The 53,795-nt window shown below is 58.2% G+C and carries 75 protein-coding genes, 1 tRNA gene and 2 rRNA genes (1 of these 78 running past the window's edge); 50 read left to right on the top strand and 28 right to left on the bottom strand.

Annotated features, from left to right (window positions below):
• The 5 genes from QMG56_RS15145 to QMG56_RS15125 all read right to left on the bottom strand — a co-directional run.
• On the bottom strand, positions 1-260 hold the 5' portion of the coding sequence (locus tag QMG56_RS15145) for a hypothetical protein (RefSeq protein ID WP_281823121.1). Its footprint begins 13 nt before the window's first position; only the first 260 of its 273 coding nucleotides appear in the window; its start codon is at positions 258-260; its stop codon lies off the left edge, out of view.
• Positions 253-420, bottom strand: a complete 168-nt coding sequence (locus QMG56_RS15140; protein WP_281823120.1) for a hypothetical protein — start codon at positions 418-420, stop codon at positions 253-255. The genes QMG56_RS15145 and QMG56_RS15140 overlap by 8 nt, the downstream gene beginning before the upstream one ends.
• Entirely contained in the window at positions 417-800 is a 384-nt protein-coding gene (locus QMG56_RS15135; protein WP_281823119.1) for a hypothetical protein, read from the bottom strand. The genes QMG56_RS15140 and QMG56_RS15135 overlap by 4 nt, the downstream gene beginning before the upstream one ends.
• On the bottom strand, positions 797-1,132 hold the full coding sequence (locus QMG56_RS15130; protein ID WP_281823118.1) for a hypothetical protein: 336 nt from the start codon (positions 1,130-1,132) through the stop codon (positions 797-799). The genes QMG56_RS15135 and QMG56_RS15130 overlap by 4 nt, the downstream gene beginning before the upstream one ends.
• 94 nt (positions 1,133-1,226) lie before the next feature.
• The gene (locus QMG56_RS15125) at positions 1,227-1,841 is read right to left on the bottom strand and encodes a helix-turn-helix domain-containing protein (RefSeq protein WP_281823117.1); all 615 of its coding nucleotides are present in this window, start codon (positions 1,839-1,841) and stop codon (positions 1,227-1,229) included.
• Positions 1,842-1,937: 96 nt separating this feature from the next.
• Here QMG56_RS15125 and QMG56_RS15120 point away from each other — a divergent pair, with 96 nt between their 5' ends.
• The 49 genes from QMG56_RS15120 to QMG56_RS14880 all read left to right on the top strand — a co-directional run bounded on the left by QMG56_RS15120 (position 1,938) and on the right by QMG56_RS14880 (position 34,640).
• Positions 1,938-2,147 (top strand): hypothetical protein, encoded by a 210-nt coding sequence (locus QMG56_RS15120; RefSeq protein WP_281823116.1) that lies wholly within the window; start codon positions 1,938-1,940, stop codon positions 2,145-2,147.
• Complete coding sequence (locus QMG56_RS15115) at positions 2,144-2,530, top strand: hypothetical protein (RefSeq protein WP_281823115.1); 387 nt, start codon at positions 2,144-2,146, stop codon at positions 2,528-2,530. The genes QMG56_RS15120 and QMG56_RS15115 overlap by 4 nt, the downstream gene beginning before the upstream one ends.
• 225 nt (positions 2,531-2,755) lie before the next feature.
• Positions 2,756-3,034, top strand: a complete 279-nt coding sequence (locus tag QMG56_RS15110; RefSeq protein ID WP_281823114.1) for a hypothetical protein — start codon at positions 2,756-2,758, stop codon at positions 3,032-3,034.
• A complete protein-coding gene (locus QMG56_RS15105; RefSeq protein WP_281823113.1) occupies positions 3,031-3,366 on the top strand; it encodes a hypothetical protein in 336 nt (111 codons plus the stop codon). The genes QMG56_RS15110 and QMG56_RS15105 overlap by 4 nt, the downstream gene beginning before the upstream one ends.
• Positions 3,363-3,488, top strand: coding sequence for a hypothetical protein (locus tag QMG56_RS15100; protein WP_281823112.1), 126 nt, complete (start codon positions 3,363-3,365; stop codon positions 3,486-3,488). The genes QMG56_RS15105 and QMG56_RS15100 overlap by 4 nt, the downstream gene beginning before the upstream one ends.
• On the top strand, positions 3,485-4,204 hold the full coding sequence (locus QMG56_RS15095) for a site-specific DNA-methyltransferase (RefSeq protein ID WP_281823111.1): 720 nt from the start codon (positions 3,485-3,487) through the stop codon (positions 4,202-4,204). The genes QMG56_RS15100 and QMG56_RS15095 overlap by 4 nt, the downstream gene beginning before the upstream one ends.
• Entirely contained in the window at positions 4,201-4,344 is a 144-nt protein-coding gene (locus QMG56_RS15090; RefSeq protein WP_281823110.1) for a hypothetical protein, read from the top strand. Before QMG56_RS15095 ends, QMG56_RS15090 begins: the two co-directional genes overlap by 4 nt.
• Complete coding sequence (locus QMG56_RS15085; protein ID WP_281823109.1) at positions 4,341-4,706, top strand: hypothetical protein; 366 nt, start codon at positions 4,341-4,343, stop codon at positions 4,704-4,706. The genes QMG56_RS15090 and QMG56_RS15085 overlap by 4 nt, the downstream gene beginning before the upstream one ends.
• Positions 4,703-4,900 carry a hypothetical protein gene (locus QMG56_RS15080; protein WP_281823108.1) on the top strand — a complete coding sequence of 66 codons (198 nt, stop codon included), beginning with the start codon at positions 4,703-4,705 and terminating at the stop codon, positions 4,898-4,900. The genes QMG56_RS15085 and QMG56_RS15080 overlap by 4 nt, the downstream gene beginning before the upstream one ends.
• Positions 4,897-5,325: a hypothetical protein gene (locus QMG56_RS15075; RefSeq protein ID WP_281823107.1), complete on the top strand. Its 429-nt coding sequence runs from the start codon at positions 4,897-4,899 to the stop codon at positions 5,323-5,325. Before QMG56_RS15080 ends, QMG56_RS15075 begins: the two co-directional genes overlap by 4 nt.
• Positions 5,322-5,918 (top strand): hypothetical protein, encoded by a 597-nt coding sequence (locus tag QMG56_RS15070; RefSeq protein WP_281823106.1) that lies wholly within the window; start codon positions 5,322-5,324, stop codon positions 5,916-5,918. The genes QMG56_RS15075 and QMG56_RS15070 overlap by 4 nt, the downstream gene beginning before the upstream one ends.
• Entirely contained in the window at positions 5,908-7,431 is a 1,524-nt protein-coding gene (locus tag QMG56_RS15065) for an AAA family ATPase (protein ID WP_281823105.1), read from the top strand. The genes QMG56_RS15070 and QMG56_RS15065 overlap by 11 nt, the downstream gene beginning before the upstream one ends.
• Before the next feature lie 48 nt (positions 7,432-7,479).
• Positions 7,480-7,737: a hypothetical protein gene (locus QMG56_RS15060; RefSeq protein ID WP_281823104.1), complete on the top strand. Its 258-nt coding sequence runs from the start codon at positions 7,480-7,482 to the stop codon at positions 7,735-7,737.
• Positions 7,734-8,033: a hypothetical protein gene (locus QMG56_RS15055; protein ID WP_281823103.1), complete on the top strand. Its 300-nt coding sequence runs from the start codon at positions 7,734-7,736 to the stop codon at positions 8,031-8,033. The genes QMG56_RS15060 and QMG56_RS15055 overlap by 4 nt, the downstream gene beginning before the upstream one ends.
• Positions 8,034-8,036: 3 nt before the next feature.
• On the top strand, positions 8,037-8,252 hold the full coding sequence (locus QMG56_RS15050; protein ID WP_281823102.1) for a hypothetical protein: 216 nt from the start codon (positions 8,037-8,039) through the stop codon (positions 8,250-8,252).
• Between the two features lie 2 nt (positions 8,253-8,254).
• Positions 8,255-8,713: a terminase small subunit protein gene (locus tag QMG56_RS15045; RefSeq protein ID WP_281823175.1), complete on the top strand. Its 459-nt coding sequence runs from the start codon at positions 8,255-8,257 to the stop codon at positions 8,711-8,713.
• A complete protein-coding gene (gene terL / locus QMG56_RS15040; protein ID WP_281823101.1) occupies positions 8,700-10,088 on the top strand; it encodes a phage terminase large subunit in 1,389 nt (462 codons plus the stop codon). The genes QMG56_RS15045 and terL overlap by 14 nt, the downstream gene beginning before the upstream one ends.
• Positions 10,089-10,130: 42 nt before the next feature.
• A complete protein-coding gene (locus QMG56_RS15035; protein WP_281823100.1) occupies positions 10,131-11,657 on the top strand; it encodes a DUF1073 domain-containing protein in 1,527 nt (508 codons plus the stop codon).
• Between the two features lie 62 nt (positions 11,658-11,719).
• Positions 11,720-12,502 (top strand): phage minor head protein, encoded by a 783-nt coding sequence (locus QMG56_RS15030; RefSeq protein WP_281823099.1) that lies wholly within the window; start codon positions 11,720-11,722, stop codon positions 12,500-12,502.
• Between the two features lie 303 nt (positions 12,503-12,805).
• Positions 12,806-14,104: a DUF2213 domain-containing protein gene (locus QMG56_RS15025; RefSeq protein ID WP_281823098.1), complete on the top strand. Its 1,299-nt coding sequence runs from the start codon at positions 12,806-12,808 to the stop codon at positions 14,102-14,104.
• Between the two features lie 13 nt (positions 14,105-14,117).
• Positions 14,118-14,570 carry a hypothetical protein gene (locus QMG56_RS15020; protein WP_281823097.1) on the top strand — a complete coding sequence of 151 codons (453 nt, stop codon included), beginning with the start codon at positions 14,118-14,120 and terminating at the stop codon, positions 14,568-14,570.
• 13 nt (positions 14,571-14,583) lie between these two features.
• Entirely contained in the window at positions 14,584-15,639 is a 1,056-nt protein-coding gene (locus QMG56_RS15015; RefSeq protein ID WP_281823096.1) for a DUF2184 domain-containing protein, read from the top strand.
• Between the two features lie 45 nt (positions 15,640-15,684).
• Positions 15,685-16,014 (top strand): hypothetical protein, encoded by a 330-nt coding sequence (locus QMG56_RS15010; RefSeq protein ID WP_281823095.1) that lies wholly within the window; start codon positions 15,685-15,687, stop codon positions 16,012-16,014.
• Positions 16,015-16,192: 178 nt separating this feature from the next.
• Positions 16,193-16,531: a hypothetical protein gene (locus QMG56_RS15005; protein WP_281823094.1), complete on the top strand. Its 339-nt coding sequence runs from the start codon at positions 16,193-16,195 to the stop codon at positions 16,529-16,531.
• Positions 16,532-16,539: 8 nt separating this feature from the next.
• Complete coding sequence (locus QMG56_RS15000; protein WP_281823093.1) at positions 16,540-16,818, top strand: hypothetical protein; 279 nt, start codon at positions 16,540-16,542, stop codon at positions 16,816-16,818.
• A gap of 6 nt (positions 16,819-16,824) precedes the next feature.
• A complete protein-coding gene (locus QMG56_RS14995) occupies positions 16,825-18,873 on the top strand; it encodes a Calx-beta domain-containing protein (RefSeq protein ID WP_281823092.1) in 2,049 nt (682 codons plus the stop codon).
• Between the two features lie 13 nt (positions 18,874-18,886).
• The gene (locus tag QMG56_RS14990) at positions 18,887-20,647 is read left to right on the top strand and encodes a hypothetical protein (protein WP_281823091.1); all 1,761 of its coding nucleotides are present in this window, start codon (positions 18,887-18,889) and stop codon (positions 20,645-20,647) included.
• A 26-nt stretch (positions 20,648-20,673) separates the two neighbouring features.
• A complete protein-coding gene (locus QMG56_RS14985; RefSeq protein WP_281823090.1) occupies positions 20,674-21,057 on the top strand; it encodes a hypothetical protein in 384 nt (127 codons plus the stop codon).
• A 180-nt stretch (positions 21,058-21,237) separates the two neighbouring features.
• A complete protein-coding gene (locus tag QMG56_RS14980; protein ID WP_281823089.1) occupies positions 21,238-21,633 on the top strand; it encodes a DUF4054 domain-containing protein in 396 nt (131 codons plus the stop codon).
• Positions 21,626-22,006, top strand: coding sequence for a hypothetical protein (locus QMG56_RS14975; RefSeq protein ID WP_281823088.1), 381 nt, complete (start codon positions 21,626-21,628; stop codon positions 22,004-22,006). Before QMG56_RS14980 ends, QMG56_RS14975 begins: the two co-directional genes overlap by 8 nt.
• Entirely contained in the window at positions 21,999-22,409 is a 411-nt protein-coding gene (locus QMG56_RS14970) for an HK97-gp10 family putative phage morphogenesis protein (RefSeq protein WP_281823087.1), read from the top strand. The genes QMG56_RS14975 and QMG56_RS14970 overlap by 8 nt, the downstream gene beginning before the upstream one ends.
• A complete protein-coding gene (locus tag QMG56_RS14965) occupies positions 22,409-22,858 on the top strand; it encodes a DUF3168 domain-containing protein (RefSeq protein ID WP_281823086.1) in 450 nt (149 codons plus the stop codon). The genes QMG56_RS14970 and QMG56_RS14965 overlap by 1 nt, the downstream gene beginning before the upstream one ends.
• Positions 22,816-23,310: a hypothetical protein gene (locus QMG56_RS14960; protein WP_281823085.1), complete on the top strand. Its 495-nt coding sequence runs from the start codon at positions 22,816-22,818 to the stop codon at positions 23,308-23,310. The genes QMG56_RS14965 and QMG56_RS14960 overlap by 43 nt, the downstream gene beginning before the upstream one ends.
• A 10-nt stretch (positions 23,311-23,320) precedes the next feature.
• Positions 23,321-23,563, top strand: a complete 243-nt coding sequence (locus QMG56_RS14955; RefSeq protein WP_281823084.1) for a hypothetical protein — start codon at positions 23,321-23,323, stop codon at positions 23,561-23,563.
• Positions 23,564-23,629: 66 nt separating this feature from the next.
• A complete protein-coding gene (locus QMG56_RS14950) occupies positions 23,630-23,851 on the top strand; it encodes a hypothetical protein (RefSeq protein WP_281823083.1) in 222 nt (73 codons plus the stop codon).
• A 51-nt stretch (positions 23,852-23,902) separates the two neighbouring features.
• The gene (locus QMG56_RS14945) at positions 23,903-24,349 is read left to right on the top strand and encodes a phage tail tube protein (RefSeq protein WP_281823082.1); all 447 of its coding nucleotides are present in this window, start codon (positions 23,903-23,905) and stop codon (positions 24,347-24,349) included.
• Positions 24,349-24,780 carry a gene transfer agent family protein gene (locus tag QMG56_RS14940; protein ID WP_281823081.1) on the top strand — a complete coding sequence of 144 codons (432 nt, stop codon included), beginning with the start codon at positions 24,349-24,351 and terminating at the stop codon, positions 24,778-24,780. The genes QMG56_RS14945 and QMG56_RS14940 overlap by 1 nt, the downstream gene beginning before the upstream one ends.
• Complete coding sequence (locus QMG56_RS14935; RefSeq protein WP_281823080.1) at positions 24,780-24,923, top strand: hypothetical protein; 144 nt, start codon at positions 24,780-24,782, stop codon at positions 24,921-24,923. The genes QMG56_RS14940 and QMG56_RS14935 overlap by 1 nt, the downstream gene beginning before the upstream one ends.
• The gene (locus QMG56_RS14930; RefSeq protein WP_281823079.1) at positions 24,916-26,931 is read left to right on the top strand and encodes a phage tail length tape measure family protein; all 2,016 of its coding nucleotides are present in this window, start codon (positions 24,916-24,918) and stop codon (positions 26,929-26,931) included. The genes QMG56_RS14935 and QMG56_RS14930 overlap by 8 nt, the downstream gene beginning before the upstream one ends.
• Positions 26,932-27,277: 346 nt before the next feature.
• The gene (locus QMG56_RS14925; RefSeq protein ID WP_281823078.1) at positions 27,278-27,877 is read left to right on the top strand and encodes a hypothetical protein; all 600 of its coding nucleotides are present in this window, start codon (positions 27,278-27,280) and stop codon (positions 27,875-27,877) included.
• Positions 27,874-28,536: a hypothetical protein gene (locus tag QMG56_RS14920; protein ID WP_281823077.1), complete on the top strand. Its 663-nt coding sequence runs from the start codon at positions 27,874-27,876 to the stop codon at positions 28,534-28,536. Before QMG56_RS14925 ends, QMG56_RS14920 begins: the two co-directional genes overlap by 4 nt.
• Complete coding sequence (locus tag QMG56_RS14915; RefSeq protein ID WP_281823076.1) at positions 28,533-28,946, top strand: DUF6950 family protein; 414 nt, start codon at positions 28,533-28,535, stop codon at positions 28,944-28,946. The genes QMG56_RS14920 and QMG56_RS14915 overlap by 4 nt, the downstream gene beginning before the upstream one ends.
• Entirely contained in the window at positions 28,943-31,930 is a 2,988-nt protein-coding gene (locus QMG56_RS14910; protein ID WP_281823075.1) for a carbohydrate-binding protein, read from the top strand. Before QMG56_RS14915 ends, QMG56_RS14910 begins: the two co-directional genes overlap by 4 nt.
• A complete protein-coding gene (locus tag QMG56_RS14905; RefSeq protein WP_281823074.1) occupies positions 31,927-32,463 on the top strand; it encodes a DUF4376 domain-containing protein in 537 nt (178 codons plus the stop codon). The genes QMG56_RS14910 and QMG56_RS14905 overlap by 4 nt, the downstream gene beginning before the upstream one ends.
• A complete protein-coding gene (locus QMG56_RS14900; RefSeq protein WP_281823073.1) occupies positions 32,460-32,789 on the top strand; it encodes a hypothetical protein in 330 nt (109 codons plus the stop codon). Before QMG56_RS14905 ends, QMG56_RS14900 begins: the two co-directional genes overlap by 4 nt.
• Positions 32,790-32,886: 97 nt before the next feature.
• Positions 32,887-33,204: a hypothetical protein gene (locus QMG56_RS14895; protein ID WP_281823072.1), complete on the top strand. Its 318-nt coding sequence runs from the start codon at positions 32,887-32,889 to the stop codon at positions 33,202-33,204.
• A 1-nt stretch (position 33,205) separates the two neighbouring features.
• Positions 33,206-33,754 carry a glycoside hydrolase family 108 protein gene (locus QMG56_RS14890; protein ID WP_281823071.1) on the top strand — a complete coding sequence of 183 codons (549 nt, stop codon included), beginning with the start codon at positions 33,206-33,208 and terminating at the stop codon, positions 33,752-33,754.
• Positions 33,751-34,149 carry a hypothetical protein gene (locus tag QMG56_RS14885; protein ID WP_281823070.1) on the top strand — a complete coding sequence of 133 codons (399 nt, stop codon included), beginning with the start codon at positions 33,751-33,753 and terminating at the stop codon, positions 34,147-34,149. Before QMG56_RS14890 ends, QMG56_RS14885 begins: the two co-directional genes overlap by 4 nt.
• Positions 34,146-34,640: a hypothetical protein gene (locus QMG56_RS14880; protein ID WP_281823069.1), complete on the top strand. Its 495-nt coding sequence runs from the start codon at positions 34,146-34,148 to the stop codon at positions 34,638-34,640. Before QMG56_RS14885 ends, QMG56_RS14880 begins: the two co-directional genes overlap by 4 nt.
• 3 nt (positions 34,641-34,643) lie before the next feature.
• Here the strand turns inward: QMG56_RS14880 and QMG56_RS14875 are convergent, their stop codons facing one another.
• The 20 genes from QMG56_RS14875 to QMG56_RS14780 form a co-directional block, all read right to left on the bottom strand.
• Positions 34,644-34,808, bottom strand: a complete 165-nt coding sequence (locus QMG56_RS14875) for a hypothetical protein (RefSeq protein ID WP_281823068.1) — start codon at positions 34,806-34,808, stop codon at positions 34,644-34,646.
• A gap of 42 nt (positions 34,809-34,850) precedes the next feature.
• Positions 34,851-35,246 carry a hypothetical protein gene (locus QMG56_RS14870; RefSeq protein WP_281823067.1) on the bottom strand — a complete coding sequence of 132 codons (396 nt, stop codon included), beginning with the start codon at positions 35,244-35,246 and terminating at the stop codon, positions 34,851-34,853.
• Complete coding sequence (locus QMG56_RS14865; RefSeq protein WP_281823066.1) at positions 35,243-36,133, bottom strand: hypothetical protein; 891 nt, start codon at positions 36,131-36,133, stop codon at positions 35,243-35,245. Before QMG56_RS14865 ends, QMG56_RS14870 begins: the two co-directional genes overlap by 4 nt.
• Positions 36,130-36,468, bottom strand: coding sequence for a hypothetical protein (locus tag QMG56_RS14860; protein WP_281823065.1), 339 nt, complete (start codon positions 36,466-36,468; stop codon positions 36,130-36,132). Before QMG56_RS14860 ends, QMG56_RS14865 begins: the two co-directional genes overlap by 4 nt.
• Positions 36,465-36,641, bottom strand: a complete 177-nt coding sequence (locus QMG56_RS14855) for a hypothetical protein (protein ID WP_281823064.1) — start codon at positions 36,639-36,641, stop codon at positions 36,465-36,467. Before QMG56_RS14855 ends, QMG56_RS14860 begins: the two co-directional genes overlap by 4 nt.
• Before the next feature lie 69 nt (positions 36,642-36,710).
• Positions 36,711-37,040 (bottom strand): hypothetical protein, encoded by a 330-nt coding sequence (locus QMG56_RS14850; RefSeq protein WP_281823063.1) that lies wholly within the window; start codon positions 37,038-37,040, stop codon positions 36,711-36,713.
• A complete protein-coding gene (locus QMG56_RS14845; RefSeq protein WP_281823062.1) occupies positions 37,040-37,225 on the bottom strand; it encodes a hypothetical protein in 186 nt (61 codons plus the stop codon). The genes QMG56_RS14850 and QMG56_RS14845 overlap by 1 nt, the downstream gene beginning before the upstream one ends.
• A complete protein-coding gene (locus QMG56_RS14840) occupies positions 37,209-37,403 on the bottom strand; it encodes a hypothetical protein (RefSeq protein ID WP_281823061.1) in 195 nt (64 codons plus the stop codon). Before QMG56_RS14840 ends, QMG56_RS14845 begins: the two co-directional genes overlap by 17 nt.
• Before the next feature lie 251 nt (positions 37,404-37,654).
• On the bottom strand, positions 37,655-37,852 hold the full coding sequence (locus QMG56_RS14835) for a hypothetical protein (RefSeq protein ID WP_281823060.1): 198 nt from the start codon (positions 37,850-37,852) through the stop codon (positions 37,655-37,657).
• Entirely contained in the window at positions 37,849-38,190 is a 342-nt protein-coding gene (locus tag QMG56_RS14830) for a hypothetical protein (RefSeq protein WP_281823059.1), read from the bottom strand. Before QMG56_RS14830 ends, QMG56_RS14835 begins: the two co-directional genes overlap by 4 nt.
• Positions 38,190-38,483, bottom strand: coding sequence for a hypothetical protein (locus QMG56_RS14825; RefSeq protein ID WP_281823058.1), 294 nt, complete (start codon positions 38,481-38,483; stop codon positions 38,190-38,192). The genes QMG56_RS14830 and QMG56_RS14825 overlap by 1 nt, the downstream gene beginning before the upstream one ends.
• 146 nt (positions 38,484-38,629) lie before the next feature.
• Positions 38,630-39,469, bottom strand: a complete 840-nt coding sequence (locus QMG56_RS14820; protein WP_281823057.1) for a hypothetical protein — start codon at positions 39,467-39,469, stop codon at positions 38,630-38,632.
• Between the two features lie 299 nt (positions 39,470-39,768).
• Positions 39,769-41,643, bottom strand: a complete 1,875-nt coding sequence (gene glgX, locus QMG56_RS14815; RefSeq protein WP_281823056.1) for a glycogen debranching protein GlgX — start codon at positions 41,641-41,643, stop codon at positions 39,769-39,771.
• Positions 41,640-43,073 (bottom strand): glycogen synthase GlgA, encoded by a 1,434-nt coding sequence (glgA, locus tag QMG56_RS14810; protein ID WP_281823055.1) that lies wholly within the window; start codon positions 43,071-43,073, stop codon positions 41,640-41,642. Before glgA ends, glgX begins: the two co-directional genes overlap by 4 nt.
• Entirely contained in the window at positions 43,070-44,341 is a 1,272-nt protein-coding gene (glgC, locus tag QMG56_RS14805; protein WP_230189238.1) for a glucose-1-phosphate adenylyltransferase, read from the bottom strand. Before glgC ends, glgA begins: the two co-directional genes overlap by 4 nt.
• Before the next feature lie 18 nt (positions 44,342-44,359).
• Positions 44,360-46,525: a 1,4-alpha-glucan branching protein GlgB gene (gene glgB, locus QMG56_RS14800; protein ID WP_281823054.1), complete on the bottom strand. Its 2,166-nt coding sequence runs from the start codon at positions 46,523-46,525 to the stop codon at positions 44,360-44,362.
• Between the two features lie 7 nt (positions 46,526-46,532).
• The gene (locus QMG56_RS14795) at positions 46,533-49,016 is read right to left on the bottom strand and encodes a glycogen/starch/alpha-glucan phosphorylase (protein ID WP_281823053.1); all 2,484 of its coding nucleotides are present in this window, start codon (positions 49,014-49,016) and stop codon (positions 46,533-46,535) included.
• Positions 49,017-49,111: 95 nt separating this feature from the next.
• On the bottom strand, positions 49,112-49,996 hold the full coding sequence (locus tag QMG56_RS14790) for an acyl-CoA thioesterase II (protein WP_281823052.1): 885 nt from the start codon (positions 49,994-49,996) through the stop codon (positions 49,112-49,114).
• Positions 49,997-50,018: 22 nt separating this feature from the next.
• A complete protein-coding gene (locus QMG56_RS14785; protein ID WP_281823174.1) occupies positions 50,019-51,269 on the bottom strand; it encodes a serine hydrolase in 1,251 nt (416 codons plus the stop codon).
• 121 nt (positions 51,270-51,390) lie between these two features.
• Positions 51,391-52,077 carry a hypothetical protein gene (locus QMG56_RS14780; protein ID WP_281823051.1) on the bottom strand — a complete coding sequence of 229 codons (687 nt, stop codon included), beginning with the start codon at positions 52,075-52,077 and terminating at the stop codon, positions 51,391-51,393.
• Positions 52,078-52,438: 361 nt separating this feature from the next.
• Here QMG56_RS14780 and maiA point away from each other — a divergent pair, with 361 nt between their 5' ends.
• The gene (maiA, locus tag QMG56_RS14775; RefSeq protein WP_230189233.1) at positions 52,439-53,080 is read left to right on the top strand and encodes a maleylacetoacetate isomerase; all 642 of its coding nucleotides are present in this window, start codon (positions 52,439-52,441) and stop codon (positions 53,078-53,080) included.
• Positions 53,081-53,236: 156 nt separating this feature from the next.
• Here maiA and QMG56_RS14770 read toward each other — a convergent pair.
• The 3 genes from QMG56_RS14770 to QMG56_RS14760 all read right to left on the bottom strand — a co-directional run.
• Positions 53,237-53,313: transfer RNA gene (locus QMG56_RS14770), tRNA-Met, on the bottom strand.
• A 111-nt stretch (positions 53,314-53,424) separates the two neighbouring features.
• Positions 53,425-53,539: ribosomal RNA gene (gene rrf, locus QMG56_RS14765) — 5S ribosomal RNA — on the bottom strand.
• Between the two features lie 153 nt (positions 53,540-53,692).
• A 23S ribosomal RNA gene (locus tag QMG56_RS14760) occupies positions 53,693-53,795 on the bottom strand; the annotation flags it as partial.

The following is a 53,795-nucleotide window of genomic DNA, read 5'->3' as shown; positions in this document are numbered from 1 at the left end:
TTCTCCCCATTCCCAACAGCAGCCAAAACCGCATCAATCGCTGCAATCCGGCGTTCACGGCTGTCATCACTTGGCGGATACAAAAGGTCGCTGCGATACTGGTGAACAAGGGCTAACAGAGCGGGCGCATTAGCCAGCAGCGGTAGGGAGTCATCATCCCACACAGAGGCGATCAAGTCGCTATCCGGTGCATCGTCAATGTCACCAGTGCGCAGGGTATTAAAACCCTGATAGTCCTTCGAAATGCGAAAGTTATTCATCGTCGCAATCCTCGTTTAGATCATGGGCAACCGCGCCAGTTCCGCCGCAGCGGGGGCAGTCGATGGTTTCAAAGCCAATGCCAGCGGGGCCGTTTTCCATCTCGCCGGTTTCAATGCTGCCGTTGCCTCGGCAAAGCGGGCAGTCGATGTCGATAATCATATCGCAGCCCGCCGTTCAGAAGCAGCGGCGGTATCCAGAGCGGCAACAGCGCGCTCGACAGCGGTAATCGCGTATTCAATGCGGGGGCCGTGCAGAGACAGGTTGCCTAGCGTCACCCGTGCACTCAGAAATCCGCTGCCGATCTGCCGGATAATGGCGCGGCAAGAGCCAAGATCACGCTCAATCCGGTCGTGGGCGAAACGGTTCAGCAATGGACGGACGCTTGCCAATTCTTCCCGCGCTAACTGGATGCGCTGATTGTAGGTATTGATAAGCAGCGTTGCCTTGGCGATGTCTGCCGCCGTGCTGAATCCATCGAACTTCAACGGGCGCGTTGTGGCGGGCGGGTTGGCGCGGGTTATTGAGGTGAAGGCGTTCATGCTGCCTCACCCAGATCAGCCAACTCTTTGCGCAGGCGCTCAATTCGGCGGGCCTTGGCAGCATCGGCGTTGCTTTCGCAGCTTGCCTGCAATTCGATGACCCGCTCGATTTTGGCAGCGAGACCCTTCTCTTCGCCAAGAGGCCATATCGACCCGTGCTGCATTTTCTCAGCATCGAAGAATGTTACGGATATGCGCTCCCAGCTTCCGTGCAGGCTGAACATGAGAGTTTCTTGTTCGTTGGTCAGCAAATCGACCAAAATGCTTTCAGCGGCGTTCAGCGTCTTGCGCTGTGCGGCTGTAAGTTGCTTACTTGTGGATGTCTGTGCCATCTGAACCTCCAAGCCATGAGTGGCTGTTGGAGGTCAGGTATGGGGGATATTTCCCCCTGCGTCAATAGCGTTGGGGGATATTTCCCCTATTTATTTACGTGGCCTGTTTCGGCATCACGAAAAGCACGGGCGCGGCCCATGAAACCTCGACATTTTCCATGTCAGGGGCGTTCAATGATCGCAGGGTGTAGCGATCCGCCTCACTGCCAGCGGAAAGAATTTTTAGATAAGTGCCCTCGTCGGCAGTGCGGACGGCGCAGTATCGGTTGAGGTACGCGGGCAGGATTCCGTCATGGTCGCGGCGCACATAGATAATGTCGCCATCCTCATACTTTGGCAGCATCGAAGCGCCGACGACGCATAGCGCCATCAACCGTCCAGTTACCAGCGGTGGTCGCGGCACGGTGTCGAATGACGCCATGCCAGACAGTTCAACGTCTGGGTCTGTTAAGAACAGCACCTCTCCACCCGCCCCGATATTACCAAGTACGGGAACCATAAGCGCCGATCCGGTCAATCGGTCAACAGGCATCTCCAAAGCCTCCGCCACCTTACGGAGTGTGCCGATACCAGGATTATCGGTGCGTGTTAGAAGATCGCGCACGGCGCTTTCCGACAGGTCTGCAGCTTTCGACAAGCTGCGCCTGCTGAAACCCTTTTCCTGCATGGCGGCCTCAATAGCCGCCCTGATTGCGTCGATGTTCGCCATGCGATCCGTATTGCATAATCGCCGGTCGCGCTGTGATTCACGAAATATCCCACGAAGGGTATTGACGGCGGGGGATATTTCCCCCATTAATTCGCCATGTCGAACCTGCTCACAGATATCAAGGCGTTCTGCAGCACTCACCATATGAGCGAAAGCCAATTCGGGGTGATGACGCTGAATGACAAAAACCTCGTCTCACAGCTCAAGGGTGAGGGAGGCAAGAGGCCGCGTCGCCTTTGGCCGGAAACGGAAGCCAAGATCAGGCGCGAAATGGCCACCTACCGTCCTGCGGAGAGGGCGGCATGAGTACCTTCGTCTATTTCCTGCGCCGCAAGGATGGCAACGGCCCGATCAAGATCGGCACAAGCTGGCGCGGCGGTGAAGCAAGGGCCATAGATATCACGCGCCGGAACGGCGTAGAGATTGCCTGCATAGCAGAATGGCGCACCCCGCGTTGCGCAAACAGTTACGAAGCGCGCTTTCACGCGCATTTTGAGCCACATCACCTTGGCCACGAATGGTTTGATCCCGTGCCGGAATTGCTGGCCATCATCGACCATGTGAACGCCGGGACGTTTCGCGATGACATGATCATCCAGCGCGGGTGGTGCGTCACTAAAGCGTACCAGACGAAAGCCTCCATCGCTCATTGGGGCGACCTTGCCCGCAAATCAGCGAGGGCAGCATGACCACCCTCCCCCCAGAAATATCCGCATCCCTGCTCATCGCATGGCTCATCCTGTGCGCGGGCATCAGTCTGGTGTGTCGCATGATGGATAGGCGGTAAGTAATTCTCAAGCATGTGCAGCCACATACCGCGCTGCACAATAGAAACAACGGCGAATATGGCAGTGTTTCAAAAGTAGACGTTAATAATATTTCGCAACTTTACTTGTTTAGGAAGGGCGTAAACCATGTTCGTCAGCAAGAAGAAGCACCAACAAGTGTTGGATCGGTTGTCGATTGTTATCGCACAGGCGGATGACTGGCAGGATAACACCGTCGCGCTCAAGGACACGGCCAACTATTGGCACAAGCGTTCTGAGGCATTGGAAAACGATCTCGAACTCGCCGACGCTCGTGTCATCGAACTCGCCTCCGCCCTAACCGAAATCTCCAACATGCGGACACCTTCCTGCGCGCATATCGGCAAGCGCATGGCTGATGTCGCTGATCGGGTGTTGGGGAAATGAGCGGCATAGATTGCGCACACGGCGTCCCCCTCAGCCTCCATTGCGGCGCATGTGGGGCTGTTCCTGAAAACGATATCGCAGCGACCCTTATTGAGCGCGGCAACCGTTATGGCTCGTTCGATGAACACGCCCGCATAACGCAGGCTATCAAGCGCGCGTATCAGGATAGCCCGAATTGGCAGACGCTTCCCGACGATATGAAGGAAGCGTTGGAAATGAACGCGCACAAGGTCGGGCGCATCCTCAATGGAGACCCGCTGTATCACGATAGCTGGCACGACATTGTTGGCTACACGAAGCTGGTCGCTGATCGTCTGGCGGTGTCGAAATGACCCGCCTCCTAAAGCACTTCACCCGCTACCTCGCCTGTCGCCGTCTCGCCAAGCTGGTTAAGGAAGGCGAACTGCGCGTCAAGATGGGGCGGCGGCGTGACTCGCTCGGACGTTTCGCATGATGCGCGTTGAGACAATCGGGCGCGCTACGCTTTATTGCGGTGACGCGCGTGAGATCGTGCCGATGCTGGATCCCGTCGATCTGGTCTGCACCGACCCTCCTTACCTACTCACTTATGGTGGCCATCATGGCTCGTTCGGCGGTAAGCTAAGTTCGTCAGTTTACGACAACAAAGGCGGTATAGTCGAGTGTGCGATTGAGTGGTCGGAGTTCATGCCACTCATATTCGAAGTGCTGAAACCCGATTCGCACGCCTACATCATGGCTAATAATCGGCACGTCCGGAATTTGCTTAATAGTGCTGCGAACGCCGGTCTAAAATTCCACAACCTGCTGGTCTGGGACAAAGGCACAGCTACCGCCAACCGCTGGTATATGAAGAACCTGGAGTTCACTGGCTTCTTCTACAAAGGCAAAGCATTCTTCATCAACGATTGCGGATCTAAACAGCTTATTCGCTGCCCAAACATCCTCAATTCGCCTCACCCTACTGAAAAGCCGATTGCGCTCATGGCGCACTATATCAGCAACAGCACAACAAGCGGTGCTGTGGTCCTTGATCCATTTATGGGCGTCGGATCAACTGGTGTCGCAGCTATTCAAATGGGCCGAGACTTCGTTGGTTGCGAGATCGAAACCAAGTATTTCGACATCGCCTGCCGCCGTATCGAGCAAGCCCAGCGCCAAGGCGATATGTTTCTGGAGGCCGTGGCATGACCCGCCGCATCCAGCCCCGCGCTGTTGTAGCGCCGCAGACGGACGTGATCATCTACGGGTCGCAGAAGCTGGCGTTCTTCCCTGTAATCGATCCCACGCCGGTTTGCCGGTTGCGGGCGCATGTGATGAGGCCAGTATGATCCTGTCCAATCGTGAAGTCCGCGTTCTCAATGAGATACGCAAGATCGCCGCTGCTGGTGAGCCTATGCCGAAGGGCGCGATGTTCGCCGCGATGGTGGCAATGTCAGAGCGGACGACTGAAACCGCAATCCGCGCACTAAAGAGGGCGGGCTACATCCGCATCGACAACCCGTCGAGCAATACGCGGATTATCCATGTCGATGGAATGTCCACCGGTGCGCCGCGCCCTATCACGCACTGTCGCACGTTCGTCAAGGGCGTGATGACCGACGCGGAACTGGCGTCCGAACGATACCATAATGCGATGGTCGCTTATTACCAGCGCCACGCTGACACGCATCGTCAGGTGTTGGCAGCATGAGGCCGCGCCAGTCTTTCGGCAGCAAGGCGATGACCGGATCGCAGGCATTGACGCAGCTTAAAGTCATGCTTGCCAGCGCCGCGAACCTGGACGCCTTCACGCCTGAATTGCTGGTCCGCACGCACAAGGTCAGCCCCAAGGTTGCTGAGTATGAATTGCAGATTGCGCGCCAGAAAAGGGGCGCGGCTGCATGATCGACCTGGGGGCATTGCTGGACGATGAGCAGGACGAAGCGTGGCACATTGACCCGCGTGACGAAGATCCGCGCGATGAGATTGCGCGCCAGTCTGCTTTTCTCCGCGATGCCAAGTTCCTTTGCCCCAAGGTCGATATATTCGCCGTGCCGAATGCCGGGAAACGCAGCCAGTGGGCCGCAGGCAAAGCCAAGCGCGAAGGCATGGTTGCCGGTGTCCTCGATCTGGTCGCCACATGGCCCGGTGCTGGCGTCGCCTTCCTCGAATGGAAGGACGGCAGCAAGATGCCGGACGATAACCAGCGCGAACGCCTCAACCGCTATGTCAGGCAGGGCCACCATTGTGGCGTATTCCGGCAAGAGCAAAGCGCGCTGACGTTCCTGCGCGATTGTGGCGCACCCTTCTTAGCAAGGGGTGATCTGTGAAGAACGCCGACATCCGGCAATGGTCGGACGAGTTCCGCAATACACTGCGTCAGGAAATGGCCAGCGCCGCGCTGCGCATGGATATGAGGCAGGCCGAATATATGCGCGGGCTTGGCGTGCCTGTCGCTTTGATGCTGGAACACAACCTGATTGGCACCGTCACTGTTGAGGTCGATAGCCGCGACTTCTGGACACCGATCGACACAGGCAAGGCGATGGTCGTCACACCGCTTGTGGAAGATGGCGCGACCCTCGACCTTATCGCGTTCGACCCGAAAGACCCTGACATCTGGTTCCTGCGTACCGGCGAAGGCTGGGCGCTGGGCTGCGATGCCGTTCGTGATGCCGTGCAAGGCTGGGATTCCGCCGACAAGCGCCTCTCGCTACACGCTACCCCGCTGGATTGGCTCCGTGCTGGCAGCAGCGGCGCATGTGTCACGCAATGGACGCCTGAAAGCCGCAGCGCCGTCCGCCACGTCGATGCCATTGTTGTCACCAGCATCAAGTTTGCCCGGGCCTTGCGCCTGGAATTGTCGCGGCCACCGCGCATCCCCGAAATCGAAGTGAAAGGGGCGCAAAGCCGTGCCGCGTAATATCGAGACTGATACAGACTTCGACAACGACAACACACCGCCTGCATGGATGGACGAGGCAAGCAACGCGCTGTTCGCTGAGTATGCAAAGGGTGATGAACCGCCAACATCCCTCGCGCTGATCGATCCCGCCTCATGGGCCGGGACAGATGCCCCAGAGCGGGAGTGGAAGGTTAAGGACTATATACCCGACCGTCAGGCTACATTGCTTACTGGCAAGGGCGCTGCGGGTAAATCGCTGGTATCGCAGCAGCAGGCAACGTGCATCGCCCTTGGCCTACCTTTCCTTGGCGTCGAGACCATCCAGACGAACGCGATCTACATCACCTGCGAAGACGACACCGACGAACTGCACCGGCGACAAATCGCCATCTGCGCAAGTCTGGGCGTCAAGATAGAGGACTTGAGCGGAAAGCTGCACCTGCTATCACTACAAGGCGAAATGAACAACGAACTGGCTACGTTCGACCATGATGGCCGCATCCACATAGCCACGCGCTACAAGCAGATCGTCATGGCCTGCGATGAGCATGATATCGGCTTTGCGGTCCTCGACAACACCGCACATTTGTTCACCGGCAATGAGAACGACCGGCATCAGGTGGCCGCGTTCATAAACCTGTGCAACCGCCTCGCGATAAGCATCAATGGCGCGGTCGTCATCGTTGGGCATCCCAACAAGGCAGGCGATAGCTATTCAGGCTCTACGGCATGGGAAAACCAAGTCCGCAGCCGCTTGTTCATGGAGATACCTGAGAACGACGATGGCAGCATAACCGACCCAGATATGCGCGTCATGCGCCGCGAAAAATCCAACTATGCGCGCCGTGGTGGCGACCTGTCCTTCATGTGGTTCAAGGGTGCGTTTGTGCTGCCTGATGTCGTTCCCCAAGATCAGCGCCACGACACCCACGACATCGCCAAAGCAAGTCATGAGAACGACATCTTCATGAACTGCCTTGCGAAGGCCACAGAGCAGCGCCGCGCCGTCAGTCACGTCAATGGCGTGAACTATGCACCACGCATTTTCGCCCACACACCGCAGGCTCGTGGCGTCAATGAAAAGGACATGCGCGCCGCTATGGAACGCCTCCTCAGCCTCGGCAAAATCGAACTGGAAGCCAACCTTTGGAAGGGTCCAAATCGTCACTGGAAAGTAGGGATCAAGGCTGTTGGCCCGTGCGCCAACCCCCCCTCAGAAACCCAGCAAAACCGTGCGCCAACCCCTGCGCCAACCCCCTGCGCTGACCCGCGCCAACCCCCTAGCCAAGTCATTGAAAACATTGCGCCGACCCTGCGCTGCGCTGACCCCCCATATACTACGTATATGGAAGGGGGTGCCCTTGAGGCACTCCCCCCTTCCATTGAGAACGGGCAGGAAGAGGACTGGAAATCAAATCCAATTCTGAACAGCAAAGCGCCCCCTGCAAACGACATCCCGCCGTGGCTCGATGAGGCTCCACCGATTGGCGATGATGACGACTATTTTGATCGGGATGACCATGACCAGTAGCGCCCGCGAATATCTCAACCGTGAACGTGAGCGTAGGGGGATGGGGAGATGAGTAGACGCACGCTGCAAGAGTTATTGGCGGAGGCTTACGCGACGGCTGTCGAACGAGATAAGGCGGCAGAGACGGGGCCATTAGTTCGCGTAGAGCACGCGGCACAGGTCTGTGAAGAGGCCGACTTTTACCGGAAGTACGACCATGGCGAAAAATCGGAAGATTTTCTCGATGGGTACATTCAGGGCATCGAACGCGCGGCTGAATTAGTCCGTATGATTGGCGCCACCTCACCAGCGAAGAAAAGCCAATGAGGCATGACCCACCGAAAGCCCGCAAGCCAGACACCGGCCTCGTCAAACCCTATCGCCCAAAGCCGAACGACTTCCGCGAAACGTTCATCGCTTTAGGTTGGGAGTGCATCGAAGAGCATTACCAGACGAACTGGCGCGTCATTCGCCGCTGGATCGACATGGAAGGCCGGGAGGATCTGATTGCTGCCCGTCGTGCGCATGTCGAAGCGATCTGGGCTGAGCGGCGGTTGAAGCGGAAACGCTATGTGCTGGGGCGGACTGTGACGGCGGTTAAGATTGGACACGAGGAGATTTAGATTATGACCATGCCATACATCACCGATCATGCCGTGCTTCGCTATCTGGAGCGTGTTCGTGGCATCGACATGGAATCTGTTCCCGCCGAGATGTCCTGCGCCGGACTGGCAACGGAGATGGCGTTCGGATGCAATACCGTGAAGATGGGCAATGGAGCACGTCTACGGATTGTCGGCGATGTTGTTCAGACGGTTTTGCCTAAGGGGAGCCGGTCGTGAGCATGGGCCGTCCTTCTGAATACAGCGAAGAGATCGCCGGAAAAATCTGCGATGCCCTCGTTATGCCGCGCAGTCTGAGATCAATTTGCTTGGACGAGGACATGCCGTCGCAGTCTACCGTCTTCCGATGGTTGGCTGATGAGAGGTATGCTGACTTTCGGGAGCGCTATGCGCGTGCGCGCGAGGCCCAGGCTGATGCTATTTTCGATGAGATGCTGGACATCGCGGACGACGGCTCAAATGACTGGATGGAGCGGCGCCGGGAGGATGGTTCGGTCGATGAAGTCTTGAACCATGAGCACGTGTCGCGTTCAAAGCTGAGGATTGACGCGCGCAAGTGGGTGGCATCCAAACTCGCCCCGAAAAAATACGGCGACAAGCTGGACGTGACTTCGGACAACAAACCACTGCCCGCCTCGACTGTGGCTGTTTTTGCATTGCCGGATAATGGCCGCGGCTAAACCGGAGATCGTTCCCGGCCAGACGATAATCCCACAACCCGGCCCGCAGACGACCTTTCTCGCGTCGGCAGCGGACATCGCAATATACGGCGGCGCAGCAGGTGGCGGGAAGACGTGGGGGCTTCTCATGGAGCCGTTACGCCATATCCATGTTCCGGGCTTTGGTTCGGTCACATTCCGACGCTCAACCGTCCAGATCAGGAACGAGGGCGGGCTATGGGACGAAAGCGCGGTTCTCTATCCGCAGGTAGGTGCATCTCCGAAAGAGCATGTGCTTTCGTGGACATTTCCCAGCGGCGCCTCGGCCAGCTTTGCGCACCTCGAACACGATAAGACCCGGTTCAACTGGCAGGGGTCGCAAATTCCGCTGATATGCTTCGATGAGTTGACGCATTTTACGCCGACGCAATTCTGGTACATGGTCAGCCGCAATCGATCGATGTGCGGTGTTCGGCCATACATTCGCGCGACCTGTAACCCTGATGCGGATAGCTGGGTCGCTACTCTCATCGCATGGTGGATCGATCAGGAAACCGGACTGCCTATCCCTGAGCGCGCGGGCGTGTTGAGGTGGTTCGTGCGCGTTGGCGATAACCTGATCTGGGCTGATAGACCGCAGGAGTTGAGCGGGTATCTCATGCCCGATGGCCTGCCTATCCCTCCTAAGTCGTTGACGTTCGTCCCGGCGAAGTTGACCGACAACAAGGCGCTGATGGATGCTGACCCCGGCTACATGGCTTCGTTGCTTGCACTGCCGCGCGTTGAACGTGAACGGCTACTGGGTGGCAACTGGAAGATCAGGCCCGCTGCCGGGTTATATTTCCAACGGTCCTACTGCCGGATTGTCGATGCCGTTCCTGCTGGCACGATATTTGGCAGGGGATACGATCTTGCCGCGACTGTCCCGTCGCCTGAAAACCCCGATCCCGACGCCACCAGCAGCACGAAGATAGGCCGGATGCCCGATGGCCGTTACATCGTGGTCGATAACACGAACGATTGCCTATCGCCTGCCGGTGTGGAGCGTAAGATTGCCAACCTCGCTAGCCATGACGGTAAGTCGTGCATCATATCGCTACCCCAAGATCCAGGCCAAGCAGGCAAGAGCCAAGTTGCCAACCTCAAACTCAAGCTATCCGGCTTCAACGTGCGATCTTCGACGGAAACCGGCGACAAGGTGACGCGGTTCAGCCCGTTCTCTGCGCAAGCCGAGGGTGGTAATGTCGATGTGCTGCGCGGTGAATGGAACGACCGATGGTTCTCTGCGCTCGAAGGGTTCCCCGTCGCCAAGCATGACGATGACGCGGACAGCGCATCGCGCGCGTTCGATGCCGTCGCCCTAGGTTCCCGCTACAACATCCGCTCCCTAGCCTGACGGCGGTAAATCCACGCCAACCCCACGGCTACCCTCTAGCCCATGTCATCCCCGCCCGCCCGCATTCGCAGCGTCCGTTTCAAGGATGGCCTTACCAGCGCCATTACCGGTCTGGGTACGAACCTCGACCCCCGCAATTCCATGCAATACGCGCCCAGCTTCATGACGCAGGACATGATCGACGCGGCCTATCGCGGCAGCGGTATGATGCGCCGGGTTATCGACCTGCCTCCGTTAGACATGGTGCGCGAGTGGCGTAACTGGCAGGCTGAGCAGGATCAAATCAAGCTACTGGAAGCCGAGGAACGCCGCCTGGACTTGCGTGGTAAAGTACGACTGGCTGAGACATTGCGCGGTTTGGGTGGTGGTGCATTCATCCTTGGTTTGCCGGGTGCTCCGGAAACCCCTGCCCCCGCCAATATCCCGGCAAAGGGGCTAGCCTACATCCACGTCGTCAGCCGCTACCAGCTTACCCTAGGCCCGATAGTCGAGGATCACACGGACCCTGCATTTGGTGGGCCTAAGCATTTCACACTGACCACGACGACCGGGCAGAAGGACATTCACCCTTCTCGTGTCGTCGCCTTCCGTGGTGATGCAATCCCATTGCTGCGCATGACGGGTTGGGAGGAACAATATTGGGGCGAAAGCCGTGTTGCCCGCGTCTATGAGGCTGTCCGCAACAGCGACAGCGCGCAAGGCCATTTCGCGGCACTGATCGGCAAGGTGCGTAATACCATCATCGGCATTCCTGATCTTGCAGGATTGCTGGCAGAGCCTGACGGCGAACAGGTGTTGCAGACGCGCATCTCCGCCATGATCCTTGGCGAGAGCATGTTCAATGCCACCTTGCGCGATGCAGGCGATGGGACAGCAGGCGCTGGTGAGACAATCGATCACCGGCAGATCAATTGGGCAGGTATCCCCGATATCATGATGGCCTTTGCGACATTCATCGGTGCTGTCGCCGGGATGCCTGCCACACTCGTTATCGGGAAATCACCGGATGGCCAGAACGCGACCGGCAAGGGTGACGCTGACAACTGGAACGCCACGGTTCGCGCGCGCCAGACGCTGGAACTTGGGCCGTGCATGGATCAGGTGGACAAGTATCTGATCCCATCGGCGGGGGTTACTCCTACGGCTGATGCTGAGATTTGGTCGGAATGGGCACCGTTGAGTGTGCCATCGGCTAAGGAGCAGGCGGATACGTTCTTCGCCACCATGCAGGCTGTCGAGAAGGTGCAGGCAACCGGCGCGATCCCGGATGAGGCATTTGCCAAGGGCTTCCAGAACCTGATGTCCGAGAAGGGATGGATTCCCGGCCTTGAGGGCGCGTTGGCAGAACTGCCAGAAGATGAACGTTTCGGCATTACGCCCGATGCCAGCAATGACGACGATCCATCGGCCATTCAATCGAAGGGAGGTGATCCTGTATCTCAAGGCACGGGCGGCGCGTCTGGAAGTGACGTGCCGCTCCGCCGTGCGGCTAATGATGCCTTGCGCGCTACCGGACTGTCCGACGAAGCAATCGCAGACGTAATGGCGATGATCGACGCTGGGGCGTAGGGATGCGCTTCTCGCTGGCCGACCTCGCGCGCAGGCAACGGAACATCCGCAGATCCGCAATCGTGATCAGGGATATTGCCCCGCCCTCCACATTGGCAAGCAATCTCTACGCCCGCGCTTATCGCCCCATCATCCAGGCATGGACCGACGCAACCCCTCGCATCGTATCATCCTACGAACGCACCCTAAGCGCGATGGTAACGGACGCGCCCGCCGACATACAGGCCGAGATTAACGCGACGGCGGGGCTGTTGGAGCGGTTGTTCTTGCTGTTGACGCCTGATATTAGGGATTGGGCGTTAATGACCGAGCGCACCATGAGGCGTAAATGGATCGGCGCCGTATTATCCGCCGCGAGCGTCGATCTAACGACCTTGCTGGGAACCGAGGATGTCCGCGCCTCACTCGACACGCATATTTCGTGGAATGTGGCATTGGTCCGCGATGTCTCCGATGTCACCCGGCAGCGCATCAGCAGCGCCGTATTCGATGGCCTGCGCAATCGCACCCCGGCGCGCGATGTGGCGAAAACCATAACGGAGGCGGTGGGGATTAGCCGCCGTCGGGCGCTCAACATATCGAGCGACCAGACGAGCAAATTGACCAGTTCGCTTGCTGATGAGCGGCGGCGGCAGGCTTCGATTTTGGAATGGTCTTGGGTTCACAGCAAAAAACTTCACCCTCGGCAGTCGCATCAGGCGCGCGATGGCAAGGTGTATTCTGACGACCCTTCGCGCGTCGGGCAAAGCATCAATGGCAAGACAATCGAGCCGCTTCCACCAACGCGCCCCGGACAAGAACCATACTGCGGATGTCGCTCGAAATCGGTGATTTCATTAGACTAGCCGGTCAATTCGTGGCACAAAAAACGGGCCGAAACGGTGGTGGAACACCGCTCGGCCGTTCTGCTGTGCAGGCGCAATACGCTTGGCACCGCCTATGGTGGCGACGGCGTTATACTCAATCCAGATGCACCATACTGGTATGAACTTGCTACTTGGGAACGAGACGAGTGGCGCTTGAACGGGGCTGATGGTTACGGCGGATATGAAACGTTGGATGCTGACGAGCCGGACTTTTATGCCGAGATAACACATCCCTTCTGACGGCGGTAAAGCCCGCCAAGGCCCGCCGCTATCGTGCGGGCCATGCTATTTGCTGACACCCTCACGCTAGATGCGCCACGCCGGACTAAGGACGGCTTTCTCGCTGTGCGCGCGAAGGCGGCTCGTGTCGGCGTCTACCAATATACCGGCGCCGAGGTTGACCCCCAGAACGAGCACGGACTGCGCGATCAGGCCAGCGTCAACGTCATGCGCGATGACAAGACGGTATTCGACAACGCATCTGCCCGGTCTTTCATCGGCAAGCCTGTCACCGACGATCACCCCCATGAAGCTGTAACCGCCGACAACTGGCGCGATCATGCGCGCGGCACCATCATGGGCGCCATGCGGGACGGCGAATATCTCGCGTTCGACCTCCTACTGACCGATGCCGCCGCGATCAAGAAGGTCGATTCCGGCAAGCGCGAACTGTCGAACGGCTACAGCGCGACCCTCGAATATGGCGATTTCACCGCTGCTGACGGGACGAAATGCCCGGTTCGGCAAGCATCCATCACCGGCAACCACGTCGCATTGGTCGATCGTGGACGTGCCGGACCTCATTGCGCCATCAAGGACGGTTTCGCCGTTTGCGATGCCCTCCCCCGATCCTTTCTCGACAGTCTCACCGTCGACGGCACGGCGGCGGCAATTGGCTGGTTGGAAAAGGCGATTGCACTTCATCGCAAGCACATGAGCGGCAAAGCCCCGACCACCGGAGACGCAGGCGAAAAGAGCCAGCAACTCATGATGGAGCAGATGGAAAATGCGCTGTCTGAATTAAAGCCCAGCGCAAACAAGACAATGAAAATGGACCAACTCAACACTCAGGAGAAGCCTGCAATGAAGATCAAGATCGGCGATGCCGAAGTCGATGCGACGAACGGTGAGGCCGTTCGGATCGCAGTTGACGCGCTCAATACCAAGTTTGCGGCTGATGCCGCCGCCCTCACCACCGCCACCACGGCGCTGGACACCGAGAAGGGCAAGACCGCCGCTCTGGAAAAGCAGCTTTCCGACGCCAAGGACGCATCCGCTCCTGCCGCCCTCGATAAGCGCGTTGCTGATCGTGCCGCGCTCATCACGACCGCCAAGGCCGTGAAGGCTGACATCGTGACGGACGGCAAGACCGACGCAGAAATCCGCAAGGCTGTTGTTGTCGCATCGCTCGGTGACGCCGCTGCATCGTTCGATGACGCTGGCATTGCAGGCGCCTTCGCAGTGCTGACTAAGGACGCCAAGCCCGCCGACCAGAAGGTTCACGATCTGGGTTTGCCCAAGCCGATGAACGACACCGCAGCCATCCGTGACCGCGTTCGCGCGTCGCGTTACGCCAACTAAGGAGTTTTGACCGATGGCTGAAATTCAGACCAACTACGTCGAGACCATCGCGCCGGGTTATCCTGGCATGGTGGCCAACGGCGAAACGTCCAACCGCATCACCCGCACGATTGAGGATGCTGGCGGCATTGGTTTCGGCAAGGCTGCGTTTCGCGGCACTGGCGACCACGGCGTCACCGCAACGCCGACTGCGGGCGGACTGGTGGGCATCACCATCGCGCACGAAGCGCTGGGCATCATCGCCGGTCAGACCGCCGATATTTATGCACAGCGCCAGAACGTCCCCATCATGACGCAGGGCGTTATCTGGGTGACGGCGGGCGAGGACGTGACGGACGGCGTACAGGCATATGTCACTTCGGGTGGCGCCTTTGTCGATACGGCCAGTTCCAATGTCATCCTGCCGGGATGGTTCTTCGACACTACGGCTCTGAGCGGTTCGCTCGTGAAGCTGGCCAAGCGCTAAGGGGGCGGCTGAAATGAACGCGATCACTCACAACTTCTACGACGCCGCCACCGGAAAGATCGACTTTCCCGCGTGGAAGGCGAACGACGCTGAACACGCCAAGCAGTTCCGCGATTATTCGCTGTCTGACTGGATGGTCAATGATCAGGTGGGCCGCGCCTTCCTGACGCCGCAGCTTCATCGCATCGAAGCCGAAACCTATATCCGCAAGTATCCGTCGTTCGACTTCGCGTCGTTCATGACGGTGAACGAAGATGGCGACATGTGGGATGTCGGCACCGTGTTCTACAGCATGGATGCCGTGGGCCGCGCCGAGTTCATGTCCGGCAAGTCGTTCGACATGCCTTATGCCAGCACCATCCTTGATCAGTTCACGCATGGCTACCACCTTGCCGCGCTGGGCTACGAATGGACCGTGCAGGAAATGGAACGCGCCGCCAAGCTGGGCCGTTCGCTTCCTTCCGACAAGGCAATGGCCGTAGACATGGGCGTTCAGTCCACGTTGTTCAGCCTTGCCATGACGGGTCGCCTGCCGGGTGATACCACGTCCGAAAAGGGCTGGACCGGCTTGGTCAACAACGGATCTGTCCCGGTCGCTAACTTTGCAGCGGACGGCACCGGCTCTGCACGCACATGGGCAAGCAAGACGCCGGATCAGATCAGCCGCGACTTCTGGGAAGCGATCAACGCAGTCGAAACGGCAACCGGCGAAACGCACATCGCGACCACCGCCGTTCTGCCGACGAGCCGCCTGCGCTATTTGGAAAGCACCCGCATGACGGATACGGGCAGCAGCGTGCTTGCCTACATCCTCGGCGGTTCGGCCAACTCGCGCACGGTCAACGTTCGCGGTAGCCGCCTTCTGGAAACCGCAGGCGCATCGAGCACCGCCCGCATGATCGCCTACGACAACACGCAGGAGGTCGTCCGCTTCCACCTGCCCGGTCGTCACACCTTCCTTGAGCCTTTCCGCAAGGCTTCGATGGTCTGGGAAGTCCCCGGCATCATGAACGTCGGCGGCACGGAAGTGCGCTTGCCCAAGGCCATCGCATACCGCGACGGACTGTAACCCCTATCGGGCGGCGCTTCGGTGTCGCCCGCATGGAGACAAGACATGCAGATCAAGAACATTTCCACAGGGGATCGCGGTATCCGCACCACGGACGGGACGCTGGTTATGCTGGCACCGAACGAGGTTGCTGATCTCGACGTTTCCGATGCTGAAATGGATGACGCGGCGGATTGGTTTGAGTTCAAGGGTGCTTCCAAGCCCCAAGAACCCGGCCCACTCGACGGCAACGTTGACGACCTCAAGGACTACCTCGACACGGTCAGCAATCCTGACGAAGTGCAGAAGCTGATTGACGCAGAGACCGGTGGCAAGTCGCGTGCAGGCGCACTGAAAGCCCTTGAAGCACGCCGGGACGAACTTCTGGCCGCATAACTAACACCTCTCCGGGGGGAGTCGGGCCGCGCGCTGGAATGGCTGCGCGGCCCTTTTTGTAAGGATTGAAGATGGCACTTGGCGCATTCTCTCGTTCGGCAGCGTCGAGCCTATCAGCCGATAGCGTCGGGGCGATGAAATGACCGTCCCGTCTACCGCCCCAATATTTGATCAGGTCATGGACCCGACCGATATTCTCGACTTCTATTTCGAGATTTCGCAGGGTGACGCGACCGGCGACATTCTGATGACGGGCGAGGAAATCGCCAGCTTCACACTTGGGACCACCGCCGAGGCAACAGCGGGTGGCGTTCGGATAATGAGCGATGGTGTCCGCGCTCCCATAGCCGATGGCCGCATTATCCGTTTCTGGATGGATGTAGATCCGACCACGCAAAGCTCTACCATCTTCGACAGTCGCGGCATTCTGGTCGGCATAGTTCTCACAATAACAACGGATGCTGATCCGCTGCGAAAGAAGCAGCGCACGGTCGGCATTCGCGTGGCTAATCAATGAGGCGGCAAATGATAGTTGGAACGGTCGATAACGGACGTGTTTGTCACATTGAATTTCCTTTCTATTCGGGGAGGGCTGGCGCGCGCGTGATCGGCGACAATATGGAAATCGGATATTTCGGCGCGCCGCCTCCCGTTAAGAACCCGGTGCTCGACGGCTCTGTAGATGGCACGGCAGTGCGCATCGTTGGTCACAAGGTGACTGACATGGCTGGCACCGCAAACGCTCAGATGTCGGCGACCAAGGCGGTTACTCTCACCGTTCGCCCCCTAGAGACGGAAGGCTAAGGCGTTATGGCACTTGCACCCATCGCACGAAGCCTGATTCTGTATGAGGCGGGACGGAGCGCGCAACCCGAAACCGCGTTTACGGCACCGGAATATGGAACACCCGCGCCAGTGTTCACCACGCAACCGTCCATCTCCCCGACAAGCGGCGTTGCGGGCGCGACGTTCACGGCGAACAATGGCGCGGCAAGCAATGCAACGTCCTATGCGCGGCGCTGGCTCTTGTCTGGAACGTCCATCGGGACGGGAACGACCGTAACGCCGTCCGCAGGATCGCTTGTGCTGGAAGTGACCGCAACCGGGCCAGGCGGATCGACTGTTGCAACATCGGCGGCAGTCACTGTTTCGGCGCTTCCAACAGTCACCTTGTCCGCTGCAATTTCAAAGGTCGAAGGCAACAGCGGCGCGAACCTTTACACCTACACCGTCTCGCGTTCGTCATTGGTGGGCGCGGCGGTTATCCCTTGGTCGTTCGCCGCTGGCAGCACTAGCGCGAACGATTTCACGGGTGGCAGCTACCCGACTGGCGGCAACGTCAATCTGGCCGATGGCGCGTCCAGCGGGACGTTTTCGGTTAGCGTCAATGGGGACGCGACCGTGGAAAGCGACGAAGCGTTCACCGTTTCGATTAGCGCGCCATCTGGTTATGCGGCGGGCGCGTCCATGAGTGCGACCGGCACAATATTGAACGATGACAGCACGCCTACCCCAGCGCCGTTCCTGTCCCTTTCTTCCGCAGTGACGCAAGCGGAAGGCAACAGCGGGACTACTGGCTTTAGCTGGACGCTGACCCTAGAGCGCGACGGCTCCACCGCATCGTTTCCCTACAATTGGGCAATCACTGGCGGCGGCGCGAACCCGGCGAACGCGGCGGACTTTGGCGGCACGTTCCCATCTGGTAGCGGCACCTTTGCCCCCGGCGAAACGAGCAAGACGATAATTGTTCTTGTGACCGGCGACACGGCGGAGGAACCTAACGACACCTTCACCCTAACCGTTACGGCAGCGGGCCTTAATACCGTCACGTCAACCGGCACGATTACTAACGATGACACATCGGCGGTTGCGTTGGTTATAACTGGCGCGCCATCTCCGGCTGTCAGCGATACGGCCTATCGTTATGCACCCGAGGTTACGGGCGGCAGCGGAACCAAGACGTTTGCATTCACCGGCGCGACCGCCCCCAGTGCGCTCGGTGGATCATTCAACGCTGCTACTGGGGAAATAACCGGGCCTTTCAACGCGGTCGGAACGGTGGCGGGAACCATCACCGTAACCGATACCAGTGGCAGCGCGTCGCAGTCGGTCAGCATTCCAGTTGCAGCCAGTCCGGCAAGGGTCGCCAATCTCATGATGGCGCTGGACTCCGCAGAGTTGGCGGTGACTTTGCCGCGAGGGCCTGTTCGGACATGGCCATCCGCATTTGGCGCGGCGCTTGCTGCATCCATGGTCACTCTAGATCGCGCCCCACAAATGGGGCTGCGTTCAATCAACAGATTGCGCGTTGCTAATCTGGACGCTGGCACATCCCCGCTTACTGTAAGCATTCCCCACGCGAGCGGATATACGCTGTTCTTGCTGATTGATTGGGATAGCTACAGCACAGCGCGCAATCTCTTTAATGGTGCCAACGGGGCATTAGGCGCCCGCATTTCTGCAACTGGAACGGTTCAGGTGCTGCGCGTTGGCGGTGCAACGCTGCAAAACGGAATTACCCCCATCAATCGCGTTGGTCCTAACCTTATCACAATCAAGGCCGGGCCTTGGGGGACCAGTATAGCCATAAACGGTGTCGCCGATCAGTCAAACACGACCGACGCGACACTTACCCAGCCCATAACTTCTCTTGGTGGTTTGACCAGCTCCTTCGATGGCGGGTTGGCGTCCTTCCTCGCCTATTCCGGCAACATGGCCCCATCCGATGTGACAGCGGTTGAAGCATTCCTAACCAACAAATGGAAAACGGCTCCGTCGCTTGCTTCGTCTCCAATGACCGCATCGGACGGCAAAATTCTGACATGGGCAAACGCTCAACCTGTCGCTTGGGCGGCTTAAGGAGTACCGAATTATGACTTCAATTTACGCAGCACCGCTATTATCCTCCACTCTGCTGAGCGTAGGACGCATCCCAATTGATACGTCGCCGACCTCTTCGCCTGCGCACACTACACCCTCTCAGCTTCACACCTACATCGTCGGCGGCGTCATCAATGCGCTGGATCATGGTGTAGTCGCAGACGGGCTGGAACTTGCCGACGTTTCTGTGACGAACGCAAGTAACGTCATCAACAGCGTGGCCTATCAGTTCACGGCGGCAGACGTTGGTAAGGCGATCACGATCCGCAACGCCGCCACAACAACGACGGCAATCTCTGGCTTCATTGGCAGCACTTCCAGTGGTTCGGCAAGCCTTGTCACCACGCAGGGCGGATCCACGGCCCTGAATGCTGGTCGCACCGTTTCAAACCTAAGCGCTGTATTCGGAACGCCAAACCAGACCGCGCTTGCCAATGCGGGGGCGGCGGCAGCCGCGAAGGCAGCGTACACCAGCCTTCCGTGCGTAGTGGATATGCCCACCGGAATTATCGTCATTACCGATGGCATCGGAGCGACCAGCCTCGTTAGCTGGCGTGGCAAGGGAATGCGCGCAACGGTTCTTAAGTACCTCACGCCAAACATGGGCGCTGCAGTATTTAATGGCCTATCCGGCCTCTATATCGATACTCGGTATGAAGACTTTGGAATCGACCAAGACGATGTTATTCTTGCATCTTACGCCGTTACGAAAAAGGCATTCTATATCCAGAACATGTTACGCGGCGTGTTCCGTCGCCTTTGGCTTTCTGGATCGCCCGCAAGCTGCATCGGCGTGGATTTCCTTGTGGATACGTTCATTCAGGACAACGTGATTATCGATCCCGGTCGCCTGAATACTGGCCAGTCGGGCGGCGCGGGCGTAGGCATAGGCGTTACGGACGCCACTGTCCCGCAGACAAATCGCTATGAGAGCATCGTCTGTACGGGCAATCAGGTCTACAATTCCCGGAAACACGCCATCTTCTTTGAGACGCAAAGTGCCACACTACGCGCTGCTGGCGAATACCTTATCGCAAACAACATCGTTCATATGGGGCCGTCTGCGTATTCCGGTATTGGCGACAATGGCTGCACGGGCCTAATGATCGCAAATAACAAGATCACGGGCGAAGGCGCGGGCAGCGGCATTTCCATTCGCGGCGGGGTTAGCGGTAGTTCGCCAGTTGGTGCGGAGGGCCTGATCACAGCCAATGTCATCCGCAATACGGCAATCGGGATCGAGGGCAGCTTTGCTGACGGCGGCGGGCCTGCCACGAGTGCGCGCTACAGCATAAACGACAACAAGATTACCGGGTGCACTAGCCCGGAGGGGGCTGTTGTCATTCGCACGAGCGCGACTGTTGGGAACCCGCTCAGCAATATGTGCCTCAAGGATAACGAGATATACAATTGCGCCGGTCCGGCCATCGCCTTCGTGGGCACCGCACCTATGAAGAACGTCAGCATTAGCAATCTGAGCGCCTACAATAACGGAACGGCAGGCTCTGGCATTCGTTCCGCTGTCTATGTCGGCGTTCCTATCGCTGGGTTCAGGCTCAGCGATTGTGATCTCTACGATGACAAGGGTTCACCGACCCAGACCTACGGCCTTGAAGTAGCAGCGGGGGTAGCCATCACCGACGCTATCGTTTCCGACAACCGTTTCGCTGGCAATCTCACAGGTGCAGTCGGCTTGAACAGCACCGGCACCATCACCGGAACCACCAGCGGCAACCAAGGCTGGGCTGGATAACCAACTACCACCGAAGGAGACTACCTATGTTACGTACTATCATCACCACTATTGCACTTGCGCTATGCATCCCGACCGCTGTAATCGCGCAGCCTGTCCCATGGCAGACTCCCCGCGCAGAAGCCGAAGCTCTACGGGAAAAAGTTGTCCCTAAAGCCGAACTGGACGCCTTGTCCGTCCTTATGAATGATGTCGGTCAGGCACTGAACAATCCGGCCAATCGCGAAAACAACTTCGCGAACCACCGTAAGGCTTATCCGATCTACACGAAGCTGACGACGGCCTTTGCCTATGCTTCGGTCGGGCGTCAGGATCGCAACCGCAAGTTCTTCAATAAGTATGCGGTCAAGGTGCGGGCCTATCACACTCAGGCATGCGCGATCCTCGTAGGCTGCAAACAGCAGCAGTAGCACCTGACGGCAAACCGAACGACGGCGACCGGGTGTACAAAGTCCGGTCGCCGCCGCTCTTACGACGGGCCACAGATCCGCTAAAGCCCCGCCGTCGATATGAGATACGCGCCAGATCGTGGATTGTTGCGCCAACCTGACGGCGGTAATTCTCCCCTACCCCGCAGTCTAGCCTAAGCCATGCCCTACACATCGCCCACGAAAGCCGAATTTACGACGCTTTACACGGAGTTCGCGGCGATCACGGACGACCAGTTCAACGCTTGGCTACCTAAAGCAGAACAGCGCATCGGGGAAAAGTACGCAGATTATCAGCGCGACGGGACAGAATTACTGCTGGCCCATTTGTTAAAAACGAACAGTGTTGGCATCTCGTCGGCGCTGGCTGGCATCGTCGCGACCGGGGCAACATCGTTCAAATCCGGACAGTTCAGTGCGTCCATCTCTGAATCGGTCGCAGCGCAACGGGCCAAGGGCGGATATGCCGCAACCATCTACGGCCAGCAACTCGCCGACCTGCAACGCCGCCTATTCGGTGGCCCGCGCCTTGTCATGGGCATCGTGACCTGTGCCTGATCTTGCCGCTGCCTTTTCGGAGATAGCGTTGGGCTTTGGCGCATTGCTTGGCGCGCCGTATTGGGCTGGCCGGGTGATTGATCAGGTCGATGTGATTTATGACGATGGTGGCAGCATTGAATCGTCCCGTCAGCCGGTGTTGCGTGATTGCATGGTGCAGGTCGATGTCGCCACGCAGCGGATGCGGGAGGCTGAGGGCTATGCCTCCACCGATGTGGCGATCATCATCCTTGCGGCGACGCTCACCGGCACACTGGACACTGATGCTGTTGTTGAAGTCCTTGAAGGTCCACACGCTGGTCGTTGGATGGTTTCGCTGATCGAGCGGGATAGCGCGGCTCTGGGATGGGCTGGCAGGGGGCGTCGTGGCTAGGCTCACTGGCGGCGACGGCTATAGCCGCAAGATCAAGCGCATCGGGCCGGAGGCGGTTAAGCAGGTTGGCGCAGTACTGTTCGTCGCGGGCGAGATGGTGCAGGTCGATGCACAGATCAGCATCACCAGCGGTTCTGTGTCGGGCGCGGGGCATATTCCGTCAGCGCCTGGGGAAGCGCCCAACAATGACACTGGCGTCTTGGCCAACAATATCGAGACGACCCAACGCGCGCCGCTGATTGTTGAGGTGTCGTCCAATGCGCCATATGCGCGTCATCTGGAATACGGCACGTCGCGCATGGGCGAGCGTCCCTATATGCGCCCTGCCCTCGATAAGAACCGCACCGAGATCAAAGCTATGATTACCGGCGCCGTCAACAAGGCGATCAGGAGCGCGGGCTAATGGCTAGAGACTCGACCATCGCTGTCCGCCGTGCCGTACTGGCGACCATGAAGGATGACACCGTTCTGATCGGCATTGTACCAGCGGGCCAGATATACCCCGGCACTGCACCTGCAGCCCTTCTATGGCCGTTCGTCCGCTATGGGGCTGTATCTACAACGCCAGTTCGTGCCGCCTGCGTCGATGGGCAAGAGTTGCGCGTCACGATCCACGGGTTCGCCAAGCCTCGCTACAATGGATCTGGCGCGCTGGTCGAAAGCGCAGAAGATCATGCAGGCAGGATCGGCGCTGCCATTGCGTCATCGATCGACAAGCGCCGCCTTGTGCTGGGCAGTTCGTACGAAGCCATTGCCCATGTCCGTTGGCGGTCGTCTCAGCTTATGCGCGATGGCGATGAGGCCGACGCATGGCATACCGTGCAAGATTTCGTGATCCGGGTTATGAGCTGATCGACAACGATTCGATTGGGGGAACTATGATTTATTACGTCGCCGCATTTTTGGCTTTGGCCGCGCAAGATGTCGTGCCTACCGATCCTGTTCCAGCACCCGCGCCAACAGTAGCCCCCGCAGCGCAAGGCGGCAAAATCGTAATGTATCGTGGCGGCGGCGTTATGGGCCTTGCTCTCGCATGCCCCATCAGGTTCAAGGGTCAAGAGATCATCGAACTAGGGCGCGGCAAATACGGTGAATGGGCGGTGCCAGCGGGTAGCTATATCCTGTCGAACAAGACGGCCAGCGTTGAAATCAATGTGGCGCCGGGGCAGACGAAGTACGTTCGCTGCCAGATCAAGCCGGGTTTCATGACGGGCCGCGCGGATCTGCAGATTGTTGATCAGGAAAGTTTCGCCGAACATCAGGCCGATTATGAACGTAAGGAGGTAATGGCCCCTGCGCTTTAACCGCACCTTTTTGCGATCATTCCTAGCCGGTGCGATATGTATCGCGCTGGCGGGATGCAACAGCGCGGCACGTCAGGCCGAGCGCGCTTATGAGATCGTGAACGAAAGCGGCACCGACGAAGAACGATGCGCTGAGGCCGGAAAAGTCGCGCAGACCTATCTCGATGCTGGCGACAAGGCTCAGTATGAGCGCTGGGATATGGTCCGCGACACTCACTGCCTTACCGTCAGCACGAAGCGGGCCATTCAATAGCGTCTTCCAATCCGCGCTGCTTTCCCCTACCGTCCGGCGATGTCCGACGGCTTCAATGCTCAACTCATGATGCGCGAACTGGCCGTCCTGTTCCTCCACAAAGGGCTGGTCAGCGAACGCGACATCCTCAATTGCGCGGATCAACTGGACCGCGAAGGTGAAGCAGATGCAGCCCACAACATGCGCGCGATCCTGATGCACGCCAACGTCGAGACGGCGTCCGACTTCCAGGCCACCCAAGCGCGCGCGCAGTTTCACATCGTCCCTGACGGCGGTAAAGCTAGCTGACGCCCTGCCCTACTCTCTTGCCAACCTTTACGACTGGCTGGAGATTACGCGGTGTCCCTTCCCAATGAACCGGATTTTGCGCTTATCAAATTGCGCACGGCGACCGGCCCAGACGTTTACACGCTCCTTTGCGGCATCGAGTCCGTCACGATCAACGAGAGCGTAGCGACCTCCGAACGTTTCCGCCGTGACTGCGCAAAGCCCAATCTGCCGGGGCAGCGCAAGCTAAAGGCGACGGGCCGGACTTGGGAAATCAGCGGGTCTGGCGTTATCAACGTCGATTTGGAGGACGAATTGTCCACCAATCTCGGCGTCATCGAAGCCTATCAGGTCGAACTCTACAAGGATGACGGCAGCGACACTGGCGACCTGATGGGAACCTATGCCGGGACCGCCATGATGACGACCCGCAACCAGTCCATGACGACCGATGGTGACAGCAGCCTTGAAATCACCCTTGCCGGTGAAGGCTTGCTCGTCTGGACCGCCGCCACCTGATGAAAGCCGCCATCGATCTGGACTTTGCAGATGGCACCTACACCTTTGACCTGAAACTGCCGCAACTGGCCGAATTACAGGAAAAGTGCGGCGCCGGTGTGTTCGCTATCTATGGCCGTGTCATGCGTGGCCGTGGCGTTCTCGATGGCGAACCTATCGGGATGGCATGGCAGGGTGAAGCCTTTGACATAGACCTATTCGAGACAATCCGGCTTGGCCTGATCGGCGGCGGCATTCCGGCAACGGAAGCCAAGAAGCTGGTCGAACGCTACTGCCACCCCGCCCCATTGCGTGAATCGTGGGCTTTGGCTGCTGCAATCCTGATGGCCCGCGTCGAGGGTTACGATCCGCCAAAAAAAGCAGCGCCGGACGAGGTTCCGGCATCAGATACGACATCGACTTTGGACGGGTCATCGCAAACTGCGCCTTGATGGGAACGGATTGGCGTACGCTGACGTGGTGGGAATATGGGGCGCTATTGTGGAACTGGAACGTCATTCACGGCGGCGAACCCAAGGCGGAACCGGACGTAGCACGTCTGCGCAATTTCATGAAGGCGCATAGCAATGGCTGACGCTGAATCGGTAATATTGACAATCGAGGCGCGGGTTGACGAGGCGAATCGCAAGCTGGTCGAACATGGCCGGGTTGTCGATGGCACTATGTCGCGCGTCGAACAGTCGGCGACGCGGGCAGAGCATTCGATCCGCCGTTCAGCAACCCTTGTTGTGGATAACACCGGGCGCATGGCCAACGCGTCCCGCAATCTTGGCCGTCAATTTGCTGACGTTGGCGCGTCGCTGGCATCCGGCAGTAGTCCGTTCCTTGTCTTGGCACAGCAGGCGCCACAGGTTGCCGATGCGTTGGCAGACACAGGTGGACGTGCCGCAAAGGTCGCGGCGTTCTTCGCGGGTCCGTGGGGCGCTGCATTGCTGGCTGCTGCATCGGTTGTCGGCGTGCTGGCGTCCGCCATGTTCGACGGTGCAGACGCTGACGACGCCAAGACAAAATCGTCAAAGACATTGCAGCAGGCAACGCTTGACCTAACCGCCGCGACCAAGGGCGCTATCGCCACATCGCAGCAGAATGAAGATCAGGCGTATCGTGAAGCTGCGGCTCAACTGGAAAAGGCCCGCGCCGTCCGCGTCGCGACGGTTGAACTTCTTAAGGCAGCGCGCGCGCAGGCTGTCCGGGACAATCTCGGCGCAGTCGGCGGTCGTTCAGCGAACTTCGGTGGCAACTATGTAGCACAAAACAGCGAACGTGATGTTGCCCGCCTGAATGCGCTTATCGCCCAGCAAGGCACGCTGATAAACCAGACCGGCGATGCGGTTCGACGCGCCGACATTCCCCGGCGTCAACGTGCGGCACAGGAGGCAACGGACGGCGCTGCTGCTGCAACGGGACGGTATGACCGGGCTATTGCGAAGCTGAACGACCGTTATGCTGCGGGCAAAGTGAGCGCGAAGGATTACGAGGCGCAGAATATCGCCCTTATCCGTCGCCGTGACGCTGAGGTTGAGGCGACCAACAAGTCTGACACTGCCACGAAGCGCAAGACAGGCAGCGACCGGGAAGCGGCTAAAGCTGTCCGCGAACATGCATCCGCCCAGCGCGAGCTTGAGCAGGCGCTTGACGCTGTAACATCGAAGTTCGATCCCGCGCGCAAGGCTGTGGCCGATTTCAATGACACACTTGCCCAGATCGATAAGCTGGTAGGCGCGGGCAAGCTTAGCCAGGGCGATGCTATCGGCTACAAGATCAGCGCTGCGGCGGATCAGGCAAAGGCTGTTGCGGAGGCTGCGAACAAGCAACTGCAGGGCGTGCTTGGCTATGAGATAGGCGGCGCAAATGACCCTATCCAGAACGCAGGCATCAGCCGCGAAGGTATCGCGCGCGAACAGGATTATCGCCGGGATACCGCAATCGAGGCGAATAGCGTTATAGCGGAGGACTTGCGCCGCAAGCAGGAAGATCAGATCCGCACTGTCGCCAATCTTTATGAGGATTTGTTTCAGGGCGGTACGAAAGCGATCTGGCAGGATTTCAAGTCCATCGGCTTCCGAGTCATTGCTGAGACGTTGGCGCGCTTTACCATCAGTCAGGCCAGTGGCAGCGGTGGGTCGATAGGTGGTGCGTTCGCTTCTGCCTTTGGGTCGATCTTTGGAAAAGGTGGTTTCAAAGGAACAGGGAAATCCCAAGCATCACTCGACGCTGGCCAACTGTTCCAATCAGGCGGATACACTGGGGACGGCCCACGCGATGAAGTCGCTGGCCTTGTTCATAAGGGCGAATATGTCGTCCCTGCGTCTGCCGTCAATCGCATCGGTGTTGCGAACCTAGAGGCTATGGCGAACGGTCAGGCGGCGTCGTCTATGGCCGGGGTGTCGGCTATTCCAGCAGCATCGCAAGGCGGCGGCAGTATCCGCGTTCAAATCAGTCTCGACAATGACATGCTGACAGCCCGTGTCGTGGAAACATCGGCGCAAGTCTCCGCAGTGCAAATCCAGCGCAGCGCAGGCGCTATCGCCCAGAACGGCGCCAACATCGCTGTCGCCCAACTGTCCCGCCCACGCCTCTAGCCTCTCGGATCATCAGGAAATGGAACACCAGAATCTAACTGCAAGGACTTGAGTAATGAGAGAAGAAATAAAGCGTTCGGAAAATCTATCTGCAATTCGTAAACCGTCGAACCATCCTGCCATTGAACGTCAACCCACTCTGGCCGACCTTGGCTATCATGTAAGACTTGGGCGCCAAGTATTCGATCCGCGTGGACCGATGTCGAGGGATGCGTACTGACCACCCACTCTCCGTAAATCTTGTCCTTTTTGTGCGGCACGAATCATTCTCCCTGTTTCCTGCCGCACGATAGTCCCGCCTCTGACGGCGGTAAATCGAGGCGCTGCGTCGGACTAGTTTCGCCGCATGGCGCTTATCACCCTGCCTTCCCAAGACTTTGAAAAGCTGACGGTCGAACTGGATCAGAACTTTCAGGTCAATCGCTCGGAGTGGACGGGACGCCGACGCATTACCGGGATGCCGGGTCTGCAGAAATGGTATGTTTCCGCCAGTATCCCTGCACTGACCACCGAGATGGAAGAACGGCCTTGGCGTGCGTTCTTTGCCGCCGCTCGTGGCCCGGTCAACAGTTTTGCCATTCAGGTCGCCTGTAGCCAGCGCACCGGATCAAATCCGACTGTAAGAGCGGGCGCAACGGCGGGTAACACCCTACCCGTTGCGGGCATGCCTGCATCGGCGACCGTTTTGCAGGCTGGTCAATACCTGACCGCAATTCTGCCGTCTGGACGTTGGCGGCTGCTGCTCCTGACTGCCGACCTGACTTCCAACAGTTCCGGATTGGGCACTGCATCATTCGAGCCAGCGTTGACCGAAATTCCCGCGACCGGTTCGAGCGTCGAAACCATAGACCCGTTCATCGTGTGCAGCCTGCTCGAAGGGCGGCAGGGATGGACTGTCGATAACGGCGTTACCGCGATCACCATAGCTGCCGAGGAAGCGCTATGAGCCGTCCTGACGCAACCGCATCGGCGGCTCTGGATCAGGACTTTATCCGCCCCGGCTTCTTCGTGTTCCTCGACATCGTTGGCGATCCTGTCCGCTGTACCACATTGGGCGTCGATATCACCATCACCGGTAGCGGCATTGCCGAGATAGACGGTTTCCTGTTCGCAGGCATATCCAGCGATTTCGTGGACATCAGCCCGGTTCGCATGAAGGAAGGTGGATCGGAACAGGTCACCGCTAAGCTGTCCGGACTGCGCGACATCGACAACGACACACTCAACACGCTCGGCAATTCCGCGAACTGGCAAGGTCGTGAGGCGCTGCTGTGGCGCATGATCCGCGACGGCAACGGTACGCAGCAAGGCGCGATCCAGCATTACTACACTGGCACGATGACATCGGTGCGCATCTCTGGCGATCCCGCTGGCCAGACTATCGAAGTCGCGATTGAAAGCTATCTAGCGGCTTTGGCGGCACCGTCGAACAGGACATATCTCGATCAGGAAAAGTACGACAGCGGCGATCTATCCGCGCGCGCAGCCATTGCCATTGCAAACGGCAATTCGGCTAACCCGCTGACATCGAATACCGCGACGCCGGGAATGATCCCCAACCTTCGCGGGATCAACGGCTTCACATTCGGCGGGCTGCTCAAATGATAGAGCGCATCTCCACATGGGAGCAGGCGCTGGCCGATTATCTGGCGTCCGTTGCTGACGCAGAATTTACGTGGGGCGAATTAGACTGCGCCCTTTTTGCCGCAAATGCCGTGCTTGCCATGACCGGCCACGACATCGCCGCGCCATTCCGTGGCAAATACTCCACCGCAGCCGGGTCGGCGCGCGCACTGAAACGCTACGGCGCTGGCACCTTAGAAGCGACATTCGACACACTGCTGCCTGTTAAACCCATTGGATACGCACGGCGCGGCGATGTCGTTATGCATGACGGCGGCGTTGGTGTCTGTGTCGGTTCCCATGCTCTGTTCGTCGGGCGCGAAGGTGAGCGCGAAGGTTTGGTCCGTGTCCCTCGTGCCGAATGGGTGCGCGCTTGGGGTGTCGGCGAATGAAGATTATTCGCACAGTTCTGCCGATTGCGCTGACAATCGGTGGGTTTATTATTGCTGGCCCCGCAGGCGCCGCACTAGGTTCTGCCCTTGGCACGCTTGGCTCATCCTTGCTGGCCAAGAAACCCAAGGCGCCATCCACATCCCCCGCCACCGCCGACCGCCTCAATGCCAATCTTGACCCCAAGACGCCGCGCAAGTTCGTTCTCGGCACGACCGCGCTTGCAACAGACATCCGTGATCAGGAATATCAGGACGGGCAGGAGTTTCTCCACCGCTTTCTGGTCGTCGCCAGTCACAAGGTCCAATCGATCGATGAGATATGGTTCGATGACAAGTTGGCATGGTCGGATGCTGGTGGATTCACGGCGGACTATCTGGGATATCTCGGCGTGGAGTGCTACGTTGAAGGTAACGCATCGAACGCCAAGAACATCGGCCCGCGCATGGGAACGTCGCGGCGCTTCACCGGGCTTGCGTGGGTCTATCTCCGCTACAAGCTAACCGGTAATAGCAAGAAGGCCGAAAGCCCGTTCGCGCAGTCCATCCCGACCCGTGTCACGATCAAGGGCAAGGGCGCATTCGTCTATGACCCGCGCCTTGATAGCACCGTGCCGGGTGGCAGCGGTTCGTGCCGTGCCGACAATCAAGCAACATGGATATGGTCAGACAGCGCATCCAATAACCCCGCGCTGCAAATGCTCTGGTATCTCTTGGGGTGGCGCATCAACGGCAAGCTGGCGGTCGGCAAAGGCATCTCCGCTAAACGCATCGACATGCAGTCGTTCATTACCGCGGCGAATCTGTGCGACGAGTCGGTAACTCTGGCTGCAGGCGGGACACAGCCACGCTACCGGACGGCGGGCATATTCTCGGAATCCGACGCCACATCAACGGTGCTGGATCAATTCAAGGCGTCGATGAATGCCACGCTGGATGATGTTGATGGCAAGCTGCGCCTCACCGTCCTGCATAACGACCTTGGTTCGCCTATCGCCGATTTCACCGAGGACGACATTCTCGGTGCATTCACATGGGATCAGACCGCAGCGCTTGATGAGACGTTCAATGTGGTGCGCGGGACGTTCATCGACCCATCGAACACATCGCTGTTTCAGGCGGTCGATTACCCGGAAGTGCGGATCGATAGCCCTGATGGCATAGAGCGCGTCGAGACGGTAGATTTCGGATTGGTCCAAAACGCACCGCAAGCCCAACGCCTCGCCAAGCAGCGCATCGCCCGGATGCAGTATTCCGGCATGTTCTCGGCGTCATTCTCTCATCGCGCGTGGAAGGTGCAGAAGGGCGATGTGGTCCGGCTGTCGTTCTCCCCGCTCGGCTTTACGAACAAGCTGTTTCGCGTGGTCGATACCGATGTGCAGGTTGATGGCACCGCGCGCATGACGCTACGTGAGGAAAATGCGAATATCTATCTGTGGGATGCTGACGAACGGCCAGCCATCGCGCCCGTCGCGCCGACGACATATGACCCGTATCTGGATCCGGTTTATCAGGATATAGACGCGAACCGGACCAACCCGCGCGGCGAATGGGTAGCGGGGGAGACATACGAGGTCGGCGATCTGGTCACTTATGGCGGTTCGGCATATCGTTCGCTTGAAGCGCATATCTCTGTGTCTGGTAGCCCACCGCCCAATGCGTTCTTTATTCTCTATGCTGAGGGTGGCGCACCGGGTTCTGATGGCGCTCCCGGTGCACCCGGCGCTGATGGGGTAACGACTTACACATGGATAGCCTATGCCGACAGCGCAGATGGTACGGTAAATTTCATAACAAGTTCACCGGGCGGTCGCGCGTATATCGGCATTGCGGCAAACAAGACGACATCGACCGAATCCACGAACCCTGCGGATTACCAGTGGTCAGCCTATCGCGGTCCAGCGAATTTCGGGCTGGTCAATTTCAATAGTAACTCGATCGTAGGGCCAAACTTTGCGCAGAAAATAGCGGGCAGTGCGTCGCCAGCGTGGGGTGAAGCGTCCGTCTATTCGAGCGAGAATTTTAGAGGTGCCGCACAAACGAGCTTTACCTTCGTCACGGGGCAAGAGGCGATGGCGGGCCTCAATACCGACCCGACGACGACAGCCAGTTACACCGATATTGATTTCGCGTACCACTATGACCCCAGCGCCGGGGTTATTAACGTTTTTGAGAATGGCTCGTTTATTCAAACGGTCGGGGCATACGTCGCGGGGACGATTTGCCAAGTCGTCTATGACGGAAAAGATGTTAGATATTTATACGGGGCAAGCCTTGCGCGCATAGTCGGGGCATCCCCTGATTTGCGGCTCTATTTCGACAGCGCAATCGCGCTGATTGGCGGACGCATTGAAAATATAACCTTTGCGGCGGCGGGCAAGGCTGGCGATGATGGCAGCAACGGAACTGACGGCGATCCCGGCGCAACGGGCGACACCGTCATCGCCATCTACCGCCGCCAAGGGTCGGCACCGGCCACGCCCACGGGCAACCTCACGCCCTCGGGATGGTCGACCAGCAAGCCTGCTGAAGACGGTACACCGCTATGGCGAAGCGATGGCCGGATACTGAGCGCCGATGGCGTGACGCTGATAGGCGCATGGTCGGCTCCTTCCATATTCGAGGCGCAAGCGATCAATCTGGCCGCGACCACCATCGTGATCGACAGCCAGAACGATACTTTCGGCCCGATCATTCGCGCGCTCGACCCGTCGCAGGCCATTGCCGTCACGGCGCGCATACGGGTTGCGCTATCTGTCGGGCCGCGCACGCAATCGATCACGACCGAATTCAGGCTTGTCGGTGCGGGAAGCTGGACGACGCTGGCGAGCAATTCCGAAACAGATGCCAGCTTCGTGGCGGTTGGTGCGGTCGGCACCATCACCAATTCAACCGGCGTGTCGCAGACATACGAGATCCGGGCGACCACGGTGATGTCTTCGCCCAACGGCGACGTTCAGCTGGAAAGGAGTTATTTCCGGGCATGAGTGACGAACCCTTCAACGCCGTGATCGAGAAGGCCAGCGGGGCTGTGTTCTTCGTGCATGATGCGTCGGACTATGCGGACGATGGCTATGCCGTCTTGCCCGCTCCAGACGACTTCATGCGCCAGCGTTATGCCTGGGACGGAACGCAACTGGTTTCCGATATCGCACTGGCCAAGGCGGCGGCGCTGGATAGCATTTCTGCTCGGTTCTATGCCGTGCTCGGACAGGGTTGCACCTCGCCGAAGGGCTGGGTCGATTGCGACGACAAAGCGCAGGCGCGCATCACGTCGGCGGTCAGCCTCATGCGCGAACTGACGACGCTGGGCCAAGCGCCGCCAACACTTAGCTGGACGATGTTCGAAAAGTCGCCCGAGCCTCACACATTGGCCGATCTAGTGCAACTTGGCATCGCCATCGGCATGCGGACGCAAACGCTGTTCGGGGTGAAGCAGGAGATGGAAGCGGCGGTCGAAGCGGCAACGTCGATCGAGGATCTGAACGCCATCAATATCGAAGGAGGTTGGCCAGAATGAAATGGATCATCGTCGCAGCCTTCGCGCTGGCATCCTGCAACAACAACGGCCCCGGCGCGGACGGCTATCGTTTCGAACAAGCCGAATATCGCCGACCGACCGTGCAGATCTCCATCGTCGAGCATCGCAGCCTGTCGGAACTGCAGGGCGCGGCCTCGGCGGCAGGCGCGGACGTGTCAGAAGGCCGGTCGCTCCGCGCGTTCGGCGTGATCAGCGGCGACCGGGCATCCTGCACGATCCACGTCGTTGCGCCCGATGTGGACTATCAGCCCGAATGGCTGGGGCATGAGGTCGCGCACTGCCTATATGGCCGGTGGCATTCGTGACGGCGGTAAATCATGCGAAGTCAGGGAATTAGGGTGATGGGTATGATATCCCACTCATCCCCTCAGTTGATCTTCTGCGGCTTCGGGATGGCGCGCGATGAGTGAAGATCATTCCATGACTTTGGCAGTGGGACGAATGGAAGGCCAACTTCGCGAAGTAGTTCACACAGTCAATAATCTGGCGCAAAAGTTCGAGGACTTGATGCGGTCCGTGGATAAATCGGCGCACCTTCCCACGCTTGTCGCTGAAAACAAGGCAGAACTCGCGGCTCTCGATGCGCGTGTGAAAATCCTTGAAGCGTCTGAAAACCGGCGCGTCGGTGCATTCGGTCTTGGTGGCTGGATCATGAAAACCCTGCCTTATCTTGCTTCGATTGGCATGGGTGGGCTGATCGTGAAATTGATCGGGGGATGAGATGACCATCGACAAACTCATTGACGATGTCATTGGTCGCGAAGGTGGCTACAGCAATCACCCCGCCGATAAGGGCGGACCCACTCGCTGGGGTGTGACGGAGCAGGTTGCCCGCGCCTATGCCTACAAAGGCGACATGAAAGCATTCCCGCGCGAAACGGCGGTTGCCATCTACAAGCGCCGCTATTGGACTGATGTCCGCTTCGATCAGGTCGCCACCGTGTTCCCAAGGGTCGCGGAAGAAATGTTCGACACGGGCATCAATATGGGTCCAGCGGTTGCCGCGAAATTCCTGCAGCGCGCGCTCAATCTTCTCAATCTCGGCGCGACAACTTATCCCGACATGACCGTGGATGGCCTGATCGGGGCAATGACGATTGCGGGCCTAAAGGCGTTCAAGGATAAGCGCGGCGTGGCGGGCGAGGTTGTCTTGCTTAAGGCGCTGGATGGCTTTCAGGTTGGTCGCTATGCCGACATCACCGAAGCGCGGCCTGCCAATGAAGCGTTCTTCTATGGCTGGCTGGCCAATCGCGTCGGGTCTCTGGCATGAGCCATGACGAACTCGACGCAGCCGTGCGGCGGGTTATCGCGCGCCCATCGAAAGAACTCAACCCCGACGCCTTTCGCAACTGGCTGGCGTTCTTCCTGATTTCGGCGTTCGTGACCGTCTTGCCGTTGCTGTTCTTCAAGTCGATCCCTGCGGAAAATAAAGACATCATTACGTACATTGTCGGCCAGCTTTCAGGCATGGCGACGATGGCGCTGGGTTTCTACTTCACCACCAAGGCAGGCGCCGATGCTCTTGACGCCAAGCGGGCCGAGACGACGAGTAAGGCGTTTGAAGCCATCACCGCATCAGCCAACGCTATGCCGATTGATCCCGTCAAGGCGGAGATCGTCAATGCGCCTGATAATCCCGTTCCGATAACGGAGGAAAAGGCGTGACTGCCCTTCTGCTCATCCGCAGATTCTGGTGGACGATCCCTATCGCCTTGCTGTTCGCATTATGGATGCGCGCCGACAACCTCCGCGCCCACTACAAAAAGTCCTGGCAAGCCGTCACGACAGAATACGCCGTCTTTCGCACCGTCATAATCGACAAGACCGCCGAAGCGATGGCCAAAGACCGCGCCAATGTGCGCCGCGTGGCCGGAGAGCAAAACGCCATCAACGAAAGGAAGGCCCGTGACATTGAAACTCGTCTCGGCAGCACTGCTGCTCGCTACAACCGCCTGCGCGACAAAGCCAATAAGGGTGGTTTCGGAGACCCGGCAGTGCCCGTCCTACCCGACGCCACCTGCAAAGCTTATGTCGGCGCCGACTGTGACGGAGTTCTTGCCAAACTAAAGGCGGCGGAAGATCAGACTGCCCAACTTATCGAATTACAGGATTGGGTCTCGGAGCAGGCGGCGGTCAATGTGACGGGTGAGCAGTAGCCGTCATTCCTGCGGCCCCAACGTAATCCGCTCCACCATAACGACCCCGCGCAGATACTCCGCAACCCGCTTCAAATCCGCGCCGGTCAAGCCGTTCTCATCGACCTGATCGTCATCGTTCCAGCTATCGGCAAAAGCGCGGAAACGGGCTTTTAGGGAATCGTCCATGTTCTATCTCCTGCGCATAGCTTAACACATCCCCGCGACGTGTTAAGGAGAAGGCTCAATCATCGGTGGCAGGCTGGTAATCGTAATGTCGGGGAGCTCCAAAGCCTCTGCGTCCTTGGGAGGTGTGTAGCGCGAACCTTCATCGCACCAGCCAATAAAGAACGAATATTTTATCGAATCGAGGGCCTCGTCCATAACATCCTGGGGGATGAACGTAGGACGAGGCAATCGACTATGATATTGCCGTTCATCGCATGAATCCCAACGTCCTTCTGGACCTGCCGCGCAGAATCTGCCTGCCGGTTTCTTGCGTGCTTCAATCGCATATCGGCCAAGCCTGATAGCGATTTCTCCGGAATGCCTTGGGCTAACATCAAAGCCCCAAACCTGTCGCGATAGTCCATTTTCAGCCGCGCGACGTACTTCGATCTTCATCATTCCGCGTCCTTGGTGGTGAGGGCTGCATCTTTGTAGCATTCCCATGCGCGTCGCACTTCCCTTGGATTCGGGTCTGGTGCGCGTGAGCCTTCTATAAATCGGTAACCTGCCATAAAGCCAGCCCGGTAGATGCCTTCCGCATCTCTCAGCCTATCCGCCTCTGTGTCGGGGGTGGGCATAAACTTCGGCTTCCCCGCATGTTTCGCCCGCGTCCGTTCGATCTTTGCCCAGCACTCGACCATTTTGGTTTTGGCAGCGGTCATCATGTCAATGTCATGCGCCGTTGCCAGCGCGGCCAACGTGTTCATCACGTCGCCAATCTCGCCAGCAACCTCGCCTTTTGGGTGGCTGAAAACCCAATCGACAATCTGATGCGCCTCCGATGCCGTGCATCCAGCGGCATGCGCAAGTTCGTTCGACTCTTCCAGAAAGCGGTGATTGCGCTCGGTCTTGTCGTCCGCGATTTCTTGCCCGAACGTTTCGGCAAGCCAGTTATTTACATCGGCCTGATAGTCTGTGTCGGGGGTGGTGTGGGATTGGAGGGTGGCGCACGTCTGATCGATCAATGGGCCATAAATGCTGGAACTCATGCGCTTCAACGTAAGTAGCCGTTTAACCAGTTCTGGCGGTGAGGATGACCGCGCCATTTCCATAGCAGTCCTGTAGCCCTCCTTGCGCGCCTCGTGCAGTTCAAAGATATTGTATAACGGATCCAGTGCTTCACTCTCCCCCTTAGCCAGCGCGTCAGGTTGGGGTGGGTGGGCTGGTGCTGCATGGAGAAGCGCTTTCCATGTGTCGCGCATTTGCTGGTCGTCCGCTTCATCGCAACAGGTTGCGTCAAGCATAGCATGCGTCAAATCGACCGGCACAAGTTTCCAGTCAGTCATGCGTCTTGCTCCGGGGTTTTGAGGGATGGCGGGACGACGAACATGGTTAGAGCCTGCAACACGGCCTCGCGCTCGGCACGTATATCTTCGCGGCCATCTGTCGATACCACCAAAGCGCCAGCCGCCTTTGCCAAAGCATAAGCGGCGTTCCAAGCCACCGGCTCAACCGCCTGTGTGGTGAGGGATGCGGCTTCACGAAGGTAGCCAAGCAAATTGCCAGATCGATCAATCTGCTCATCACAGGCTTTTGCAACGCCTACCGGATTATTGCGGTATGCTTCGACCAGACGGGTCAGCAACTTCGCCTCGACCGTCGATGCGGGTGCGTTGGTCATGGGGTGGTTCCTTTCGTTTTCGCAGACAGCAACCAGACACCCAGCGCCACACATGCGCCGATGTCTGATGCGTCGCCGGGTGTCCAATCGCGCCAGGCAGTAATGCCGACGCCGATAGCCAGCCAATATGCTGCCCAGCCAAGTGCTATGGATGCAATCAGTTCACGCATCATCGCCTCCGGGGATAAGGTTGAGGATAGACTCAGCGATGACCAGATCCACGATCCCCGCGCTATCTTGGGTCATGATTGGTCTCTGGTGGCGGGTTTGCGATTGGCGGCACGATTGCGCGCTTCATGCTCAAGGTGGATAAGCCGCGCGCTCCATGCCGACGCCGCCGACTTGACCGCTTTACCGAAGCCCCAAGCCCAGCCATTCTGACGCTGCATCGACTGCTCCCTATGCTTGTTAAGTTCGCGCTGGCCTAACTTTCTGGCATTGGGCGTCAGGTCGAATTTACTCAGATTATTAACTGCCCACGCTAGATATTTGGGATTGAAGGAAGCGATCTCAGAGATAAGCATGCCTTTGTATTTCCCAAACGGCAGCGGGTCATTCCAATCGTACTGCATCACACATCCTTCGCAATTGGCAGGGTCCGACGATGTTTCCGCTTTGGTGGCGATCCGTCGTCAACCGGCTTCCTCGCCAGCGTCCCGGCGAAGTTCGTTCCAACGCCCTTGGTCTGGCGAACGTAAGGCACTTTCTTGCCGTCCTTCATCATCCAGAAGCGGCCACCCTCAATGAATATCTCCATTGCTCAACCTCCCGTGTGTTGACTGATATTCTACCATGCCTTCCAGTAGCGTCACATCGGGCAGCGGGACACGAATAGGCTGATCGAAACGCTGATAGCGGCCTTCCTGATCAACATAGCCGGGAAGAAGATTGCCCACTTCATCGAAGTCGCTTTGCGCGAATTTACGGTTGGACATCGTTCGGCTCCTTCGCAATTGGCAGGGTGTCGTTTAGGTGGTCGGCGCGAAGGGCGAGTTGCTCTTCCGGGCTATCTATCGTCATAGTGGCCCCGCAATGCTTCGGCCAACCGTGCTTCATTGCGAAGGACGCCGAAACCTGCTCGGTGTATCCACATGTCCGGCACCACACCTGACCGCGTGTCAGGCTTGGGTGCGCTGTGGCCAAGGTGTCGTGTAGCCCCTCCACTCGCGCTATCAATGAGGTCAGGTTATCCATTGTCTTGGTTCCTTAGATATTGGGCGACGGCGAGGATGTCGGTCACGGTCAACGACGCCGACTTGTCACCGCCAAATTGCAGGCCATGTATCTCATCGCCAGCGTGGCGCATTGTTGACCACTGTTCGCAAAACTGGATCAGCCGGCATGCAGCTTCCCGCGCCGCTATCTGGGGGATGTCGGAGGTCATGACGGGGTGCCTAGCGCGGCTTCTGCGATAAGAAGCGCCTCAACGAAATTCTCGTTCAATTCGCGAACTTCATATCCGTCGTAGTTTGCAAGGTTTAACTCTCCCGGCAGATCGTAAATCTTCTGCAAAGCCTCCCGTAGCCGCTCGATATCCTTAGTCAGAATTGCATTGGCCTCGCGTTCACTATCCAGTGTCGTGATGGCCTCTTGGTATTTTCGGCCCTGCTCGGTATAGGTTGCTTGTATCGCCTCCATTGAAGCACATAGGGCGCGATAGGCGCTGTTCTGTCGGCGCAGGCCTTCCATCGTTTCAGGAACCGTTGCGGTTGATGCTGCCATCACAAATCCCCTTGCTTGTTGGTTGGGAGGCGATGGGAGGCGCGCACCCGTGCTTGCAGTTTTCGTCCTGCATCAAAGGCTTCATTGTAGTTCTTCGGCGTTGGCGATCTAGCGGCCCAAACAAGGTCGATTACGCTGGCTAATGTCGCCCCAGCTTCTCGCTCAGCCTTTTTCCGGCTGCTCAGCCATTTGTCTTTCAGAATGTCCAAAGTACCGACAACATCACCTATGGCGCACCGCCAAACAGCCTGAGCCTCGCGCTCTGCTTCCCTGCGATCTACTGTGTCACCCATGAGCGAACATCCTTTCGTGATTGGTCAGGAGGGGGTGGGTCATCACATGTCACCAGGCGCAGTGAGTGAACGCGCGACCCAAACACAGAACGCCAGCGTAGGCAGGACGGCAAACCCGCATAGGTAGCCGATTAGAAAATCGTGGCTCATGCTGCTAACTCCGTAGGACAATGGAAACCGCATCCGCCAAAGTCAGCGGAACGAACGACAGTTGAGTGGTCGGCGGGTATGTCGCTGGGGTAGCAACGGATGTTACGAACCTTGCCGTCCTCGCCCTTCTCGCGGCCAATGATGACGATCTTCGCGCCAAACTTCCGGCACTGCGCATCACGACGCCAGAACACGACCGGGAACCACTTACGGATAAGAGCCCAATAGAACGGGCTGGACGACTTCACGCAACCGGGGCAGTTGCCATTGGGCATCCCAATCTCATAGACCCATGGGCGCTTTATGCCGTGTTGAGCCAGTATCGCATGAGTGCCCTTCTTCTTAAGACCGATCTCAATCAAAGGCGACCGTTGGCGAAGGTTTGGATGCTCGACCAGCATCCGGTCGAAGCGCTTGGCGTCCAACTTGTCAGCAGTATAGCCCCATAGATGCGTATCGCTTGGCAGTTGGAAATTGAGGCGGGGAACAATCTTCATTTCGCCAGTGCAGGGCGCGCCGTTTATGCCTGACAGATAGCGGCGCTTCTCAAACACCTCGTCAATGGTGGCATATTGAGTAGAGCGAAGGCGGACGATCTCTTTGCCTAGCCACTGCTCGACATCGTTGATAAAACGGTGGCTATCTTCGTGGACGCTTTCGCCTAAGTCGCAGTGGGCAAGGATGATGTTAGGATCATCCATCAACGCCATGTGTGCCATGACTACGCTGTTCACGCCATCCACCCATGCAATTGTGCGTTTGCTGGTTAGATTGTCGAATAGGTCGGACTGCTGGACGGATAGCCCGCGCGTCGCTAAATCTGTGTCACCCATCATCGCACTCCCATGCGTTCGTTGGTCAGGACCGGGCGACGCTTGCAGGCGTTACTCGGTCCGTCATTAAGACAGTGATCCAAGGTCGAGCCTTGAACCTGTCCCGTGATTCTATCGTGAACAACCGCCTGTGTGTGCGGCGTGTTGAAGCGCGATAACGACCGGAAATCAGCCAGTGATGCTAGGGGAACCGCCTTCGGGAGGCAGGGGCCGGAGGTTCGAATCCTCTTTCCCCGACCACTTATTTGCTTCGAAAGATGCATGACCCCTGCGCCGCATGGCGCGGGGGTTTTTGCTGGTGGTCAGGTTATGATTTCAACGCTTCGTGGACCAACCGAAACCGGGCACCCATCGATCTGGAAATCTACAGAGTGCGCACTGCGATTGAGGCAGACGAACGGGCCATCGGGAAGCAGCTTGAATGCCAGCATATCGCCCTGAGCAGCCTCCCAGTCCCGGACGGTCATCCGGTCGCCATCTGGGCGTAGCCAGGCGATATCATTGTCCTTCAATACATGCGTATTGCGTAATGCCGGAGAAGCGGCACGAACCGCAGCCAGAATGACGCTGTGCGCTTCGATCTCGCGGTCACGGCCTTCCCAGTCGATCCATGTAATCTCGTTGTCCTGCGCATAGGCGTTGTTATTGCCCTGTTGCGTGCGGCAAAATTCGTCCCCCGCCGTGAGCATGATCGTGCCGCGCGAAATAAAAAGGGTCGACAGAAGCGCCTTGATGTCTCGACGCCGCGCCGCGTTGACATCGGGATATTCGCTCCGGCCTTCGACCCCATTATTCCAACTTAGGTTTTCGCCGTGCCCGTCACGGTTATCTTCTCCATTGGCGTGATTGTGCCGCTGTTCATAGGCAGTCAGGTCGGCAAGGCTGAACCCGTCATGGGCGGCAAGAAAGTTGACGGTGCGTGTATCCTTGTTCGGAAAAACATCGGTCGATCCAGCGATCCGAGTCGCAAGCCCGCCCAACATATGTTGATCGCCGCGCCAGAACCGCCGTAGGTCGTCACGGTATCGGTCGTTCCATTCCAGCCAATTTTCGCCGAAGCAGCCAAGTTGATAGCCACCCGGACCAATGTCCCACGGCTCGGCAATCATGATGCGATCGGCGAGGATCGGATCAGCCGCAATTTCCTGCAAAAGCGGTGCCGCCGGGTCGAATCCATCCGGTAATCGCCCCAATGCAGGGGCAAGGTCGAAGCGGAATCCGTCGATGCCTGCATAGCGAACGAAATACCGCATCGAATCGCAGATCAGGCGGCGGCTGACAGGATGATTGCAGTCGATGGCATTACCTGTGCCAGTATCGTTGATGAGCGCGCCATCGTCCGCATGGCGAAAATAGCTGCGCGCATCCAAACCACGCAACGACAGCGTTGGCCCCAGTACGTCACTCTCCCCGTCATGGTTATAGACCATATCCATGATGACGCCGATGCCAACATCGTGCAGCGCTCTGGTGACCGCACGCAGATCGTCCATGCCGCCCGGCGCCAGACGCGGATCGAGCGCGAAATAGCTCACCGGGTTATATCCCCACGCATTGGTGACGCCCAATGGCGGGAGATGCCGTTCGTCTATCCATGCGTTGATAGGCATAAGTTCGACAGCGCCCACATGCAGGCGCTGTAGATGCGCGATGACCGCGGGGTGCATCAGCGCCCGCAACGTCCCGCGCTGATCGGCAGGAATGTCCGGGTTCAGCATAGTGAAAGCCCGCACCTGCAATTCATAAATCAGTCCGCCGTGCGCAAATTCTGGAGCTTTGGCCAGGACGACGGGCGGCGCTGTTTCAACGATCCCTTTAGGCATCAATGGCGCGGTATCCCCGCTCACCCCCTTCCTTTCCGCAAGCATCGGGTGATAGGCAAATGGCCGGTCGATCCGCGTGGCATAGGGATCGAGCAGCAGCTTGTCCGGATCGAACCACAGCCCTGCATCCGGATCGTGCGGACCGTCTGCACGCAGTCCGTAATGCGTCCCCGCTCCCACTCCTGGCGTGAACAAGGAGAACACCCGGCCATGGCGCGCCATTGGAAGACGCGCAATTTCGCGATCTTGATCGAAAAGGCATAGAGACAGTGTATCGGCGGACGACCAGACCGAAAAACGGGTTCCGCCCTCCTCGACCTGCGGGCCTAAAGCAGGGAGGTCCGCTGGCGTCACGGCATCAACGATTTGTACAAGGCAGCGTACCGCGCAGCGCTTTTATTCCACGAGAAGTCTGCCGCCATGCCAGCGCGCTGCATCGATGCCCAGCTTGGCTTGTCGGCGTATAGAATCACAGCGCGTTCTATTGCGCGTTTCAAGCCTACAGGACCGGGCGGTGCGAACTGTATCCCGGTCGCCACCCCTGCGCCCAACGCCGCCTCATTGGCGTCGATCACGGTATCGGCCAGCCCACCGACACGCGCGACAACAGGAACGCAGCCATAGCGCAGCGCATATAGCTGGGTCAGTCCGCACGGTTCGAAACGCGAAGGAATGAGGATCGCATCGCCGCCTGCCTGCATCACATGCGATAGCGGTTCGTCATAGCCGATGTGGACGCCAACGCGCCCACGATAGCGTTCCGCCGCCGCCAGAAAGGCGCCCTCAAGCGGATGATCGCCCGATCCCAGCACAGCCAGCTTACCGCCCAATGCCACCAGATGATCCAGCGCATCGACGAGCATGTCCATGCCCTTTTGCCATGTCAGGCGACTGACGACGATGAACAGCGGGCTGTCATCCTTATCCAGCCCGAAACTGCGTTCGATATGCCGTCGATTGGCGGAACGACCGGAAAGGGCGCGGCTGGAAAAGGACTTAACCAACAGCGGATCGGTCGCAGGGGTCCATGCAGCGGTGTCGATCCCGTTCAATATGCCGTGCAGCCGGTCACCCCGCCCCACCAGCAGACCGTCCAGACCCATGCCGTCAGCGGTCGACCGGATTTCCTGCGCATAAGTGGGGCTGACGGTTGTGATCGCATCGGCAGAAACCAGCCCGGCTTTCAGGAACCCGGTGCCGCCATAATATTCGACACCATCCATTCCCCAAGCTTCCGGGAGCAGGCCCAGTGCGTCGAATATCGCAGCATCGAATCGCCCCTGAAACGCCAGGTTGTGGATCGTGACGACCTTCGGCACGGCATGGGCAGCCCCGAAGCGCATATACGCCAGCGTCATCGCGGCCTGCCAGTCGTGCGCGTGAACGACATCAGGGAGCCAGCCTTTCAGCAAGCCCGCAGCGATGTCCGCCCCCGCGCGGGATAAGGCCGCAAAGCGCCGCCAGTTATCCGGCCAGCCATTGCCCGCCATATCGTCATAGGGTCCACCGGCGCGACCGAAAAAAGGCGGGCAATCCAGAACGATGAGGTCCAGATCTCCCACCTTGGCTGAGATGAGCGTTGCGGACTCACCGAACAGCGAGTCATAGTGATGCAGCTTCTTGCCTTTGCCAATCCTTGCCATCACAGATGGATAACCGGGGATCAGTGTGCGCGTTGCCACGTCTTCCTTCGCCAATGCCAGGGGCAACGCCCCGACGACATCGGCGAGGCCACCCGTTTTGATGAGCGGGAATATCTCGGACGCGACGGATAACAGTTTCATGCGGTCAGGCTATCGGGCAATCGGTCGATCATCGTCTGCGTTATCAGGCACACGCCCTTGTCCGTACGGCGGAACCACTTCGCATCATGGTCGGGATGCTCACCGACAATCAGTTTAGGAGGAATGCGGACACCCGAATCAAGTACGCATTTGTGCAATCGTGCGCCACGGCCGATTTCGCAATTGGGCAAGATGATGCTCTCCGTAACTGACGAAAAACTATGCGTCCTCACTCCGCTGAACAACAGGCTGCGGTGGAGCGACGATCCCGAAACGATGCATCCTCCCGCGATCAGGGAAGAGGTGGCGGAACCGCGTCGCCCATCTTCGTCATGCACGAATTTGGCCGGGGCTGTCACCTCTGCATGGGTCCATAATGGCCAGTGTGTGTCGTAGATGTCCAAGGGAGGAACGACGTCGGTAAGGTCAATGTTCGCCTGCCAATAGGCGTCGATGGTTCCCACATCACGCCAATAGGCTTCCGTTTCGCTTTCGGCGCGGACGCAACTGTTAGCGAACCGATGCGCGACAGCTTTGCCGTGCTTCACCATATAGGGGATGATATCCCCACCGAAATCGCGCGAGCTGTCGGGTGTCGCCGCGTCTCGACGCAATTGCTCAGCCAATATCTTGGTCCGAAAAACATAGATGCCCATGGATGCCAAAGCCCGATCCGGTTGGCCCGGTATGCTGGGCGGGTCGGCTGGCTTTTCGACGAAATCGATGATTGTGTCGTGCCCATCGACGTGCATCACCCCGAAGCCGAAAGCTTCCATCCGCGGCACTTCCAAACACCCAACGGTCACATCCGCTCCGCTGTCGACATGCTGCTGCAACATCAACTCATAGTCCATCTTGTAGATATGATCGCCTGCCAGCAGGACCATATATTCCGGCGCATAGGCTTCGATGATGTCGAGGTTCTGAAACACAGCGTCGGCGGTGCCTTCATACCACTGATGTTCGGACACGCGCTGACTGGCGGGGAGAATATCGAAACTCTCATTGCGCTCGGTGCGGAAGAAATTCCACCCGCGCTGGAGATGCCGGATCAGCGAGTGCGCCTTATACTGAGTGGCCACGCCGATCCGCCGAATGCCACTGTTAAGGGCGTTGGATAGGGCGAAATCGATGATCCGAACCTTGCCGCCGAAATGCACGGCGGGCTTCGCGCGAATATCGGTCAGTTCACCCAGCCGACTGCCGCGCCCCCCCGCCAGCACATAGGCCATGGCATCGCGGGAAATCGGCTGATGTCTCCTCTGCATGGGTCTCTCCTGTATTCTCTATTGTTCGTCGTCCGGTTCAAGCATGAGGGTAGCAAGCGGCGGGATAGTGATATGCGCCCATCCATCGTCGGCCGCTTCGACAACGCCGCCATTCCCTGCGCCGCTGCCACCATAATCAGATGCGTCTGTGTTCAGTATCTCCCGCCAGCGCCCGCCATGGGGCAAGCGCATGCCATAACCATGGCGGAGCAATGGCGTGAAATGACTGATGACTACGACAGGTCTGTCCCCCGGCGCGCGGCGCGTCCATGCGAAGACCGAATCCTCCGCGGCGTTCACCAGCAACCATTCGAAACCTTCGCCCTCACAATCGCGGGCGTGGAGGGCTGGCTTCTTCCGGTACAGCCGGTTGATGTCGCGAACGACCGATTGCACGCCCCGATGCGGTGCCTGATGAAGCAGATGCCAGTCCAGCGCGCGCTCCTCGGTCCATTCGGCGCGCTGCGCAAACTCCTGCCCCATGAACAGCAGCTTCTTGCCGGGATAACCCCACATCATTGCGTAATAGGCGCGCAAGGTAGCAAACTTCTGCCAGTCATCGCCAGCCATTTTGGTAAGCAATGAACCTTTACCGTGCACGACTTCGTCGTGGCTGAGCGGCAGAATGTAATTCTCGGCAAAGGCGTACAGCAATCCGAATGTAATGTCGTTATGATGGTGGCACCGATGCACGGCATCGCGCTGCAGATAGCGCAAAGTGTCGTGCATGAACCCCATGTTCCATTTGAATCCGAAGCCAAGGCCACCTTCATGAACGGGATGCGATACCTTGGGCCAACTGGTCGACTCCTCGGCCATCGTCATCGCGCCGGTATCCATGCCGTACAGCGCGCGGTTCATGCCCTGAAGGAAATCGACCGCTTCCCAATTTTCCCGCCCGCCATCGGCATTGGGTATCCACTCGCCGTCCTTGCGCGAATAATCGAGGTACAGCATCGACGCGACCGCATCGACGCGCAGCGCATCGACATGATAGCGCTCCGCCCAGAACAGGGCGTTGTTGGTCAGGAAAGCCGACACCTCCCGCCGCCCGAAATTATAGATCGCGGTGTTCCAATCCGGGTGAAACCCCTTTCGCGGATCGGAATGTTCATACAGCGCGGTGCCGTCAAAATTGGCCAGACCATGTTCGTCGGTAGGGAAGTGCGCGGGCACCCAATCGAGGATCACGCCCATCCCGGCGAGATGCGCTCCGTCCACGAACCTCGCAAAGCCATCGGGATCGCCGAACCGCGCAGAGGGCGCATAGAGCCCAGTGGTCTGATAGCCCCAGCTTGGGTCATAGGGATGTTCGCTGATCGGCATGAATTCGATATGCGTAAAACCCATATCTGCGGCATAAGGAATAAGCCGATCCGCCAAAGCATCCCAACTTAGGAAATTACCGAACTCGTCACGTTGCCATGACCCGGCGTGCACTTCGTATATCGAAATCGGCTGACGGCGCGCATCGGCTTTTTTCCAGTGCGCGCGATGCGCAGTATCGGCCCAGGCATGTGTAGATGGTTCGGCGATGACGGATGCCGTCGCCGGACGGAGTTCCGAGCGGAAGGCGAAAGGGTCCGCTTTCAACGGAAGCACGACGCCAATGCCACTGATGATCTCATATTTATAGGCATGGCCCGGTCCGACATTAGGGACGAAGATTTCCCAAATCCCACTATCGGCGCGCAGGCGCATCGCGTGGCGGCGACCGTCCCATTGATTGAAGTCGCCCACAACGGATACGCGCCGTGCATTTGGTGCCCAGACCGCGAAGTGCGTGCCGACGGCGCCTTCATGGTCGATTAGGTGAGCACCCAGCTTGTCGAACAGCCGCAGATGCGATCCTTCGGCAATGTAGTAATCGTCCATCGGCCCCAGCACGGGGCCAAAGCTGTAAGGATCGATCACCGTGTAAGTCGTGCCATTGGCATAAGTCGCATTGTAACGCAGGGGTTGGCGCTTACGGATTGCAACCTTGCCTTCGAAGATACCGGCATCGTGAATGCAGGATAGCGCACCGACCGCCTTTCCTTCCAGTGTCGAAGCCGACACACCGACCGCATCCGGCAGGAAGCAGCGCGCCAAAAATCCCTTGTCGGCGGCGTGCACGCCCAAAACGGCAAAGGGGTCGTCCTCCCGCCCCGTAACGAGCGCTCCAATCCGGTCCGACGTCAACACTCAGCGATCACGGCAGCACCTTCCAGATGTCCCTCGCATATTCACGGATAGTGCGGTCCGACGAAAACCACCCCATCCGCGCGACATTATATATGGCCTTAGACGCCCAGCCAGCCTTGTCGTTCCACAAAGCATCTGCCTTTCGTTGCGCCGAGGCATAACTGTCGAAATCTGCGGCAACCATGAACCAGTCATGATCGTAAATGCCACCGATCAGATCCGCATAGCGGTTCGGATCGCCGGGCGAGAACACGCCCGATCGGATGGCGTTCAACGCTTGCGACAATTCCGTGCTGCCTTCGATTACGTCGCGCGGGTTATACCCGTTGGCGCGCCGCTCCCCCACTTCCTCGGCCGTCAGACCGAAGATCAAAATGTTGTCCGCCTCGACATGATCGCGCATTTCCACATTGGCACCGTCTAGCGTGCCGATGGTCAGCGCGCCATTTACGGCGAACTTCATGTTGCCGGTGCCGGACGCTTCCATGCCGGCCGTAGAAATCTGTTCGGAAAGGTCCGCAGCGGGGATCATGATTTCCGCCATCGACACATTGTAATTGGGCACGAACTGCACCTTGAGCAGCCCCTGCACCGCCGGATCGTGGTTCACCACACGTGCCACGTCATTCGCCAGTTTTATGATGAGCTTCGCATTGTGGTAACTCGGCGCCGCCTTGCCGCCGAACAGCTTGACCCGCGGCACCCAGTTGCGCTCGGGATGCGACCGGATCTGATCGTAAAGCGAGACTGCTTCGATGATGTTGAGCAACTGCCTCTTATACTCGTGGATGCGCTTGATATGGATATCGAACATGGCCGACGGGTCGATGCGCGCATTGATCCGTTCGCGCAACACCTGCGACAGATGCTGCTTGTTGGCGAGCTTTACCGCAAGGAATTTCTCCTGAAAGCCGCTGTCATGCGCAAAGGCTTCCAGATCGCGCAGCCCTTCTGCATCATCCATGAAACGGTCGCCAATGGCTTCGCGGATCAGGGAAAACAGCCCCGGATTGCATTGCATCAACCAGCGGCGGAACGTGACACCGTTGGTTTTGTTATTGATACGCGTGGGGTAAAGCCGATGGAAGTCGGCGAACACCGTTTGCTTCATCAAATCGGTGTGCAAAGCCGACACGCCATTTATGCTGTGCGATCCGGCAAAAGCCAGATTCCCCATGCGAACCCGACGCTCGCCGCCCTCGTCGATCAGTGAAATCGTGCCGATGGCCTTGTCGTCGAACCCGCCTGCGCGACGTGCTTCAGCGAGCAAGCGGCTATTGACGGCGTAGACGATCTGCATGTGCCGTGGCAGCAGTCGCTCGAACAGCGGGACGGGCCAGCTTTCGAGAGCTTCGGGCAACAGCGTGTGATTGGTATAGCTGAACGTGCGTCGGGTTATGTCCCACGCTTCGTCGAAATCGAGACCGTGAACATCGAGCAGCAGGCGCATCATTTCGGCGACAGACACCGCTGGATGCGTGTCGTTAAGTTGGATCGCCGCCTTGTCCGGCAGGGTTTTTATATCGCCGAAATATTGGATATGCCGACGCACAATGTCTTGCAGCGAGGCGGCGGAGAAGAAATATTCCTGCCGCAAGCGTAGTTCCTGCCCCGCCGGCGAACTGTCCGCAGGATACAGCACGCGAGTCAGCGCTTCGGCCCGGTTGCTTTCCTGCAAGGCACCGACATGATCGCCAGCGTTGAAGCGGTCGAGCAGGATGGGGTCGATCGGTTGCGCCGTCCAAAGCCGCAGAGTGTTGACCCGCTTTCCGCGCCAACCGGCAATCGGCGTGTCGTAGGGCGTGGCGATCACACGCTCGGCCGGTTTCCACACCATTTGATGCGGGCTCGCATCGTCGTTCTCCGCCGGATCGACCAGCCCGCCAAAGCCAACTTCATAGCTGGCTTCGCGCCTTTCAAACTCCCAGGGATTGCCATGCGTAAGCCACGTTTCCGGCAATTCGACTTGCCAGCCATCGGAAATTTCCTGACGGAACATGCCGTTTACATAGCGTATGCCATAGCCATAAGCAGGCACGTCAACTGTCGCCATGCTTTCCATAAAACATGCCGCCAAGCGCCCCAAACCGCCATTGCCAAGCGCGGCATCCGGCTCAAGCTCAGCGATCACATCGATGTCGACGTTCAGCGATGCCAGCGCCTGCTGCATCTCGTCCAGCAATTCCATGTTAGATATAGCGTCGCGCATCAGACGACCGATCAGAAATTCCAGCGAGAGATAATACACTCGCCGCCCCTGCTCCTCATAGGTTTTGTGCGTGGAGGATATCCAGGAGTCGATCACCCTATCGCGGATCGAGAGGATTACGGCGTGGAGCCAGTCATGCGGTTGCGCCGCCGCTGCATCCTTACCCAACCGATAGGTCAGCCGCTCGACGATCTCATGCGCAAGGATTGCCGGATCGGACTGGCGCGGCGCCGGCTTCGGGAGAGCAGGTGCAACGCCCGGATCCTGGGTCGAAAGGTTCATGATAGCGCATTCCCCCTGAGGACAGTTATTACTGTACCCTCTCCCACCTCTTTCCGTGAAGATTGCACAGGAGGGACGTGCGCGCCAAGCGTTTCTTATGCTTTTACGCGCATCAGCCCTTCCTGCGTACAGCTAGCCACCAGCTTTCCCCATCGATCGAAGATCATGCCGCGATTATAGCCCCTCCCGTGACCCGACCAAGGGCTGTCCATCGTGTAGAGCAGCCAGTCGTCCACCGCGACGTCATCATGGAACCAAAGAGCATGGTCGAGGCTGGCGCTCTGCAACGCCGCCGACTGCAACCGCAATCCGTGGGGCATAAGGGCCGTGCCCAATAGCGCCAGATCGGTCGCAAATGCCAGGATTGCGCGATGCATATGTTGATTTGCCAAAACAGGCGCGCGCATCCGGAACCACATGTGAGATATGGGATCGGTCGCCTGGCTCTGGAAAAACGTCGGAACACCGACATAACGAATTTCAAACGGGCTTGGCCGGACCAGAAACCGATATTGCTGTTCAGACAGTTCATCGCGGCGCTGTCGCGCATAGTCTGCCAAGTCGTCTAACGACTCGGGTGGGGCCACATCGGGCATTGAAAGCTGATGCGCAAGCCCTGCTTCAGGCACCTGAAACGATGCTACGAGATTAAGGATGGGCTTTTCTTTCTGAATCGCCACGACCCGGCGATTGGAAAAGGTGCGGCCATCGAAGTCGGCCTCCACGCGAAAGTCGATTGGATAATCCTCATCCCCCGGTCGCATGAAATAAGCATGAAGGGAATGGACCAACTTGTCGCTCGCAATCGTCTTCATTGCTGCCGCCAGCGCTTGGCCTATGACCTGGCCGCCAAAGATACGACCGACGCCGCCCGGTCGCTGGGCACCTCTGAAAAGATTGTCCGATAGCGGCGAAACGTCCAGCAAATGTACCAGACCTGCCACCAATACTTCCGGTGGAATAGGCGTTTTTTCAGTCATCGTTTAACGTATTCCTGCAAAATCAGGCGCGGCTATGGGCTAGCGCGGCATAGATAAGCGTTTTGAGTTCTCGTCGAATGGATATTGCGCTGGAAGGCATCACCTGCGTCATAAACACCGCAATGATGCGTTCAACCGGGTCGACGAAGAAAAAGGTCGAAAGCATCCCACCCCAATAATATTCGCCTGCCGAACCGGGCAGCATCGCCGTTACCGGATTCTGGGTGACGGCGAAGCCGAGACCGAAACCGATCCCCGCATTCTGACTTTCGCTGAACATGGACCGCGAAGCTCCGGCCAGATCGCCACCGCCGGGTAGGTGGTTGGATGTCATCAGCGCGATGGTCTTTGGCGAAAGCAAACGGGCGCCATCCAGTTCGCCTCCCCGTAGCAACATGCGGCAGAAACGATGATAGTCATGCGTCGAGGAAACCAGGCCGCCTCCACCGGAATATGATTTGAGCGGAACGCGCCAACGGCTGCTTTCACCCCGGTCGTACAGAGTGCGGACGCCCTGCCCGTCAATTTGCCATGCGTCCGCCAGGCGCGGCTGATGGTCTTGAGGGACTTCAAAGAAAGTGCTGTCCATACGGAGTGGCGCAAAGATGCAGCTAGCGAAAAACTCCGCAAGCGAAAGACCGGACAGCCGTTCGATGATTATTCCCAGAACATCTGTCGCGACCGAATAATTCCAGCTTGTACCAGGCGAAAACTCCAGCGGCAAGGCACCCAGAGCAGCGATATATTCATCGGACGACCGTAATTGATGGAACACGTCGAGTTTCTGCGTTGCGTATGCAGCGTCGATGGGGCTTTGCTGCTGAAAGCTGTATGTCAGCCCGGATGTATGCCGAAGCAGATCAATCATCCGCATTGGCGCATCCGGTAACTCGGTCAGGAACGGTGCGCCGTCTTCGCCGCCGCTTACCCTAACGCGCATATCCGCGAACTCTGGCAGGATGGCATGAACGGGAGTGTCCAGCGCAACCCTGCCCTCTTCGACTAGCATCATGAAAGCCACGGAGGTGACGGGCTTCGTCATCGACGCAATGCGGAACAGGGCGTCCTCGGCAAGCGCTTCGCCATCGGCCTGCGCTTCGCCTAGACTGAAAAACGATACTATTTCCTCGTCACGAGACACCAGGAGCTGCGCATGCGGCAACAGCCCTGGACGGATATATCTATCGTCAAGATAGGCTTCGATCCGTTTGAGACGGGCGTCATCGAAGCCCGACGTCCGCTGCGACGTACTTAATTCCAAATCGTGTTGCATATCAGTCATATTGCCCGTCATGCCGATATGTACCTCGCTCCGTTTCCCTCGTTCATCGGCGGTTGCTAAACCATCGCGAATCTTCGGTAAAGCTAGCTCATGCCGCTGAGATTCCGAGCTATCAGGGTGCGGTGGCAACCCAAATGATATGCCGGGCGCCGCGACCGCTTCGGGTTGCCCGCACCACCTGTTCTTCCACGATGAAACCGGCATTTTTCAAGCGCGCGGTGAACATGGGGCTGGGGCCGGATGACCAGACCAGCAGCAATCCCCCGGCACGCAATGCCTTGCGCGCGCGTGCCAGGCCGATTGCACCATAAAGCCGGTCGTTGCTTGCCCGTGTCAGCCCATCGGGGCCATTGTCGACATCCAGCAATATGGCATCGAAGCTGCCCTCAGCATTATCGATCAGCACTCCAACATCCTGCTGCGCGATAGTAAGCCGCGCATCGGATAGGCTATCGCCGAAAATCTCGGCCATCGGCCCCTCGGCCCAAGCGATCACGCTCGGCACCAGTTCAGCCACCACAATCCGGGCGTCAGCGGGCAGTGCATGGAGTGCTGCGCGTAAGGTGAACCCCATGCCCAGACCGCCGATCGCTATATGCACGCCGGATTTGCCAGCCAGGCGAGCACATGCAAGCGTTGCCAGCGCCTCCTCAGAGCCACTGAGACGGCTATTCATTAGTTCGTTGCCGCCGAGCATGATGGAAAACTCGTCGCCCCTGCGAAAAAGCTTAAGCTGACCGCCCCCTTCAGCAAAGGCTCCCGGTATTTCGGCAGTATCGATCAACACACGGGGAATCACGATGCGCCACCCTTTATGGTATTGGCAGGAATGGGGGACCATGCGGTCCAGTCGAGCGCCACGCCTACGCGATAGCAGTCTGGTTCTGCAATGTTCATGATGCAAATATTGGGATCAAGAAACGATACAGTCGCGCAGTCGCCCCAGCATGCTACGCCTTAACCATCCCCTGAGCCAGCACGCGCTGCGTACGCCAGATATGGCCTTCTCCTCCAATGTGCTAAGGTAGGGGATCTGCCAGTGAAATGCTGAGCGCTCTTATGCATGGAGACGATGTGACGATATATCAAATGTCCAGTGCAATTGGTATTGTCCCGGTTGGATTAGGCGAAAGCAGCAGATATACTGCGCGGGCAGAGCTATGATCCTTCACGGATATTGGCGGTCCACTGCCTCTTATCGGGTGAGGATCGCGCTCAACCTCAAGGGGCTTTCATATGAGCAGGTCACCCACGATCTGCGCCGCGGCGCCCAGCGCGATCCGGCGTTCCTGAAGCTCAACGCGCAAGGTCTGGTGCCAGCACTCGCGGCGGACGACCAACTCATTACTCAGTCACCTGCCATATTGGAGTGGCTGGAAGAACGTAACCCCGAGCCTGCGTTGCTCCCGGCAGGATCGAGTGATCGAGCAGTGGTTCGCACCATGGCCGCCGTCGTAGCGTGCGACATTCATCCCATAAACAATCTGAGGGTATTGAATGCGTTACGTAGCGAATTGGGCGCCGACAATGCCGCTATAACCCGTTGGATTGCACGCTGGATCGCTGAAGGCTTCGAAGCCTTGGAACTGATGGTTCTCCAAAGCGGCCGGGGCTTCGCGTTCGGTGATCGACCGACGCTTGCCGACTGCTATATTGTACCGCAAATGTACTCGGCTGAACGGTTTGGTGTGCCCACAATCGCTTATCCCAGCCTGATGGCGGCGGTCGAACGCGCTCGCGCCTTACCCGCTGTCGCCGCTGCGCATCCTGATCTTCAACCGGATGCGGACTTAACGATTTAGTGTTTTCAATATCTTATTGAATCATCCTGGTGGGATTGTCTACGCCAATTGGCCTAAGCGGTCCACGATGCCAGTAGCAGATAAGAATCATGGTATCCCCCGGACCTATTGGTACGGGGGTGGATGGTATGTGTGATGTTGTGTTTTATTGAGCGCTGGTTGCGGGAGTAGGATTTGAACCTACGACCTTCAGGTTATGAGCCTGACGAGCTACCGGGCTGCTCCATCCCGCGACACTGGGTTTGATCCTCAAGCTCTTCCAGTTAGAAAGCTACGAGGTGTAGGTTTTTGTCATCATGTATGGGTTTTGATCCGAACGTTTACGTTTATGCGCCTGCTTCAATGCCTGGCGACGACCTACTCTTCCAGTGCTTGAGCAATAGTACCATCGGCGCGGTCTGGTTTCACGGCCGAGTTCGAGATGGGATCGGGTGGGTCACAGACGCTATGGTCACCAAGCAATGAAGCAGGCGCATAAGCGTAATTGGGTTCGGGTTTTAATCGATGCCGTGCACAATTTGTATATAGACCTGTTTATCGGGCTGCGAAGATTATCCTTATCACCGTCGACGACGTTACTGGTTAGACCAGCATTGTCATTGATGGTGGGACTCTCAAGCGCGAAAAGAGCAATTAGGACTGGTTAGCTCCATGCGTTACCGCACTTCCACATCCAGCCTATCAACGTGGTGGTCTTCCACGGCTCGATGAAATC

Source organism: Sphingobium sp. BS19, assembly GCF_027925545.1.
In the GTDB taxonomy this organism is placed as follows: Bacteria; Pseudomonadota; Alphaproteobacteria; order Sphingomonadales; family Sphingomonadaceae; genus Sphingobium.
This window is presented reverse-complemented; position numbering and strand designations above follow the sequence as displayed.

Bases quoted from the DNA above. Each gene is read 5' to 3' on its own strand.
- QMG56_RS15140 (WP_281823120.1), bottom strand. From the start codon at position 420: ATGATTATCGACATCGACTGCCCGCTTTGCCGAGGCAACGGCAGCATT.
- QMG56_RS15135 (WP_281823119.1), bottom strand. From the start codon at position 800: ATGAACGCCTTCACCTCAATAACCCGCGCCAACCCGCCCGCCACAACG.
- QMG56_RS15130 (WP_281823118.1), bottom strand. From the start codon at position 1,132: ATGGCACAGACATCCACAAGTAAGCAACTTACAGCCGCACAGCGCAAG.
- QMG56_RS15125 (WP_281823117.1), bottom strand. From the start codon at position 1,841: ATGGCGAACATCGACGCAATCAGGGCGGCTATTGAGGCCGCCATGCAG.
- QMG56_RS15120 (WP_281823116.1), top strand. From the start codon at position 1,938: ATGTCGAACCTGCTCACAGATATCAAGGCGTTCTGCAGCACTCACCAT.
- QMG56_RS15115 (WP_281823115.1), top strand. From the start codon at position 2,144: ATGAGTACCTTCGTCTATTTCCTGCGCCGCAAGGATGGCAACGGCCCG.
- QMG56_RS15110 (WP_281823114.1), top strand. From the start codon at position 2,756: ATGTTCGTCAGCAAGAAGAAGCACCAACAAGTGTTGGATCGGTTGTCG.
- QMG56_RS15105 (WP_281823113.1), top strand. From the start codon at position 3,031: ATGAGCGGCATAGATTGCGCACACGGCGTCCCCCTCAGCCTCCATTGC.
- QMG56_RS15100 (WP_281823112.1), top strand. From the start codon at position 3,363: ATGACCCGCCTCCTAAAGCACTTCACCCGCTACCTCGCCTGTCGCCGT.
- QMG56_RS15095 (WP_281823111.1), top strand. From the start codon at position 3,485: ATGATGCGCGTTGAGACAATCGGGCGCGCTACGCTTTATTGCGGTGAC.
- QMG56_RS15090 (WP_281823110.1), top strand. From the start codon at position 4,201: ATGACCCGCCGCATCCAGCCCCGCGCTGTTGTAGCGCCGCAGACGGAC.
- QMG56_RS15085 (WP_281823109.1), top strand. From the start codon at position 4,341: ATGATCCTGTCCAATCGTGAAGTCCGCGTTCTCAATGAGATACGCAAG.
- QMG56_RS15080 (WP_281823108.1), top strand. From the start codon at position 4,703: ATGAGGCCGCGCCAGTCTTTCGGCAGCAAGGCGATGACCGGATCGCAG.
- QMG56_RS15075 (WP_281823107.1), top strand. From the start codon at position 4,897: ATGATCGACCTGGGGGCATTGCTGGACGATGAGCAGGACGAAGCGTGG.
- QMG56_RS15060 (WP_281823104.1), top strand. From the start codon at position 7,480: ATGAGTAGACGCACGCTGCAAGAGTTATTGGCGGAGGCTTACGCGACG.
- QMG56_RS15055 (WP_281823103.1), top strand. From the start codon at position 7,734: ATGAGGCATGACCCACCGAAAGCCCGCAAGCCAGACACCGGCCTCGTC.
- QMG56_RS15050 (WP_281823102.1), top strand. From the start codon at position 8,037: ATGACCATGCCATACATCACCGATCATGCCGTGCTTCGCTATCTGGAG.
- QMG56_RS15045 (WP_281823175.1), top strand. From the start codon at position 8,255: ATGGGCCGTCCTTCTGAATACAGCGAAGAGATCGCCGGAAAAATCTGC.
- terL (WP_281823101.1), top strand. From the start codon at position 8,700: ATGGCCGCGGCTAAACCGGAGATCGTTCCCGGCCAGACGATAATCCCA.
- QMG56_RS15035 (WP_281823100.1), top strand. From the start codon at position 10,131: ATGTCATCCCCGCCCGCCCGCATTCGCAGCGTCCGTTTCAAGGATGGC.
- QMG56_RS15025 (WP_281823098.1), top strand. From the start codon at position 12,806: ATGCTATTTGCTGACACCCTCACGCTAGATGCGCCACGCCGGACTAAG.
- QMG56_RS15020 (WP_281823097.1), top strand. From the start codon at position 14,118: ATGGCTGAAATTCAGACCAACTACGTCGAGACCATCGCGCCGGGTTAT.
- QMG56_RS15015 (WP_281823096.1), top strand. From the start codon at position 14,584: ATGAACGCGATCACTCACAACTTCTACGACGCCGCCACCGGAAAGATC.
- QMG56_RS15010 (WP_281823095.1), top strand. From the start codon at position 15,685: ATGCAGATCAAGAACATTTCCACAGGGGATCGCGGTATCCGCACCACG.
- QMG56_RS15005 (WP_281823094.1), top strand. From the start codon at position 16,193: ATGGACCCGACCGATATTCTCGACTTCTATTTCGAGATTTCGCAGGGT.
- QMG56_RS15000 (WP_281823093.1), top strand. From the start codon at position 16,540: ATGATAGTTGGAACGGTCGATAACGGACGTGTTTGTCACATTGAATTT.
- QMG56_RS14995 (WP_281823092.1), top strand. From the start codon at position 16,825: ATGGCACTTGCACCCATCGCACGAAGCCTGATTCTGTATGAGGCGGGA.
- QMG56_RS14990 (WP_281823091.1), top strand. From the start codon at position 18,887: ATGACTTCAATTTACGCAGCACCGCTATTATCCTCCACTCTGCTGAGC.
- QMG56_RS14985 (WP_281823090.1), top strand. From the start codon at position 20,674: ATGTTACGTACTATCATCACCACTATTGCACTTGCGCTATGCATCCCG.
- QMG56_RS14980 (WP_281823089.1), top strand. From the start codon at position 21,238: ATGCCCTACACATCGCCCACGAAAGCCGAATTTACGACGCTTTACACG.
- QMG56_RS14965 (WP_281823086.1), top strand. From the start codon at position 22,409: ATGGCTAGAGACTCGACCATCGCTGTCCGCCGTGCCGTACTGGCGACC.
- QMG56_RS14960 (WP_281823085.1), top strand. From the start codon at position 22,816: ATGGCATACCGTGCAAGATTTCGTGATCCGGGTTATGAGCTGATCGAC.
- QMG56_RS14950 (WP_281823083.1), top strand. From the start codon at position 23,630: ATGATGCGCGAACTGGCCGTCCTGTTCCTCCACAAAGGGCTGGTCAGC.
- QMG56_RS14940 (WP_281823081.1), top strand. From the start codon at position 24,349: ATGAAAGCCGCCATCGATCTGGACTTTGCAGATGGCACCTACACCTTT.
- QMG56_RS14935 (WP_281823080.1), top strand. From the start codon at position 24,780: ATGGGAACGGATTGGCGTACGCTGACGTGGTGGGAATATGGGGCGCTA.
- QMG56_RS14930 (WP_281823079.1), top strand. From the start codon at position 24,916: ATGGCTGACGCTGAATCGGTAATATTGACAATCGAGGCGCGGGTTGAC.
- QMG56_RS14925 (WP_281823078.1), top strand. From the start codon at position 27,278: ATGGCGCTTATCACCCTGCCTTCCCAAGACTTTGAAAAGCTGACGGTC.
- QMG56_RS14920 (WP_281823077.1), top strand. From the start codon at position 27,874: ATGAGCCGTCCTGACGCAACCGCATCGGCGGCTCTGGATCAGGACTTT.
- QMG56_RS14915 (WP_281823076.1), top strand. From the start codon at position 28,533: ATGATAGAGCGCATCTCCACATGGGAGCAGGCGCTGGCCGATTATCTG.
- QMG56_RS14910 (WP_281823075.1), top strand. From the start codon at position 28,943: ATGAAGATTATTCGCACAGTTCTGCCGATTGCGCTGACAATCGGTGGG.
- QMG56_RS14905 (WP_281823074.1), top strand. From the start codon at position 31,927: ATGAGTGACGAACCCTTCAACGCCGTGATCGAGAAGGCCAGCGGGGCT.
- QMG56_RS14900 (WP_281823073.1), top strand. From the start codon at position 32,460: ATGAAATGGATCATCGTCGCAGCCTTCGCGCTGGCATCCTGCAACAAC.
- QMG56_RS14895 (WP_281823072.1), top strand. From the start codon at position 32,887: ATGAGTGAAGATCATTCCATGACTTTGGCAGTGGGACGAATGGAAGGC.
- QMG56_RS14890 (WP_281823071.1), top strand. From the start codon at position 33,206: ATGACCATCGACAAACTCATTGACGATGTCATTGGTCGCGAAGGTGGC.
- QMG56_RS14885 (WP_281823070.1), top strand. From the start codon at position 33,751: ATGAGCCATGACGAACTCGACGCAGCCGTGCGGCGGGTTATCGCGCGC.
- QMG56_RS14875 (WP_281823068.1), bottom strand. From the start codon at position 34,808: ATGGACGATTCCCTAAAAGCCCGTTTCCGCGCTTTTGCCGATAGCTGG.
- QMG56_RS14870 (WP_281823067.1), bottom strand. From the start codon at position 35,246: ATGATGAAGATCGAAGTACGTCGCGCGGCTGAAAATGGACTATCGCGA.
- QMG56_RS14865 (WP_281823066.1), bottom strand. From the start codon at position 36,133: ATGACTGACTGGAAACTTGTGCCGGTCGATTTGACGCATGCTATGCTT.
- QMG56_RS14860 (WP_281823065.1), bottom strand. From the start codon at position 36,468: ATGACCAACGCACCCGCATCGACGGTCGAGGCGAAGTTGCTGACCCGT.
- QMG56_RS14855 (WP_281823064.1), bottom strand. From the start codon at position 36,641: ATGATGCGTGAACTGATTGCATCCATAGCACTTGGCTGGGCAGCATAT.
- QMG56_RS14850 (WP_281823063.1), bottom strand. From the start codon at position 37,040: ATGCAGTACGATTGGAATGACCCGCTGCCGTTTGGGAAATACAAAGGC.
- QMG56_RS14845 (WP_281823062.1), bottom strand. From the start codon at position 37,225: ATGGAGATATTCATTGAGGGTGGCCGCTTCTGGATGATGAAGGACGGC.
- QMG56_RS14840 (WP_281823061.1), bottom strand. From the start codon at position 37,403: ATGTCCAACCGTAAATTCGCGCAAAGCGACTTCGATGAAGTGGGCAAT.
- QMG56_RS14835 (WP_281823060.1), bottom strand. From the start codon at position 37,852: ATGACCTCCGACATCCCCCAGATAGCGGCGCGGGAAGCTGCATGCCGG.
- QMG56_RS14830 (WP_281823059.1), bottom strand. From the start codon at position 38,190: ATGGCAGCATCAACCGCAACGGTTCCTGAAACGATGGAAGGCCTGCGC.
- QMG56_RS14825 (WP_281823058.1), bottom strand. From the start codon at position 38,483: ATGGGTGACACAGTAGATCGCAGGGAAGCAGAGCGCGAGGCTCAGGCT.
- QMG56_RS14820 (WP_281823057.1), bottom strand. From the start codon at position 39,469: ATGATGGGTGACACAGATTTAGCGACGCGCGGGCTATCCGTCCAGCAG.
- glgA (WP_281823055.1), bottom strand. From the start codon at position 43,073: ATGAAACTGTTATCCGTCGCGTCCGAGATATTCCCGCTCATCAAAACG.
- glgC (WP_230189238.1), bottom strand. From the start codon at position 44,341: ATGCAGAGGAGACATCAGCCGATTTCCCGCGATGCCATGGCCTATGTG.
- QMG56_RS14795 (WP_281823053.1), bottom strand. From the start codon at position 49,016: ATGAACCTTTCGACCCAGGATCCGGGCGTTGCACCTGCTCTCCCGAAG.
- QMG56_RS14790 (WP_281823052.1), bottom strand. From the start codon at position 49,996: ATGACTGAAAAAACGCCTATTCCACCGGAAGTATTGGTGGCAGGTCTG.
- QMG56_RS14785 (WP_281823174.1), bottom strand. From the start codon at position 51,269: ATGCAACACGATTTGGAATTAAGTACGTCGCAGCGGACGTCGGGCTTC.
- maiA (WP_230189233.1), top strand. From the start codon at position 52,439: ATGATCCTTCACGGATATTGGCGGTCCACTGCCTCTTATCGGGTGAGG.